Annotated in this window: 40 protein-coding genes and 3 pseudogenes (2 of these 43 running past the window's edge); 28 read left to right on the forward strand and 15 right to left on the reverse strand. The window is 72.2% G+C overall.

Annotated features, from left to right (window positions below; translation table 11 throughout):
• Window positions 1–948, reverse strand: the 5' portion of a protein-coding gene (locus AB0950_RS07445; protein WP_366778032.1) for an MFS transporter. It extends 762 nt beyond the left edge of the window; 948 of the gene's 1,710 nt are visible here — the first part of the coding sequence; it begins with the start codon at window positions 946–948; the stop codon falls past the left edge of the window.
• 397 nt (window positions 949–1,345) lie between these two features.
• Between AB0950_RS07445 and AB0950_RS07450 the strand changes: the two genes are divergently transcribed.
• From AB0950_RS07450 to AB0950_RS07470, 5 genes are all read left to right on the forward strand, one after another.
• Complete coding sequence (locus AB0950_RS07450) at window positions 1,346–2,179, forward strand: SDR family NAD(P)-dependent oxidoreductase (protein WP_366778033.1); 834 nt, start codon at window positions 1,346–1,348, stop codon at window positions 2,177–2,179.
• Window positions 2,180–2,203: 24 nt separating this feature from the next.
• Entirely contained in the window at window positions 2,204–3,790 is a 1,587-nt protein-coding gene (locus tag AB0950_RS07455; protein ID WP_360161803.1) for a Na+/H+ antiporter, read from the forward strand.
• 115 nt (window positions 3,791–3,905) lie between these two features.
• Window positions 3,906–4,469, forward strand: a complete 564-nt coding sequence (locus AB0950_RS07460; RefSeq protein ID WP_366778034.1) for a DUF2243 domain-containing protein — start codon at window positions 3,906–3,908, stop codon at window positions 4,467–4,469.
• Window positions 4,470–4,483: 14 nt separating this feature from the next.
• On the forward strand, window positions 4,484–5,308 hold the full coding sequence (locus AB0950_RS07465; RefSeq protein WP_366778175.1) for a cytochrome c oxidase assembly protein: 825 nt from the start codon (window positions 4,484–4,486) through the stop codon (window positions 5,306–5,308).
• Window positions 5,309–5,617: 309 nt separating this feature from the next.
• Complete coding sequence (locus AB0950_RS07470; RefSeq protein ID WP_360161797.1) at window positions 5,618–8,050, forward strand: SpoIIE family protein phosphatase; 2,433 nt, start codon at window positions 5,618–5,620, stop codon at window positions 8,048–8,050.
• Here AB0950_RS07470 and AB0950_RS07475 read toward each other — a convergent pair.
• The 7 genes from AB0950_RS07475 to AB0950_RS07505 form a co-directional block, all read right to left on the reverse strand.
• Window positions 7,990–9,057: a histidinol-phosphate transaminase gene (locus AB0950_RS07475; RefSeq protein ID WP_366778035.1), complete on the reverse strand. Its 1,068-nt coding sequence runs from the start codon at window positions 9,055–9,057 to the stop codon at window positions 7,990–7,992. The genes AB0950_RS07470 and AB0950_RS07475 overlap by 61 nt on opposite strands.
• A gap of 6 nt (window positions 9,058–9,063) precedes the next feature.
• A complete protein-coding gene (locus AB0950_RS07480; protein ID WP_360161793.1) occupies window positions 9,064–10,083 on the reverse strand; it encodes a 3-oxoacyl-[acyl-carrier-protein] synthase III C-terminal domain-containing protein in 1,020 nt (339 codons plus the stop codon).
• Window positions 10,080–10,733: an SRPBCC family protein gene (locus AB0950_RS07485; protein WP_360161791.1), complete on the reverse strand. Its 654-nt coding sequence runs from the start codon at window positions 10,731–10,733 to the stop codon at window positions 10,080–10,082. The genes AB0950_RS07480 and AB0950_RS07485 overlap by 4 nt, the downstream gene beginning before the upstream one ends.
• The gene (locus tag AB0950_RS07490; protein WP_366778036.1) at window positions 10,705–12,453 is read right to left on the reverse strand and encodes a thiamine pyrophosphate-binding protein; all 1,749 of its coding nucleotides are present in this window, start codon (window positions 12,451–12,453) and stop codon (window positions 10,705–10,707) included. Before AB0950_RS07490 ends, AB0950_RS07485 begins: the two co-directional genes overlap by 29 nt.
• Window positions 12,450–13,466, reverse strand: coding sequence for a GlxA family transcriptional regulator (locus AB0950_RS07495; RefSeq protein ID WP_366778037.1), 1,017 nt, complete (start codon window positions 13,464–13,466; stop codon window positions 12,450–12,452). Before AB0950_RS07495 ends, AB0950_RS07490 begins: the two co-directional genes overlap by 4 nt.
• 155 nt (window positions 13,467–13,621) lie before the next feature.
• Window positions 13,622–15,238 (reverse strand): cation acetate symporter, encoded by a 1,617-nt coding sequence (locus tag AB0950_RS07500; RefSeq protein WP_366778038.1) that lies wholly within the window; start codon window positions 15,236–15,238, stop codon window positions 13,622–13,624.
• Window positions 15,235–15,765, reverse strand: a complete 531-nt coding sequence (locus AB0950_RS07505; protein WP_366778039.1) for a DUF485 domain-containing protein — start codon at window positions 15,763–15,765, stop codon at window positions 15,235–15,237. The genes AB0950_RS07500 and AB0950_RS07505 overlap by 4 nt, the downstream gene beginning before the upstream one ends.
• 275 nt (window positions 15,766–16,040) lie before the next feature.
• Here AB0950_RS07505 and AB0950_RS07510 point away from each other — a divergent pair, with 275 nt between their 5' ends.
• On the forward strand, window positions 16,041–17,048 hold the full coding sequence (locus tag AB0950_RS07510) for an NADP-dependent oxidoreductase (protein WP_360575376.1): 1,008 nt from the start codon (window positions 16,041–16,043) through the stop codon (window positions 17,046–17,048).
• Window positions 17,045–17,851 (forward strand): SDR family NAD(P)-dependent oxidoreductase, encoded by an 807-nt coding sequence (locus AB0950_RS07515; RefSeq protein ID WP_366778040.1) that lies wholly within the window; start codon window positions 17,045–17,047, stop codon window positions 17,849–17,851. Before AB0950_RS07510 ends, AB0950_RS07515 begins: the two co-directional genes overlap by 4 nt.
• Before the next feature lie 85 nt (window positions 17,852–17,936).
• On the opposite strand, the gene AB0950_RS07520 is transcribed toward AB0950_RS07515, so the two are convergent.
• Window positions 17,937–18,851 carry an RNA repair domain-containing protein gene (locus AB0950_RS07520; protein ID WP_366778041.1) on the reverse strand — a complete coding sequence of 305 codons (915 nt, stop codon included), beginning with the start codon at window positions 18,849–18,851 and terminating at the stop codon, window positions 17,937–17,939.
• A gap of 112 nt (window positions 18,852–18,963) precedes the next feature.
• Between AB0950_RS07520 and AB0950_RS07525 the strand changes: the two genes are divergently transcribed.
• The 5 genes from AB0950_RS07525 (at window position 18,964) to AB0950_RS07545 (ending at window position 28,914) form a co-directional block, all read left to right on the forward strand.
• On the forward strand, window positions 18,964–19,926 hold the full coding sequence (locus tag AB0950_RS07525) for an SDR family NAD(P)-dependent oxidoreductase (RefSeq protein ID WP_366778042.1): 963 nt from the start codon (window positions 18,964–18,966) through the stop codon (window positions 19,924–19,926).
• Between the two features lie 373 nt (window positions 19,927–20,299).
• The gene (locus tag AB0950_RS07530) at window positions 20,300–22,918 is read left to right on the forward strand and encodes a LamG-like jellyroll fold domain-containing protein (protein WP_366778043.1); all 2,619 of its coding nucleotides are present in this window, start codon (window positions 20,300–20,302) and stop codon (window positions 22,916–22,918) included.
• A gap of 177 nt (window positions 22,919–23,095) precedes the next feature.
• On the forward strand, window positions 23,096–24,082 hold the full coding sequence (locus tag AB0950_RS07535; protein WP_366778044.1) for a hypothetical protein: 987 nt from the start codon (window positions 23,096–23,098) through the stop codon (window positions 24,080–24,082).
• 51 nt (window positions 24,083–24,133) lie between these two features.
• Entirely contained in the window at window positions 24,134–25,981 is a 1,848-nt protein-coding gene (locus AB0950_RS07540) for an HSP90 family protein (protein WP_360575381.1), read from the forward strand.
• Between the two features lie 2 nt (window positions 25,982–25,983).
• Window positions 25,984–28,914: a hypothetical protein gene (locus AB0950_RS07545; RefSeq protein WP_366778046.1), complete on the forward strand. Its 2,931-nt coding sequence runs from the start codon at window positions 25,984–25,986 to the stop codon at window positions 28,912–28,914.
• An 87-nt stretch (window positions 28,915–29,001) separates the two neighbouring features.
• Here the strand turns inward: AB0950_RS07545 and AB0950_RS07550 are convergent, their stop codons facing one another.
• Complete coding sequence (locus tag AB0950_RS07550) at window positions 29,002–31,434, reverse strand: PQQ-dependent sugar dehydrogenase (protein WP_366778047.1); 2,433 nt, start codon at window positions 31,432–31,434, stop codon at window positions 29,002–29,004.
• A gap of 629 nt (window positions 31,435–32,063) precedes the next feature.
• On the opposite strand from AB0950_RS07550, the gene AB0950_RS07555 reads away from it, so the two are divergent.
• On the forward strand, window positions 32,064–33,056 hold the full coding sequence (locus tag AB0950_RS07555; RefSeq protein WP_366778049.1) for a TIM barrel protein: 993 nt from the start codon (window positions 32,064–32,066) through the stop codon (window positions 33,054–33,056).
• A gap of 91 nt (window positions 33,057–33,147) precedes the next feature.
• Here AB0950_RS07555 and AB0950_RS07560 read toward each other — a convergent pair whose 3' ends face one another.
• The 5 genes and pseudogenes from AB0950_RS07560 to AB0950_RS07580 form a co-directional block, all read right to left on the reverse strand.
• Complete coding sequence (locus AB0950_RS07560) at window positions 33,148–33,381, reverse strand: LuxR C-terminal-related transcriptional regulator (RefSeq protein ID WP_360157216.1); 234 nt, start codon at window positions 33,379–33,381, stop codon at window positions 33,148–33,150.
• A gap of 261 nt (window positions 33,382–33,642) precedes the next feature.
• A complete protein-coding gene (locus AB0950_RS07565) occupies window positions 33,643–34,842 on the reverse strand; it encodes a family 16 glycoside hydrolase (RefSeq protein WP_366778176.1) in 1,200 nt (399 codons plus the stop codon).
• Window positions 34,837–36,711, reverse strand: a pseudogene (locus tag AB0950_RS07570) (ThuA domain-containing protein); the annotation flags it as partial. The pseudogene AB0950_RS07570 and the gene AB0950_RS07565, both read right to left, overlap by 6 nt.
• A 54-nt stretch (window positions 36,712–36,765) precedes the next feature.
• A pseudogene (locus AB0950_RS07575) lies at window positions 36,766–37,695 on the reverse strand (ThuA domain-containing protein); the annotation flags it as partial.
• A gap of 160 nt (window positions 37,696–37,855) precedes the next feature.
• Window positions 37,856–38,824: a multicopper oxidase domain-containing protein gene (locus AB0950_RS07580; RefSeq protein ID WP_366778050.1), complete on the reverse strand. Its 969-nt coding sequence runs from the start codon at window positions 38,822–38,824 to the stop codon at window positions 37,856–37,858.
• A gap of 653 nt (window positions 38,825–39,477) precedes the next feature.
• On the opposite strand from AB0950_RS07580, the pseudogene AB0950_RS07585 reads away from it, so the two are divergent.
• The 15 genes and pseudogenes from AB0950_RS07585 to AB0950_RS07655 all read left to right on the forward strand — a co-directional run.
• Window positions 39,478–41,274, forward strand: a pseudogene (locus AB0950_RS07585) (chitobiase/beta-hexosaminidase C-terminal domain-containing protein); the annotation flags it as partial.
• Window positions 41,275–41,540: 266 nt separating this feature from the next.
• Complete coding sequence (locus AB0950_RS07590; RefSeq protein ID WP_360157164.1) at window positions 41,541–42,722, forward strand: ROK family protein; 1,182 nt, start codon at window positions 41,541–41,543, stop codon at window positions 42,720–42,722.
• Between the two features lie 86 nt (window positions 42,723–42,808).
• Entirely contained in the window at window positions 42,809–44,065 is a 1,257-nt protein-coding gene (locus tag AB0950_RS07595; RefSeq protein ID WP_360575384.1) for a Gfo/Idh/MocA family oxidoreductase, read from the forward strand.
• A gap of 566 nt (window positions 44,066–44,631) precedes the next feature.
• Window positions 44,632–46,143 (forward strand): sugar ABC transporter ATP-binding protein, encoded by a 1,512-nt coding sequence (locus AB0950_RS07600; protein ID WP_360157158.1) that lies wholly within the window; start codon window positions 44,632–44,634, stop codon window positions 46,141–46,143.
• Window positions 46,140–47,201, forward strand: coding sequence for an ABC transporter permease (locus AB0950_RS07605; protein WP_360157155.1), 1,062 nt, complete (start codon window positions 46,140–46,142; stop codon window positions 47,199–47,201). The genes AB0950_RS07600 and AB0950_RS07605 overlap by 4 nt, the downstream gene beginning before the upstream one ends.
• A gap of 133 nt (window positions 47,202–47,334) precedes the next feature.
• A complete protein-coding gene (locus AB0950_RS07610; RefSeq protein WP_360157152.1) occupies window positions 47,335–48,399 on the forward strand; it encodes a substrate-binding domain-containing protein in 1,065 nt (354 codons plus the stop codon).
• Between the two features lie 41 nt (window positions 48,400–48,440).
• Window positions 48,441–49,244, forward strand: a complete 804-nt coding sequence (locus AB0950_RS07615) for a ThuA domain-containing protein (protein WP_360157149.1) — start codon at window positions 48,441–48,443, stop codon at window positions 49,242–49,244.
• A 259-nt stretch (window positions 49,245–49,503) separates the two neighbouring features.
• Complete coding sequence (locus AB0950_RS07620) at window positions 49,504–50,670, forward strand: inositol-3-phosphate synthase (RefSeq protein WP_366778051.1); 1,167 nt, start codon at window positions 49,504–49,506, stop codon at window positions 50,668–50,670.
• 104 nt (window positions 50,671–50,774) lie between these two features.
• Window positions 50,775–51,683, forward strand: coding sequence for an SCO3242 family prenyltransferase (locus tag AB0950_RS07625; protein WP_366778177.1), 909 nt, complete (start codon window positions 50,775–50,777; stop codon window positions 51,681–51,683).
• Window positions 51,680–52,579 carry a sugar phosphate isomerase/epimerase family protein gene (locus AB0950_RS07630; RefSeq protein WP_360157140.1) on the forward strand — a complete coding sequence of 300 codons (900 nt, stop codon included), beginning with the start codon at window positions 51,680–51,682 and terminating at the stop codon, window positions 52,577–52,579. The genes AB0950_RS07625 and AB0950_RS07630 overlap by 4 nt, the downstream gene beginning before the upstream one ends.
• Window positions 52,576–53,268: an EboA domain-containing protein gene (locus AB0950_RS07635; RefSeq protein WP_366778053.1), complete on the forward strand. Its 693-nt coding sequence runs from the start codon at window positions 52,576–52,578 to the stop codon at window positions 53,266–53,268. The genes AB0950_RS07630 and AB0950_RS07635 overlap by 4 nt, the downstream gene beginning before the upstream one ends.
• On the forward strand, window positions 53,268–54,134 hold the full coding sequence (locus AB0950_RS07640; RefSeq protein WP_360157134.1) for a TatD family hydrolase: 867 nt from the start codon (window positions 53,268–53,270) through the stop codon (window positions 54,132–54,134). The genes AB0950_RS07635 and AB0950_RS07640 overlap by 1 nt, the downstream gene beginning before the upstream one ends.
• 2 nt (window positions 54,135–54,136) lie before the next feature.
• Window positions 54,137–55,303: a metabolite traffic protein EboE gene (eboE, locus tag AB0950_RS07645; protein WP_366778054.1), complete on the forward strand. Its 1,167-nt coding sequence runs from the start codon at window positions 54,137–54,139 to the stop codon at window positions 55,301–55,303.
• Window positions 55,300–56,679, forward strand: coding sequence for a nucleotide pyrophosphatase/phosphodiesterase family protein (locus tag AB0950_RS07650; RefSeq protein ID WP_366778055.1), 1,380 nt, complete (start codon window positions 55,300–55,302; stop codon window positions 56,677–56,679). The genes eboE and AB0950_RS07650 overlap by 4 nt, the downstream gene beginning before the upstream one ends.
• A 32-nt stretch (window positions 56,680–56,711) precedes the next feature.
• A protein-coding gene (locus AB0950_RS07655; RefSeq protein ID WP_366778056.1) for a sugar phosphate isomerase/epimerase family protein crosses the window boundary here: on the forward strand, window positions 56,712–57,671 show its 5' portion. Its footprint extends 48 nt past the window's final position; 960 of the gene's 1,008 nt are visible here — the first part of the coding sequence; it begins with the start codon at window positions 56,712–56,714; its stop codon lies off the right edge, out of view.

Genomic DNA, 57,671 nt, shown 5'->3' on the forward strand with positions numbered 1-57,671 from the left:
CACCGCGTTGGCCGCCCAGTACCAGTTGGCCAGCCCGTTGGTGCGCTGCTCGCTGTAGCCGAAGGTCGCGGAGAAATAGACGACGAAGTTTCCTACGGCGCCGAAGTAGAGCAGCAGGAAGAGGCTGACAGCCGTGGCCGAGCCGACGATGTCCAGCCGCAGCATCTGCCGCCAGTGGCCCGCGGCCGCCGTCCCCGGCTGCGTTCCCTTGGCCCGCGCTTCGACGAGCGCACGGTCGCGGAGGCTGACCATGATCTGGTCGCGCAGCCGGGGTGACAGTTCGCGCAGCCCCGCCAGCGCCAGCACGAAGACGGCGAGCCCGGCCCAGCCGGAGTAGCGAAGCTCGTCCTGCCAACTGGCGAAGGACAGGGTGCTGCTGGTGACGACGGTGACGACCAGGCTCCCGATGACCGGGCCCATGGTCCAGTAGCCCATCGCGGTGGCCCGGCCGAGCTGTGGGGAGAAGTCCCGGATCAGTGCCGGCGTGGCCACCAGCACGATGCCTTCGATGAAGCTGAGGGCGGCGAAGAGCACCAGGTAGGTGCTCTTGTCGGGGGCGTTGGGCAGGCCGAGGAGGCTGAGCAGGGCGGCGACGAGGAGGCCGTAGACCACCATGTTGGCCCGGCCCCAGCGGTCGGCGAGGCCCGCCACGAGCGAGGCGAAGGCGCCGACCGCGTTGCCGATGACGCTGACCCACACGAAATAGCCGTAGGTCATGTGGAAGTGGGTGATGATCGAGGTGGCGACCGCGTACTGCACGTAGAGGGCGTAGTACAGGACCACGGTGGTCAGCACCACGATCCCCAGGTACGCCATCCGGCGTGAGGTGGCGGGGTAGTGGTGCAGTTCGCGGCGCCACAGGCGTGCGACGCGGTGGGGGGTTTCCGGCGTGCCGGTATCGGCCGGTCTGACATTCGTGTCGTCGGGCGAAGCGGGCATGGCAGTCATGCGGCGGCTCCTGGGTTCGGGCCCCATGGGCCCGGTGCGGTGGGTGCGGACAGTCCACGCCTTGCGGTGGGGCGGGCACGAGCACTGTTCGGCCAGGTGGGCCGAACCCCGGGGTCTGTGTCCGGACGGGGAGATTGCGCAGAGGCTAGTACCGACCAGTCGGTACGGCCTAGGGGTGTGCGCGGGGATACCGAAACGTGACCTGGCGCCGGGGAAGTCGCAGGGGCCCGGTCACACAGGGAAGGGAAGCGGCGGGGGCGCGGAGGCATGCGCGGAGGCGGTCTTGGACCGCGTGGTGCAAGCTTCGAAGAGCAGGGCGGCACCTCGCCGGTGGGCGGCGTGCGAGGTCCGCGGCACCTCGGCCTGCCCTGGGCGGGACGACCTGTGAAGGGTGATCATGAGTGTGAGGGATCCGGACGGCGGGCACGCGGCAGCGGCGGATCAGGGCGTCACGACGGCAGACGCCGCCGTCGCCGGCGACGATGCCCCCTTGGCGGGCTGCGCGGCGCTGGTGACGGGCGCGTCCAGCGGCATCGGTGCGGCCACGGCCCTGTCGCTCGCCGGGCAGGGAGCCGCTGTGGCGGTGGTCGCCCGCCGTACCGGGCGGCTGGAGGATCTGGCCGCGGTGATCCGTGACCGGGGTGGCTCGTGCCGGGTTCTCACCGCCGACCTCCAGGACGCGGCGCAGGCACGTCGGGCCGTGGAGGAGGCCGTGGAGTGCTTCACCCGGTTGGACGTGCTCGTGAACAACGCCGGTTACGTGGCCATGGGCGCCATCGAGGAGGGCGACCCGGCCGAGTGGGAGCGGATGGTCGGTCTCAACCTCACCGCTGTCCTGCACCTGTCGCAGGCGGCCCTGCCCCATCTGCTCCGCGCGGCGGCGAACGGCCCGCGTGGGGTCGCCGATCTGGTGAATGTCAGCTCGGTCGGCGGCCGGGTGGTGCGCAGTAACAACGGTGTCTACTCGGCGACCAAGCACGCGGTGGGCGCGTTCAGCGAGGCCCTGCGCCAGGAGGTGACCGGACGGGGCATCCGGGTGGGGCTGATCGAGCCGGGTCTGACGGCGACCGAGATGGGGACCGGCCCCGGGGCGGCCGCCGCCCGTGGCCTGCCGCGGAACGCCTGGCTGGACGCCGAGGACATCGCCCGCGCCATCACCTTCATGATCACTCAGCCCCGGCATGTCGCGGTCAACGAGATCATGGTCCGCCCCACGGCCCAGGAACACTGACCGTCGACCCCCTGGGGACGCTCCATGACCGGCCTGATCGTCGTCCTGCTGCTCGTCATCCTGGCCACAGCGGTGGCGGCCGGTGCCCGGCGCTGGAGCCTGCCCGCTCCCTCACTCCTCGTCATCGCCGGTGTGGTCGTGGGGCTGATGCCCTGGGTTCCCGAAGTGCGGCTGGCGCCCCATGTGATCAGCGTGCTGGTGCTGCCCCCACTGCTGTACGCCTCGGCCGGGGAGATCTCCGTCCGCGACCTGCGCACCGTGTGGAGGCCCGTGAGCGGACTGGTCTTCGGTCTGGTCCTGGCCTCCGCCATCGGCGTCGGGTACGTGGCCGCCGAGATCACCCCGCTCACCGCCGCGACCGCGCTCATCCTCGGCGCCGTCCTCGCCAGCACCGACCCCGTGGCCGTCACCGCGCTCGGCCGGCGTCTGTCGCTGCCGCCGCGCGTGCAGGCCCTGGTGCAGGCGGAGAGCCTGTTCAACGACGCCACCTCGCTGGTCCTGTACAAGGTCGCCGTGGCGACCGCGGTCACCGGCAGCGCCATCAGCGTGCCCGGGACCGCCCTGCAGTTCCTGCTTCTCGCAGGCGGAGGAGCCCTCATGGGTGCGGCGGTCGCCACGGTGGTGACCCTGATCCGCAGACGGACCGACGACCTCATGCTGGAGACCGTCATCGCGTTGGTCACGCCCTACGCCTCGTACGTCATCGCGGAGCAGTCGCACACCTCCGGCGTGACCGCCGTCATCGTGTCCGGGGTCGTCCTCGGCAGCACCGGCCACAAGCTCAGCGACGCCTCCGTCCGCCTCCAGGTCCACACCGTCTACGACACCGTCACCTTCCTGCTGGAGAGCGTCGTCTTCGCCCTGATCGGCCTCGAGCTGCCCTCGGCCGTCCGCCAGCTCGCGCGCGACGAGCACGGCTGGCCGCTGTGGGTGCCGGTGATCGCCTTCACTCTGCTGGCGATCCGGCTGCTGTGGATCTTCCCGCTGTCCGCCCTGATCCATCACCGGCACAGGCTGGGCGACAACCGCCTGTCCTGGCGCGTTCCGGCCGTCCTGTCCTGGGCGGGCACCCGGGGTGTCATGCCGCTGGCCGCCGCGCTGTCCATCCCGCTGGTCACCCACACGGGCGCGCCGCTGCCGCACCGGGCACTCGTTCTCACGCTCACCACCGGGACCGTCGCGCTCACTCTCGTCTTCCAGGGGTTCACGCTGGCCCCTGTGGTCCGCCGCTCCGGCATCGCCCTGGAACCGGAGCACACCGCCCGCGAGGAGGCGCGGACCCGCCGGCACATCGCCGCTGCCGCTCTCGACGAGCTCAAGCAGCTCGGCGATCTGGACGAGCTCGCCGACCTGGGCGCCGCCGCGCAGGCCGCCTTGAAACAGGCCCGGCGTCAGCTGGAAGCGCGCATCCACCAGGAGGAAGACGCCCACTACAGCGACCCGGACGCGCGTCCTGCCGACGCCTACCGCGAGATCCGCCGGACCCTCATCGCCATCGAGGCGGCCGAGCTGCAGCACCTCTACGAAGCGAACAAGATCAGCAACGCCACCCGGCGCCGGATCCAGCACGAACTCGACCTCGAAGAGGCCAGCCTGCGCCCCCGCGACTGACCGAAGTCCGGTTCGACCGGATGGAGGACACGCCCGCGCGTGAGTGCCGTGGAGAGGGGAACCTGCCGCTGAGGCACCTTCCGGCGGACTCCAGAGGCAGGAGCGGAGACAGGCGATGGCCACCACGACGGGCGAAGCGCGGGCCGGCCTTTCGCAGCCGAGGAGTATCCGATTGCCGGGCATCGTGCTCGGTGTGGGGCTGGGCGGATTCGTCGACGGCATCCTGCTGCACCAGCTGCTCCGGTGGCACCACATGCTCACCAGCACCAACCACGATCACATCGGGGTGAAGTACTACGACCCCCACACGGTGTCCGGGCTGGAGATGAACACCGTGTGGGACGGCATCTTCCACGTGGTGTGCTGGATCGCCGTGCTCACCGGCCTGGCGATCCTGTACTCCCGGGTCACGCACAACCGGCGTGCGGTGTGGACCTCGCGCGTTCTGTGGGGCTGGACCCTGGTCGGCTGGGGCCTGTTCAATCTGTTCGAGGGCATCCTCGACCACCAGATCCTGGGTATTCACCACGTCCACGGTGGCCCGTACCAGGCATGGTGGGACGCCGGTTTCCTCGTGCTGGGCGGGCTGTTCGTGATCGGCGGCTACCTGCTTCAGCGCAGTGGCCGGCCCTTCGACCCGGGACACCCCACCGACCGGCACGAGAGCCGGGGCGCCTGATGGACCACCCCCACATGCCCGCGCACGGGCACACCGCGGGCTACAGCCTCGTGGAGTGGCTGCTGCCCGCGCTCGCTCTTCTGGCCGCCGCCGGCGCCTACCTGCTGCTCACCCGCCGCGCATGCCGCCGTCATCCGGCCCGGGGCTGGAGCCGGTGGCGGACCGCCGGTTTCCTGAGCGGAACCGTCCTGCTCGCCGTCGCGCTGCTGCCGCCCGTGGCCCCGTTCGCGCACGAGGACTTCCGCGGACACATGGTCCAGCACATGCTCATCGGCATGTACGCGCCGCTCGCGTTCGTCCTCGCGGCTCCCGTCACCCTCCTGCTGCGCGCGCTGCCCGCAGTCCGGGGGCGGCAGCTGACCGCGGTGCTGCACAGCCCGCCCGCCCGCGTCATCGCCCACCCGGCGGTGGCGCTGGCGCTGTCCACGGGCAGCCTCGCGGTGCTCTACTTCACCCCTCTCTACAACGCGGCCATGGGCGACCCGACGGCGCACTGGCTGCTGCACACGCACTTCCTGCTGTCCGGATGCCTGTTCGCCCACGTCATCGCCGGACCCGACCCCGCCCCCTCCCGCCCCGGCGTGCCCGCCCGGCTGGTCTGCCTCGGTGTCGCCATCGCGGCGCACGCGGTGATCGCCCAGCTGATGTACGGCGGCTTCTGGGTCGACATCCACGCGCCCATCGACCAGGTCCAGGCAGGCGCGGAGATCATGTACTACGGCGGTGACATCGCCGAACTCCTGCTGGCCGCCGCCCTGGTCGCCACCTGGCGCCCCGGCCACCCCCGCACGGCACGCCGCGCGGCCGCCGCTCCCCGGGGAGCATCGGCACCCGCCTGACACCGCCGGGCCGACGGAGGAAGCAACGCTGGTGTGGGTGAACCAGGTCAGCAAGTGGGCGCTGCGCGGTGCACGGTTCCTGAGCGATGACGCCGCCCTTGGTGTCCCGGAACCCTTCGTGAACCACCGTGCCGCGCGGCGGGCGGGAGCGCGGGCGAACTCCGGGTTTGAATAGGCTTGCATGGCATCAGCAGGTCGGCGTGGCTCGGGGAACGCCGAGTCACCGCCCCGGACGCCGTCGCGTCGGTCACCGGCCGGGGCAGGGACCTGCGGCACAACATCGGTGACCGTACAAGGTGGTGTCGAGCGGTGCAGAAGCGGACGGCCGAGCCCGGTGCGAGCCACGACGATCCGTTCGCCCCGCACCTCGCCGCCCTGGCGGTGCTCGACGACCGGGGAGCCGTGGTCGGCTGGAGCCGGCGGGCCGAGGAGCTGCTGGGCCATCCGGGTACGGCGGTGATCGGTCGTCCGGCCTGCGAAGTCCTCGTCGACCCGCGGGATCTGCCGGGTGTCCGTCAGGCCGCGGCGAACTGCAGAAGAACCGGCGGCTGGTACGGGACGCTCACGGTGCGGCACCGCGACGGACGGCTCGTGGAGCTGGGGATCCGGGCCCAGGCACTGGCACGCGACGACCGGGTCCGTGAGTGGCTTCTCGCCGGGGCGCTCGCGGCCGACGTCCTGGAGTGGCAAAGGGACAGCGCCGTACTCGACGGACTGTACCGCCGGTGCCCGATCGGCCTCGTCGTCCACGGCCCCGACCTGAGGGTTCTCCGGGTCAACCGGGCCGTCGAACGCTTCACCGGCGTCCCGGCGGCGGACTTCCGGGGTCTGCCCACCGGATACCTGCTCCTGCCCGACGACGCGCGCAGGGCCGTGGACCGGGCACGCCACGTCATGGAGACCGGCAAACCGCTGATCTACTCCGAGCAGTTCGCCCGCCTGGAGCGGGATCCGACCCGGGAGACGGTCGCGATGGTCTCGTCCTTCCGGATGGAAGACCCCTCCGGCCGCGTCCTGGGCGTGGCCGAGATGATCGAGGACATCACCGAACGCCACCGGGCCCAGCGCCGGCTCGCGCTCCTCGACCAGGCCGGCAGCCGTATCGGCACCACCCTCGACGTGGCGGAGACCGCACGGGAACTGGCCGAGGTGATGGTGCCGCACCTCGCCGACCACGCGTCGGTGGACCTGCTGCAGCCGGTGACGCGCGGTGAGGAGCCGACGCGGACCCTGGCAGGGCCCGTGGTGCGCGTGGGGGCCTGCGGTGTCGGCGCCCAGCAACCCAGCCCGCCGCATCCCCAGGGCGAGCCCGTCGAGTTCGGGCCCGGCACGCCGCAGGCCACATGCCTGGCGGAGGGGCGGCCCGTCCTGGAACCGGTGCTCCCGCCCGACTGGTTCTCCATGGAAGGCCGCGAGGGGGCCCACGCTCCGGACCTGGGCGTCCACTCGCTGATCGTGGTCCCTCTTGCCGCACGCGGCCTGGTGCTGGGCGTGATGACCCTGTGGCGTTCGCGCCGCCCCGATCCCTTCGAGGCGGACGATCTCACCCTCGCCCAGGAACTCGCCTCACGTGCCGCCGTCGCGATCGACAACGCCCGGCGCTTCACCCAGCAGCAGCAGGCCGCGTTCGCCCTGCAGAGCAGCCTGCTGCCCCGGGCGGTCCCGGACCAGTCGGCCGTCGAGGTGGCCCTGCGGTACCTGCCCGCCAGCGCGGCCCCGGGCCTGGGCGGCGACTGGTTCGACGTCATCCCGCTGTCCGGGGCCCGGGTCGCCCTCGTCGTCGGCGACGTGGTGGGGCGCGGCATCCACGCCGCCGCCACCATGGGCCGGCTGCGCACCGCCGTCCACACGCTCGCCAGCCTCGACCTGGAGCCGGACGAGGTCCTGTCCCGGCTGGACGACCTGGTCGGCCTGCTGGCGGCCGAACAGGAAGCGGCCGGCGAACGGCCCGTGGGCGAGCAGGTCGTCGGCGCCACCTGCCTGTACGCCGTGTACGACCCGGTCTCCCGGCTGTGCTCCATGGCCCGCGCCGGCCACCCGCCGCCCGTGGTGACCGCCCCGGACGGACGGGCCGCTCCGCTGGACCTGCCCGCCGGCCCGCCGCTCGGCCTGGGCGGGCTGCCGTTCGAGGCGCAGGAGATCGAACTCGCCGAGGGAAGCCTGCTGTGCCTGTACACCAACGGACTCGTCGGCGAACGCCACATCGACCCCGACATCGGCCTGACCAGACTGTGCGCGGCACTCGGCCACCCCGCGGAGGCACTCGAACGGACCTGCCAGGCGGTGGTCGACTCGCTCGTGCCCTCACGCCCCACCGACGACGTCGCCCTGCTGATCGCACGCACCCGCATGCTGCCACCGGACGACGTCGCCTCCTGGAGTCTGCCGCCCGAGCCCGCCAGCGCCGCCCGGGCCCGGGAACTGACCTCGGCCAAGCTCACCGAATGGGGCCTGGAGCACCTGGCGTTCACCACCGAGCTGATCGCCAGCGAACTGGTCACCAACGTCTACCGGTACGCCGGCGGCCCCGCGACCCTGCGGCTGATCCGTGAACGGTCCCTGGTGTGCGAGGTCAGCGACACCAGCCACACCGCACCCCACCTGCGCCGCGCCCGCAGCACCGACGAGGGCGGGCGCGGCCTGTTCCTGGTGGCCCAGCTGACCGAACGCTGGGGAACCCGCTACTCCCGCGAGGGCAAGACCGTGTGGACCGAACAGCCACTGACCGGCACCCTCGCCTGACGAAACCGGCGCGCGACGGGTCCCGCCAGCGCGGTGAGCACCGTGTCGTTGGCCTTCCGGGTGCCGACGGTGATCCGCAGTCCCTCACCGGGGTAGTGGCGCGTCAGCACACCGGCCTCGGTGAGCACCGCGGCGCCCTCGTCGACCGGATCGGGCGCGGCGAGCCAGACGGAATTGGCGTGGCCCGGGCCTACCCGCCAGCCGAGGCCGCCGAGTTCCTGCCGGAGCCGTTCGCGTTCGGTGACGACGGTGTCCACGCGTCGGCGCAGTTCGCCGCCGGCCCGCAGGGACGCCTCCACCGCCGCCGTCGCCACCGCGTTGATCCCGAAGGGCAGCTGCTGCCGGCGGATCCGCTCCACCAGGTCCGGGGTGCCGAGTCCGTAGCCGACCCGCAGGGCGGCGAGGCCGTAGGCCTTGGAGAAGGTGCGCAGGACCAGCACGTTGGGGTGTGCGCCCAGGAACGCGGGCAGCTCCGGCGGGTCGGCGGCGCGGGCGAACTCCACGTACGCCTCGTCCAGGAGCACGGTCACGTGCCGGGGGACCCGGTGCAGGAACGCGCGCAGGGCGTCGGCGGCGATCAGGCTTCCGGTGGGGTTGTGCGGATTGCACACCACCACGACCCGGGTGCGGTGGTCGACCGCGGCGAGCAGGGCGCCCAGATCCTGGTGTCCGTCCGGAGACAGGGGCACGGGAACGGGCCGGGCGCCGACCATCCCGGCCAGCAGCGGATACGCGTCGAAGGTCCGCCAGGCGTGCACCATCGTGTCGCCCGGCTCGACGACCGCCTGCAGCGCCTGCAGTGCCACGCCCACCGATCCGCTGCCGACCGCGACGCTGCCGGGGCCCACCCGGCACCAGGCGGCGATCCGCTCGGTGAGGTCGTCGGGGTGGAACTGCGGGTACCGGTGCGCCTGTGCCACGGCCCGTCGCATCGCCCTGCGCACCGAGGGCAACGGCGGGTACGGGCTCTCGTTCAGGGCCAGCCGGTGCAGTACGGGAACGCCCATGGGCCGTCATCCCCGCCCGCCGTGCCAGCGGACGGCGGCCGCACCGGCGAAGTCGCCCGCATGGGCGAATCCCCCCAGCACCACCAGGTCACCGCCCTTCACCCGGCCCGAGCGGACCGCGTGGTCCAGGGTGACCGGGATCGCCGCTCCGAACAGGTTCCCGTACCGGTCGAAGGTGTTCAGGTGCCGTTCGGCGGGCAGTTGCAGCGCCTCCCGCCAGTTCCGCAGGAAGGTGCGGTTGGGCTGGTTGGTGATGAGGACGTCGATGTCGCCGGCCGGCACGCCGAGCCGCCGGCACAGGTCCGTGACCACCTCGGGGACCAGGCGGTTGCCGCGTGCCAGGACCTTGGCGACGCTCGCGTCGGTGAACCCGATCCGCAGCTGGGACTCGCCCGGCTCCCAGTACTTGCGGCCGTCGTCGACCGCCACCGTCATGTCCCCGGCGTACGCGCCGATGTGCCGGGCCTCCACGTCGAGGACCGGGGCGCCGGCCGACGTCGTCACATATCCCACGCCGCAGCCGTCGCCCGGGATGGCGGCCTGGGCGAGCCTGCGCACCTCGGACTGGGTGAACCACTGGCCCGCGGCGCTCTGCGCGTTGCAGATCAGCGCGCTCTTCGCCGCGGTGGTGGTGAGGATCTGCCGGGCCAGCTTCAGCATGTACACGAAGGACGCGCAGCCGGCGTTGGCCACGTCGACGAGCCACTCCGGGTTCAGGCCCAGCCGGCGCGCCACCTCGGTCCCGGCGCCCACGAACGGCAGGTCCGGCAGCTGGCTGTGCACCAGCAGCACGTCGACCCCTTGGATCTCGTCCCTGCCGTGCCGTTCGATCAGGGGCTGTACGGCGCGTTCGACCATGTCCGCGTTGGTCTCGTCCGGCGCCACGTGGTGCCGTAACGGCGGGACCTTGAACATGGGGTGGTCGCGGAGCTTGTCCTCCGCTCCGGGGTGGTCGGTGTAGAACGCGGCGGGGACCGGATCGCCGGGGAGGTAGCTCGCGACGTCCGTGAGACTGACCGTGGTCACCGCTCCACCGCCCTCACCGGGGCCACGCCGACCGGCAGGCCGGCCCGGTGACGGTGTTCCAGGATCGCCTTGAGGTTGTTCATCTCCACGGTGTGCCCCGCGTAGAAGAGGTCCCAGTAGTCGCCCACCCAGGGCCGGTCCGGGCGGGGCGCCTTCTCGGGGTGCGGGTTGGCGTCGTAGTAGGGGTGCCGGCAGTTGGTCCAGGTGATCACCGATCCCGGCCTGTCGAGCACCAGGCGGGCCGGCACGACGCGCATCAGGTAGATCATCCACAGCTTGTCGCCCTGGTCCCAGGCGCAGTGGTAGTCCACGGTCATGGCCTGGGGGTTGGCCTCCACCCTGCAGTAGATCCTGGTGTCGTCCTCCAGCCGGTCGCGGCCGACCCACAGCCCCGGTGTGCCGGACGGCGCGAAGTCCCGCAGGCTGCAGGTCCACTCCTCCAGGTGGTGACCCTGGCGCAGGTAGTCGTAGGCCTGCTCCGGCGGGCAGTCGACGTACTCGTGGATGGTGCAGTACTGCCCGTAGACCTGATGGTGGGGGTAGACGGCGTGGGTGAGGTCCATGCAGTGGGCGGTCAGCTCCTCCCTGCCCGCGTTCTCGATCCGCATCAGGCCGGGGATGTCAGCCAACGTGGACGACTCGTCGCTCATCCGGGTTCTCCTTGCTGTCGGGGTGTGCGGCAGTGCCGGTGGCTTCGGCGAAGGGCTGGAAGGGGAGGAACGGGGGGATCTCCTGCGGGTCGCAGTCCAGCGCGACGAACGCCGGGCCGCCGCCCGCGTTGCCGCGCAGCAGCGCCTCGCGCACCTGCGCCGCGTCCCCGGCTCCGGTGACGTCGAGGGACGGGAAGGCGGCGGCCACCCCGGCGGCGATGTCGGTCCGGCCGAACAGGTCGTCGCCGCGGACGCCGCCCTGGAGGAACTCCTCCCGCAGCGCACACATGGCGTGGGCGTTGTTGTTGAAGATCACGAACGTGACGGGTGCGCCGTACTCCACGGCGGTGTGCACTTCCATCCCGTGCATGAAGAAGGCCCCGTCACCGGCGAGGACGTAGGTGCGCCGCCCGGTGGCGAGCGCGGCGCCGATCCCCGCACCGAAGGTGTAGCCCATGCCGCCCATGCCGACCGCCACCACGAAACGGCCGCGGCGCGGCGCCGGAAGGAGGTGGACCGCGCTGGCGCCCGCGTTTCCGGCGTCCACGAAGACGTGCGCGTCCTCGGGGAGTGCCGCCTCCACCGCGGCGATCGCCTCGGCGTAGGGGACGGCACGCCCGCGGACGGCCGGGGCGACAGGGCCCGGCAGGGGACCGGAGTGCGGGGCGCAGGCAGGGGAGCGTGGCGGGAGCCGGCCGGTCACCGCGCGCAGCGCCTCCCGAAGATCCCCGGCCAGCGCGGTGCCCGGCACGAACGGCGGTTCCGCACCGAGCGATACGACGTCGGCGGCGCCCAGGGCCCGGTCGAGGCCGCCGCGCGCCAGGAGCGGCAGCCGGGTGCCCGCCAGCAGGCACACATCGGCCCGCCGCAGACAGTCCGCGACGTTGGCATGGCCCATCACCCCGGCCACACCGGCGAAGCGAGGGTCACGGTTGTCGAAGACGTCCTTGGCGTCCGGGGTGACCGCCACCCACGCGCCGAGGTGCCGGGCCAGTCCGGCCAGTTCCGCGCGCGCGTCCGCGGCGGCGACGCCCTCTCCGGCGATGACGAGGACGCGGCCGGCCCCGCGAAGGGTGTCCGCCACGGCGGTGAGGGCCGCGCTGTCGAGGTCTGTCGCCGGTGCCGCCGGCGCCGGCGCCGGGACGCGGCCGGGCAACCGGATCCGCGCCTGCTGGACGTCCTTGGGCAGCAGCAGGACCGCCGGACCGCGCGGCTCTGCCTGGGCCGCGGCCACCGCTCGGGGAAGCAACTCCAGGAGCGAGTCCGCGTCCTCGACCCGGGCGCAGAACCGGGAGACCGGTGCGAAGACCTCCCGGGCGTCGAAGGAGCCCGCCTTGCCGCTGGAGTCCTGGAACGCCCCGTGGCCCTCCTGGCCGGTCGGCGGCTGGCCCACCAGGGCCAGCACGGGCACCCGGGACGCGTACGCCTCAGCCAGGCCCGGAATCAGGTTCATCGCCCCGCCGCCCGAGGTGGCGGCGACGACGCCCAGGCGCCGGGTGGTCCGCGCGTACCCGTCGGCCATCGTGACGGCGGAGAACTCGTGCTTGGCCACGACGGGGCGGAGGGTGCCGCCGCGGTGAACGGCGTCGTACAGGTCCTCGATGTTCGCGCCGCCGACGCCGAACAGGTGGGTGACGCCGGCCCGGGCGAGTTCCGCGGCGAGGTGGTCGGCCAGGCGTACCGTGCCTGCCGTGGGTAAGTGGGGGGTCGTGGTGGTCATGCGGGGGTCCTCTCCGTCTCGTGGTGCCGGTCGATGAGGCCGGACGGCGAGACGGTCTGGAAGCGGTGCCGGTACTCCTTCGGCGTGAGCCCCAGGGTGCGTCCGAAGGAGCGGCAGAACGTCTCGGGGGCGCCGAACCCGCAGCGGCCCGCTATCTGACTCATCGACAGATCGGTGGTTTCCAGCAGTTCGCGCGCGCGGGCGATGCGCGTCCGCTCGACGTACTGGCCGGGGGTCGTGCCCACCTCGCGCCGGAAGACCCGGGCGAAGTTGCGCACGCTCATGTTGGCCCGCCGGGCGATGTCGGCCACGGGTAAGGGATGGTGCAGGTTCTCCAGGATCCACTCCTGCGCGGTGCGGATCGGCGGATGGTCGGCCAGCTGGGCGTCCAGGACGGCGCTGAACTGGGGCTGTCCTCCGTGCCGTTTGAGGAAGAGCACCAGGAAGCGCGCCGTCTCCAGCGCGAGCGCCGCGCCGTGGTCGGCCTCCACCAGGGCCAGCGCCATGTCGATCCCGGTCGACACGCCCGCGGAGGTCACGTAGGGGCCGTCCCAGACGAAGATCGGCTCGGCGTCCACCGTCACGTCCGGATAGCGGCCGGCCATCGCCTCGCTGTACGCCCAGTGCGTGGTGGCGCGTCTGCCGTCCAGGAGGCCCGCCTCGGCCAGCAGAAAGGATCCGCCGCAGACGGAGGCGACCCTGCGCGACCGGGCCGCCGCCTCGCCGATCCACGAGACCAGCGCCCGGTCGCGCAGCGCGTCGCCGAGACTCCACCCGCCCGGCACGAGAAGGGTGTCGATGGCTCCCTGCCCCTCCTGAAGCGGGGAAGCCGCCACGCTCACGCCGGAACTCGTGCGCACCAGCGGCGCCTCGGCCGAGACCAGGTCGATCCGGTAGGGGGCGGCCGCCGGGGCGAGGAGCCGGTTGGCGGTGTCGAACACTTCGATGGGTCCGGTGATGTCCAGGGCCATGGCGCCCGCGTACACCACCACCACAACACGTCGCTCTGCCACGGTCACAGCCTGTATCGGCCGCCGTACTGGCTGCAATGACAGATTATTGACGGATCCGGCCATCAGGCGGTCGCCGGATCCCGGACGGGGCTGCCGACCAGGCAGTTCGTGGGTGCCGACAGCCCCGCCCGGTGAGGCACTTCACAGTGACCGGGTCATTCGGCCGCGGCCAGCAGCCGTGCCTCGCTCTCCTCGTACAGCCGCCGGTTCTCGCGGCTGCCGGCGGCGCGGCGCCGGTGGTCCAGGCGGCTGCCCAGCCAGCCCGCCAGATAGCCGAACGGCACCGAGACCAGGCCGGTGGACTGCATCGGGAACCAGTGGAAGTCCGTATGCGGGAAGACAGCGGCCGGAGTGCCGGAGACGGCCTTGCCGAAGACCATCAGCACCAGCGCGCAGGCCGTGCCGCCGTAGAGGCTGGCGAGCAGGCCGGTGCGGGTGAACCCGCGCCAGAACAGCGAGTAGGTCAGCGCGGGGGCCACGGCCGACGCCCCGATGCAGATCGCCAGCGTGGTCAGTACGGCGACGTCCCAGTCCTGGACCAGGACGGAGAGCAGGATGGCGACGGTCCCCACCCCCACGCTCGTCCACGCCGCCACCGTCATCTCCGTACGCGGCGCCGCCCGTTCCCGCCGTACCACATGGGCGAACAGGTCGTGGGCGAGCGACGAGGCCGCGGCCAGCGTCATGCCCGCGACGGAGGACAGCAGGGTGATGAACACCGTGCCCGCCATGGCCGCGTAGAGAACGGTCGTGCCCACGGAGCCGGCGCCGCCGCCGAGCGCCCGGGACAGCATGAGCACCGACGTCCTGCCGTGCGGGTCGACGGCGGTGATGTACCGCGATCCGACCAGGGCCGCCGCGCCCGTGCCCATGATGATCACCGTCAGGCAGAACGTGGTGACCGTGCCGACCGCCCAGGACATGGAGCGGCGCACGGCGGGCACGTCCCGGGCGGAGTACAGGCGCATCGTGATGTGCGGCAGGCAGGCCGCGCCGAGGATCACGGTGATCTGCAGACTGGCGAAGTCCAGCCGTTCGCTCGCCGACGTCCCCAGCTGGATGCCCTGCCGGAGGAAGGCCGGGCCCGCTCCGCTGCCGTGCTCGGCGGCCCGGAGCAGCGCGTCGAGGTTCCAGTCGAAGCGGTTGAGGACCAGGGCGGCGACGGTGACGCTGGTGCCGAGCAGGATCACGATCTTGATCATCTGGATGAGCGCGGTGCCCCGCATGCCGCCGATCGCCGCGTAGATGATCATCAGGCTGCCGACCAGGACGATGCACGCCGTCCTGGCGCCGGTCTCGTGCGGCAGGCCCACGATGAAGGTGAGCAGCGACCCGGCCCCGGAGAGCTGGACGACCAGGAAGGGGAGCGTCGCCGAGAGCGTCACCACGCAGGAGGCGATGCGCACGGCCCGTCCGGGCACGGTGCGGGCCAGCACGTCGCCCATGGTGAAACTGCCGGAGTTGCGCAGCGGTTCGGCCAGCAGGAACATCAGCAGCACCAGCGACAGGGCGGTGCTGACCGCCAGCACGTAACCGTCGTATCCGGCGAGCGCGATGATGCCGGTGGTGCTCAGCACCGTGGCCGCGGAGATGTAGTCGCCCGCGATCGCCAGGCCGTTCTTGAGCGGGGTGAGCGAGAGGTAGCCGGTGTAGAAGTTCGTCAGGTCGTCGCGGTCCGGCCCCGCCATCACGCACATCAGCAGGGTGAGGGTCACCAGGGTGCTGAACAGGACCAGGACGATCGCCTGCGTGCCCGAGCCGAAGTCGTTCATCTCGCCACCCCGGCGTCTGGGCCCGGCCGGACCGCCCGCTCCCTGACGGCCAGCGCCAGCGGGTCCACGAAGTGCCGTGCGCTGCGGCCGTACCAGAGGACGGCGGCGAAGGTGACGACGAGCTGGAGGATCCCCAGGCCCATCCCCAGGCTCAGTTCTCCGGCGATCCTGGAACCCATCAGGTCCGGCGCACAGCAGGACAGGACCACGTACACCGCGAAGGAACCGAGCGCGGTGAGCGTGGAGACCCGGCGGAGCACCCGGTAGGCCGAGCGGAGGGCGGCGAGGTCGGCGCCGTGCGAACGGCTCTCGTGCGCGTGCGGCTCGCGCCGGGGGACCTGTCCGTACAGGTCGTGGTCGAAGGCGTCGTATCCGTACGGGGCGTCCTGCGGGGCGTGGTGTCCGTACGACTCCTGTCGTGGAGCCTGCCCGTACGGCTCGGGCCGGTGGGCGTGGCCATGGGCCTCGGTCCGCTGTGCCCATCCCGGCGGTGCTGGCGGTGGGTACCGGTCGTCGGGGTGTGTCATCGCATGGCCTTCCGGTGCGGCTCGGATCCGTGGGAGGTGGCGGTGAAGCGTCGGTGTGGCGGCGCACGATACCGACTGGTTGGAATGCCTGATAACCCCGCCGAAAATCACGTTTTCGGCTCGATGCGGCATCCGGTCGACGGCGATCCGCCGGAGGGTCCACGGCCCCCGGACCCTAGCCCCCTGGCCGCCTGGACGACCTGTGGGGAATGTCACGTCACCGGACCTACCTACTGGTCGGTATGGTCGCGGGAGCCGCGACAACAGGAGGCGCGATGTCCGCGACCAACCGTCAGATCCGTCTGGCAGCCCGCCCCGTGGGCGACGTGAAACCCGAAGACTGGGAGCACTGTTCCGCACCGCTCGAAGAACCGGGTCCGGGCCGGTTCGCCGGCCGGACGCGCGTCATCTCCCTGGACCCGGCCATGCGGGGCTGGCTGGACGACCGCCCCTCCTACCTGCCGCCGGTGGGCATCGGAGAGGTGATGCGCGCCGGATCGGTCATCGAGGTCACCGCCTCCGACCACCCCGGCTTCCAGCCCGGCGACCACGTCGTCGGCACCTTCGGCGTCCAGGAGTACGTCGTCTCCGACGGCCGGGGCGCGATGAAGATCGACACCTCCCTCGCCCCGCCCTCGACCTACCTGGGAGCGCTGGGCATGCCCGGCATGACGGCCTACTTCGGACTGCTGGACGTCGGGGCGCTGAAGGAGGGCGAGACCGTCGTGGTGTCCGGGGCGGCCGGCGCGGTCGGCACCATCGCCGGCCAGATCGCGAAGGCCAAGGGCTGCCGCGTCGTGGGCATCGCCGGCGGGCCGGAGAAGTGCGCCGTGCTCACCGGCGAGCTGGGCTTCGACGCGGCGATCGACTACCGCGCCGACGACGTCAAGAAGGCGCTGCGCGAGCACGCCCCCGACGGCATCGACGTCTACTTCGACAACGTCGGAGGCGACATCCTCGACATCGCCCTGACCCGGCTGGCGATGCACGCGCGCGTGGTCGTCTGCGGCGCGATCAGCCAGTACAACAACGCCACACCGGTCAAGGGCCCGTCCAACTACCTGTCGCTGCTGGTGCGCCGCGCCCGCATGGAGGGCTTCGTCGTCTTCGACTACGCCAAGCGCTACGGGGAGGCCGCGCGGGAGATCGCCGCCTGGATCGGCGACGGACGCATCAAGGTCAAGGAACACGTGGTGCGGGGCACCGTGGACGACTTCCCCGAGATCCTGCAGATGCTCTTCCGCGGCGAGAACGTCGGCAAACTCGTGCTGGAGCTGGCATGACCGCCGTCGGCGGCGGGGCCGCCGCCCCGCACGGAGAGCAGGAAGACGGCGGGGTGCTCCACGGCAAGGTGGCGATCGTCACCGGCGCCGCGAGCGGACTGGGCCGGGCCTCGGCGCTGGCACTGGCGAGAGCGGGCGCGCGCGTGGTCGTCGCCGACCTCGACGCGCAGGGCGGGCGGGAGGTGGCCGACCTGGTCGACGGCCACTTCCGCGCCTGCGACGTCTCCGACCTCGACGCCAACCGCGCGCTGGTGGAGTTCACCCAGGAGCAGTACGGCGGCGTCGACATCGCCCTGCTCAACGCGGGCGTGGCCACCGGCTGCGGGGTCGGCGAGGACTTCGACCCGGCGCGCTACCGCCGGGCGATGGGCGCCAACCTCGACGGCGTGGTCTTCGGCACCCACGCGGTGCTGCCCGCGCTGCGGGCTCGCGGCGGAGGATCCATCGTGGCCACCGCGTCGCTGGCGGGCCTCGCCGCGGTGCCGCTCGATCCGCTGTACGCGGCCAACAAGCACGCGGTCGTGGGACTCGCGCGCTCCCTCGGCCCGGCTCTCGCCCCGGACAACGTGCGCTTCAACGCGGTCTGCCCCGGGTTCGCCGAGTCGCGCATCATCGACCACCTGCGCGGCATGCTCTCCGAGCAGGGTCTGCCGGTCATCCCGGCCGAGGCCGTCGCGGACACCGTGGTGCGGATCGTCACCGGCGACGGCACCGGGGAGTGCTGGTTCGTCCAGGCCGGCCGCGAACCGGAGCCGTTCCGCTTCCGCAACGTCCCCGGCCCGGCCAGGCCGGTCGGCGTCTGAGAGGGCGGCACTGCTGGTCCGTCAGCACTCGGGCGGATGCCGATGTGCTGACGGGTCGGGCCCGGCGGCTCCCGGCCGTAGGTCCTCATCTGTCGGTGATCGGGGTGAGCCATGCCGTGTCCTCCGGGCCCGGCGCTTCCGGGCCGGGTGGGGGCAGCCGGCGGATCTCGCCGGTTCGCAGGGCGACCGTGGCCCGTGGCCGCATCGGGCCGTCGCCCCGGCGGGAGAGCAGGACGAGTTCCCAGACCGTCGCCGTCATGGCCTCGAGCCGGGCGGCGCAGTCGGCGCCGACCTGCTGCGGGTCCCGGGTCCGGCCGAGGGACAGATGCGGGGTGAACTCCTCGGCGGGCCCACGACAGCGCGGGAACCGCTGCCGCAGTGCGCGGTGCAGCTCCGCCCACGGCGCGTTGCCGGCCGCCGCCGGGTCGAGCCACACGGTGCAGTACGCCCGGTGCCGGAAGGCGCGCACCCCGTCCAGCCGGGCGGTGAAGACCGGGATCGCGGCCGCCGCCGCGGTGAGCAGCGGGGCGGCCCGCTCGAACTCGGACTCCGGTACGAAACCGAAGACCACGTTGACGTGCGGCGGCCAGCGGTGGATCTGCGGATCGTAGTCCCGGCGGATGTCCTGGATCGGCGGCCACAGCTCCGCGGGCGGGATCCAGGCCACCGCCGTGCGGGCCGTCGGCGGCACGTCCAGGCCACCGGAGGGCCCGGCCGTGCCGGGGCTCGTGCCGAAAGCCAGGTCTTCTCGCCGGTCCCGCACCCGGCCGGCGCCCGACGCGTCGATGCGGTCCACACCCGTGGTCCGGTCCCAGAGCACCTCGCCGTCCGCCTCGATGAAGACCACCCGGTGCCACGGGATGTCGCCCCCGGGGACGAAGGAGGACAGCGGGAGGCGTGTGCAGCCACCCCCGCGCCGGCTGATCCCCAGCACGAACCGGGCCGGGTCGAACCGCGGGTCCCAGCGGACGCGGTGATAGATCTCGTCGCTGGTTCGCATCACGCCACCTCTTCCGCCGTGACACCTCCTCCTTCCAGGGTGCGGCATGTGCCCGTGCCGGCTCACAGCTCCGCTTGACTTCGAGCGCGCTCGAATTCGTAGCGTTCTGGGCATGAGTACTGCACAGCACAAGATCGGATCCGGTTTCGGCGCCACCAGCACCGCCGACGACGTCCTGCAGGGCATCGACCTGACCGGGAAGCTCGCCCTCGTCACCGGCGGTTACTCGGGGATCGGCCTGGAGACCACCCGGGCGCTCGCCAGGGCCGGGGCCCGCGTGGTCGTGCCCGCCCGCCGCCCGGCCGTGGCCGAGCAGGCGCTGACCGACGTCTCCGGAGTCGAACTGGACGAGCTGGACCTCGGCGACCTGGAGAGTGTGCGCGGCTTCTCGGAGCGGTTCCTTGCGTCCGGACGGACCCTCGACCTGGTGATCGACAGCGCCGGGATCATGGCGTGCCCGGAGACTCGGGTGGGGCCGGGCTGGGAGGCCCAGTTCGCCACCAACCACCTCGGTCACTTCGCCCTCGTCAACCGTCTGTGGCCCGCGATCGCGCCGGGCGGCGCCCGGGTCGTCTCCGTCTCCTCGCGCGGCCACCACCTCTCCGGCATCCGCTGGGACGACCTCCACTGGCGCCGGGGCTACGACAAGTGGGCGGCCTACGGCCAGGCCAAGACCGCCAACGTCCTGTTCGCCGTCCAGCTCGACAAGCTCGGCCGCGACGCCGGCGTCCGTGCCTTCGCGCTGCACCCCGGCGGCATCATCACCCCGCTCCAACGGCACCTGGCCAAGGAGGAGATGATCGAGCGCGGCTGGATCGACGAGGACGGCAACGTGCTCAACCCCCAGGGCTTCAAGACCCCGCAGCAGGGTGCGGCCACCCAGGTGTGGGCGGCGACCTCGCCGCAGCTGGACGGGATCGGCGGCGTCTATCTGGAGGACTGCGACATCGCCGAGCCCGCGCCGCAGGGCGAGGAGCGGTTCGGTGTGAAGGACTGGGCGATCGACCCGGAGCAGGCGGCTCGGCTGTGGGACCTGTCGGCGGAACTGACGGGCGTCGACGCGTTCGCCGCCTAGAACCGGCCGGACTGCGCGGGAGGTTCGGGGAGCGTCGCGCCGCCGCACGTCTGCGCTTCGGTGGTTGCCGTGCCTCCTGATGGAGAGGGGCCCCGGGCGGCCGGGGTCCCGCTGGACCGCTGGTGCCGGCCGTGCCGCAGTGACACCGGCGCGGGCGGTGCCGTCCTCGTCGCCGGCGAAGTCCTGCTGTGCGTCTGCCTCTTGAGAGGCCTGGGGCGGCCGGGGCCAAGAGAAGCATTGCCGTACGAGGGGTGTTGACGGGTCGCTCCGAAACCTTAGGATCCCTGCTGCTCGAAGTACCGACCGTCGTTCGAAATATCGCACGAGGTTGGCCGTACGCAACGCAACGGTCCGTCACAAAGGAATGAGCCGCATGCCTTCAGAAGCCGGAGTGCCGCGCAGAACCGTCCTCAGCGTCCTGGGCGCGGCCTCCCTCGCCGGGACCTTCGCCGCCGCCGCTCCCGCCGGGGCCGCCCAACTCACCGGCACCGCCGCGGGCGCCGCCGCCGCGGACCTCCCCGCCGCAGCCGCCCACTGGGCCTTCGACGAGGGCTCCGGCACCTCGGCCGCCGACTCCTCCGGCAGCGGCCGTACCGCCACGCTGCAGGGCGCGGCCGGCTGGGGCACCGGAAAGGCCGGCGCCCACAGCCTGCGTCTCACGGCGGGCGGCAACGCCACGGCGTCCGGGCCGGCCCTCGACACCTCGAAGGCGTTCTCGGTGGGCGCCTGGGTGAACCTCGCCCAGCTCGGCGGCTACCAGACCGCCGTCAGCATCGACGGCAAGGCCGTCAGCTCCTTCTACCTGGGGCTGCGCGACGACACCGGCACCTTCGCCTTCGCCCGGCTGGCCTCGGACGCCCCGCAGAACGCCGCCGTGGCGGCCGCCGCCTCCGCCCCCGCCACCGACACCTGGACCCACCTGACCGGCGTCAGCGACCCGGCCGCCGGTGTCATCCGCCTCTACGTCAACGGCGTGCTGGAGGGGGAGACCGCCTACACGGCGGGCTGGGCCGGCAGCGGCGACACCGCCATCGGCCGTGCGCTGTACGGCGGCGGGCACGTCGACCAGTGGCACGGCCTGATCGACGACGTGTGGATGTTCCCCTCCGCCCTCACCTCCGAGCAGGTCGCCGCGCTGGCCGGGGTCCCCGTGGAGACCACGACGCCGCTGCTGAGCGTGGACGTCGGCAGCCCCGCGCACGCCGTGTCGCCCATCCTCCCCGGGCTGATGTTCGAGGACATCAACCACTCCGGGGAGGGCGGCATCTATGCCGAACTGGTGCAGAACCGCTCGATGATGGCCAGTGACACCGAGCCCGTCCACTGGTCCGCCGTCGGCGGGACGACCCTCGCGCTCGACACCGCGACCCCGCTCAACGCCGCGCTCGACCGTTCCCTCAAGGTCGTGCTGCCCAGCGGCACCGGGGCCGGAAACCGGGCCGGCGTCGCCAACGACGGCTTCTGGGGCATACCGGTGCGGCCCGGAACCACCTACACCGCCCGGCTGTTCGCCAAGGCCTCGCGGCGCATCGGCCCGCTCACGGTGGCCATAGAGTCGGCGGACGGCAAGACCGTGTACGCGTCCGCCCATGTGCCGCACATCGGCACCGCCTTCCCCGGCCGCCCCTTCGAGCTGACCCTGCGCACCCCTTCGCGCACCCCCGTGACCGGTGACGCGAGGCTGACCGTCACCACCGCCGACCCCGCCGCCGCGGGCGAGACGCTGTGGCTCCAGCATGTGTCCCTCTTCCCGCCCACCTACAACGACCGGCCCAACGGCCTGCGCATCGACCTGATGGACAAACTGGTCGCCCTGAAGCCGAAGTTCCTGCGCCTGCCCGGCGGGAACTACCTGGAGGGCAACACGATCGCGACCCGGTTCGACTGGAAGACCACCATCGGCCCGGTCTGGGAGCGCCCCGGCCACATGGACGACGCCTGGGGCTACTGGTCCACGGACGGCCTCGGACTCCTCGAATACCTGCAATGGGCCGAGGACATGCGCGCCCAGCCGGTCCTGGCCGTGTACGCCGGCTACTCCCTCAAGGGGGAACACGTCACCGGGGACGCGCTGAAGCCGTTCGTCCAGGACGCGCTGGACGAGATCGAGTACGTCACCGGTCCGGCCACCAGCACCTGGGGCGCACGGCGTGCCGCCGACGGACATCCGGAGCCGTTCCCGCTGGAGTTCGTCGAGATCGGCAACGAGGACTGGTTCGACACCTCGGGGTCGTACGACGAGCGGTTCGCGGCCTTCCACGACGCGATCAAGGCGACGTACCCGCATCTGAAGCTGATCGCCACGACGCCGGTGACGAGCCGCACGCCGGACCTGATCGACGAGCACTACTACCTCGCGCCGTCCGCCGCCCAGGCCTCCACCCACAAGTACGACAACCGGGACCGCGGCTCAACGAAGGTGTTCGTCGGAGAGTGGGCCGCGCAGGAGGGCCGCCCCACCCCCGACCTCAACGCGGCGCTCGGCGACGCCGCCTGGCTGGCCGGTCTGATCCGCAACTCCGACCAGGTCCTCATGGAGTGCTACGCGCCGCTCTTCTCGCACGTCAAGAACAACGTGTGGGCCACCAACCTGATCGCCTACGACAACCTCACCAGCTATGTGTCGCCCAGCTACTGGGCGCAGCACATGCTGACGAGCAGGCTCGGCGACACGGTGCTGCCGGCCACCGCGCGTGCGCTGCCCGGCCTCGCCACCGTGGCCACCCGCTCGGGGAACCGCCTCTACCTCGCGGTCGTCAACTCCGGGACGGAGAAGCTGAGCGTGCCGGTGGAGCTGAAGGGACTGGCCAAGGGGGTCAACAGGCAGGCCACCGCGACGGTGTTGACCGGCCCCGCGCGCACCACCACCAACACGCTGACCAACCCCGGCACGCTGGTGCCGAGGACGACCACCGTGACCGGCGCGGCACCGTCCTTCACCAGCACCGTGCCGCCGCTCTCGGTCACCGTACTGGAACTCGTCCTGACCTGATCACCCACCGCCCGGCGCCCCGGCACGGCAGCGAGGACCCCGACCTCAGGGTCGCGGTCCTCGCTTGCTGACGGCCGGGCGGGGCGTGAGGCGCCGGTGGAAACCCTGTGGAAGCGGTGTCGGTGGTGGCGCTTATGCTGCACCGAACGATCACGCGGAACCTGGGGAGGGCGCGGCATGTTCGGCAAGCTGTTCGGCAGGGGTGGGGACAGACCGGTGGCGGATCCGCACGCCCTGCCCGTGCCGCGCCCGCAGAAGAACGGGATGTACACGCTGCACGCGCTCGGGGACACCCGGGTGCTTGCGCTGGTGGAGGCGGCAGGCAGAGGCGACTGGCCGGCGGTCAAGGCGGCGCTGGCCCCCTTCGATCCCGGCCGCGACCACCTCGTCCTCGCCGAGCTGGCCGACCTGGACGGTGTGCAGGACTGGATCGGCCGCGCCATCGAGGAGGACAAGGAGCACCGGGCGACGGCCCTGCTGATCTCCGGGGCGCGCCACATCGCCTGGGCCTGGGAGGCGCGCACCTCCGCGCGTGCCGTGGACGTCACCCAGGAGCAGTGGCGGATCTTCCACGAGCGGCTCCACATCGCCGAGGAGCAGCTCTTCGAGGCGGCCGAGTCGCGGCCGGACTGGATCACACCGTGGCGCCGGCTGCTGACCTCCGCCCGCGGCATGTCGCTGGGCCCCGTCGTCACCGAGACCCGGCTCGACGCCGCCCTGCGCCGCGACCCGCTGGACCTGGAGACCCACATCGAGTGGGTGTCGCAGCTGCAGCCCCGCTGGGGCGGCGAGCCGGGCCAGGCCCTGGCGTTCGCCCGCGAGGCGTTCGCCCGGGCGCCCGAGGGCCACCGCCTCGGCTGTGTGATCGCCATGGCGCACATCGAGGACTGGGTGGAGTCGGACAGCAAGGACTGCCTCGACAATCCCCGGATCCAGGCCGAGTTGAGGGACGCGGCCGAGCACAGCATCCTCCACCCCGCCTACGAGCGGCGCCCGGGCTGGCAGCAGGACTTCAACATGTTCGCCATGGCGCTGGCGCTGTCCGCCGAGAGCAGCGTGGCCCCGCGTGTCTTCCACGAGCTGGGCGACGCCTACACCCCATGGCCATGGCAGTACATGGCGCAGCCGGAGAAGATGTACGCCCGCTTCCGGCGCACCGCCTGACCCCGCCACCCCGCCCGCCACTCCACGATTCCCCTCACCCCGGACTGCCCGATGACTCTGCCCGACACACCTTCCGGCCCAGCCGGCGCCGACCGCACCTTCCAGGTGGATCTGCGCGGCCTCGTCGACCTCCTCTCCCACCACCTCTACTCCAGCCCCCGCGTCTACCTGCGCGAACTGATGCAGAACGCGGTGGACGCGCTGACCGCCCGGCACGGCCTCGAACCCGCCGCCCACGCCGACGCGTTCGGCATCCGCCTGTACGCCGACGGATCGGTCGTACGGGTCGAGGACGACGGCGTCGGCCTCACCGAGGCCGACGTGCACACCTTCCTCGCCACGATCGGCCGCAGCAGCAAGCGCACCGATCAGATCGCCGAGCAACGCGGCGACTTCATCGGCCAGTTCGGCATCGGCCTGCTCTCCTGCTTCCTGGTCGCGGACGAGATCCACGTCCTGAGCCGCTCCGCCCGCACCCCCGACGCACCCGCCGTGGAGTGGCGCGGACGCGGCGACGGCAGCTACGCCGTCCGCACCCTGCCCGCCTCCGCCCGCCCCCGGCCCGGCACCACCGTCACCCTGACCCCGCGCGCCGACGCCGGCGAGTGGACCCGCCCCGCGCAGGTGCACGCGCTGGCCCGCCACTTCGGCTCCCTGCTGCGCCACCCGGTGACCTTCGACGACGGCACCGGCGGTCCGGGCGCGCCCGTCAACCCCGAGCCCGCGCCCTGGGCGCGCACGTACCCCACCCCGGGCGCACGCTCCCGCGCGCTGGCCGCGTACGGCGAGGAGGTCTTCGCCTTCACGCCGCTGGACACCATCGAACTGGACCTGCCGGCCGTGGGCCTGAAGGGCATCGCGTGCGTGCTGCCCGAGGCGGTGCCGGCCGGGCGCCGCCACGGCCACCGCGTGCACGTCAAGGGCATGCTGCTGTCCGAGCAGGCCGCGGAGATCCTGCCCGAGTGGGCGTTCTTCGTCCGCTGCGTCGTCGACGCCGAGAGCCTGCGCCCGACGGCGTCCCGCGAGTCCCTGTACGAGGACGACACCCTCGCCGCCGTACGCGACGCCCTCGCCGAACGGCTGCGCGCGTGGATCGCCCGCACCGCCGCCAGCGACCCCGACCTCCTCGGCCGCTTCCTGCAGGCCCACCACCTGGCCGTGAAGTCGCTGGCCGTGCACGACGACGAGATCCTGCGGATGCTGCTGCCCTGGCTGCCGTTCGAGACCACCGACGGACACGCCACGCTGGACGAGTTCGCCCGCACCCACCGCACCGTGCTCGTGACCTCCAGCGTGGAGGAGTTCCGGCAGATCGCGGCGATCGCCTCGGCCGCCGGACTCGGCGTCGTCAACGGCGGCTACACCTACGACCGCGAACTGGTCCACCGGCTGCCGGAGATCAGGCCGGAGGTCAGCGTCGCCGACCTCGACCCGGGCACGCTCACCGCCCACCTCGACCCCGTCGACCGGGAGACGGAACTGGCCGCCGCGGCCTACCTCACCCTGGCCCGCGACGCCCTCGCCGTCTTCGACTGCGACGTCGCGCTGCGCACCTTCCAGCCCGCCTCCGCCCCCGCCCTGCTCCTCGACAGCCGCGAGGCCCGGCACGAACGCACCCGCTCCCGGCTCGCCCGTGAGCAGCAGGGCGGCGTGTGGGGCGACATCCTCGGCCACCTGCGCCAGGAGGCCCCGCGCGCCCAGCTGATCCTCAACCAGCTCAACCCGCTGGTCCGCACCGCCGTCACCATCGACGAACCCGAACTGGCCCGCACCAGCGCCGAAGCCCTGTACGGGCAGGCCGCGATGCTGTCCCGGCGCCCGCTCAGGCCCGCCGAGTCGAGCCTGATCAACCGCTCCTTCCTCGACCTTCTCGCCCACGCCCTCCGCAAGGACAGCTGACGATGCCGACCGCACCCCAGACCATCGACGAGCTGTACCAGGCGCTCCAGGAGAACGACCGGCGCCCCTACGGCCGTCCCCGCACCGTCACGGCCGAGGAACTGGCCGAAGCCGCCGAGCAGTTCGCGGAGCCCCGGCCGCTCGTGCACGCGCTCCTCGAACTGCAGGAGGCGTACACCTACGGCTCCGAACCCCGCAAGTCGCCCGTCGTCTTCGCCCGCCTGCTCACCCTCTTCGACGAGCAGCCCGACGTCTTCGACGAGCGCCTGCGCCACTCGCTGTTCTGGCGGTTCAAGTGGGTGGCCAACGCCCTGCGCCAGCTGCCCGAGATACCGCTGGCCAGCCTGCGCCAGTGGCTGACGGAGATGCGCGACCGGTACGAGAAGGCCGGCCTCGGACTGCAGCCGTACTACGGGCAGGCGTACCAGCTCGCCGCCCACGTCGGCGAGGACACCACCCTCGCCTACGAGCTGTGGGCGGGCCGCACCCGCACCAGGCTCAGCGACTGCGAGGCCTGCGAGACCTGCGAACGCGCCCTGTACCACCTCGCCGCGGGCGACGACGAGCGGGCCCTGCAGACCGGGGAGCCCGTCCTGGCCGGGAAGGAGTCCTGCCGGGAGGAGCCCGCCCGCTCCGTCTCCTACGCGCTGCTGCCCCTGCTGCGCACCGGCCACGCCGACCGGGCCCGCGCGCTGCATCTCGCCGGCTACCGCGCCTGCCGCCGCGACCCCTCGATGTCCGGGGAGGTCGGCCGGCACCTGGAGTTCTGCGCGCTGACCGGCAACGAGGCACGCGGCCTGGAACTGCTCGCCGAGAACCGGACCCTGTTCGACGAGGTCGACTCGCCGCTGGACCAGCTCGCCTTCCTCACCGGCGTGGAGGTCCTCCTCCAGCGCGTCGAACTCCTCGGCCACGGCGCACTGCCCGCCGCCGGGTACGCGGGCCGCACCTGGACGGTGGCCGCGCTGCGCGCCGAGGTGCGCCGCCGCGCCGACGACCTCGCCGCCCGCTTCGACGCCCGCAACGGCACCACGGCCCACACCGACCGGCGCAGGGCCCGCCTGGAGCGCGCCCCCCTCCTGGACGCGCTGGAACTGACCCTGCGCACCCGTGGCCTCGACGACGTGGCCCCCGCCGCACCGGCCGCCGCGCCCGCCGCCCGCACCGCCGACGCCGTCCCCGAGTCACTGCCCGAACTCATCGCCCGCGCACGGACGCTGGACGAGCAGGGACACCCGGACGCGGTGGCCTGCTGGGCCCGGCTGCGCACCCTCCTCGCCGCCCCCGACTACGCCCACCCCGACGACCCGGCCGTCGGACCGCTCGTGCGGCTGCGCGCGGACCTGCTCACCGACGAGGCGAGCCGGGCCGGTGACAGGGACCGGTTCGACGAGGCCGCCGCCCTGTACGAGGAGGCCGCGCGCCTGTACGACGAGGCCGCGGCGCCGGGACACGCGGCGCTCGCCCGCGCCTGCGCCCTGCTCCAGGCGGCCGAGGCCGCGGGGCGGGCCGGCGATGCCGAGGCGCAGGCCGCCGCGCTGACCGCCGCCCACCCGGACCTCGTCCGGCTGCACGAGGAGACGCCCGGCCTCACCCCGTACCAGGAGGCCCGGCTGCTGCGGCTGCGGGCGACCGCGCTCGGCCTGCGGCTGCAGGTGTCGGGAGACAAGGAGCACATCGCGCCCGTCTACGCGGAGGTGGACCTGCTGCTCGACTTCGCCACCCGGCACGACATCGCCGGGCAGGTCTCCGGCGCCCTGCTGCTGCGGGCCAGCACACACGCCCTGGCCGGCGACCTGCCCGCCGCGGCCACGGAGATCGACGCCCTCCTCGACCGGCTGAAGGCCCACGGACCCGCCTGGCACCTGCCCCGCACGCTCGGCCTGCGCGCCCGCGTCCGGCTCGGCCTGCGGGACGCGCAGGCCGCGCACGCGGACCTCACCGAGAGCCTGCGCCTGGCCGCCGAGTGGCCTTCCGGCACGGTCGACACCGCCCGCCTGCACGGCGACCTGGCCCAGGCCTGCATGTACCTGGGCCGCCCCGACGAGGCACTGCGGCACCTGACGCGCTCCGCGGAGCTGGACCTTCGCCACGGCAGCCGCACGGAAGCGTTCTGCACCTACAGCAACGCGGCCCAGCTCAGCCTCGACCTCGGCCGCGTCGAGGACTGCATCGCGCTGCTCGACTCCCTGCTGGCCGAACCGGACGTCGCCGCCGGAGAGCTGGACGACCGGCTCGTCGCCCAGCTGCGCCTGACCCGCGCCCGCGCCCTGCACGCGGGCGAGGACCTCAAGGCGGCCACGGCGGAGTTCGCCGCCCTCGCGGCCGAGTCGGCCGGCTGGGACGACGACCCCGGCAGCCACGCCATGATCGCCGCCGAGACCGCCGTACTCCTCGGCGAGTCCGGCGAGTTCGCCCGGGCCCGCGAGGCCGCGGACCAGGCCCTGACCGCCCACGCCCGGGCCCCGCGCTACGAACAGCTCAGCAGCTGCCTGCGGGAACTCGCCCGCCTCCAGGCCCAGCAGCAGGGCTCCGAGGGCCTGCCCGGCGCCCTCGCCTTCCTCGCCGACGCCGGCCGGGTCGCCGACGAGGCACGCGCCGCGGGGTACGAGGCCCGCGGCCGCTCCCTGGACAGCGCCCTCGCCTACGAACACGGACGGGTGGGCGCCTACGCCGGTGAGTACGACACCGCGCTGACCGCCCTGGAGGAGGCCCTCACCCTGGTCGGAGAGCCCGGCCCCGACGCGGACCAGGCGGGCGAGTGGGCCGAGTGCGTCCGCCTCGCGGCCGCCGTGGAGGGCATCTACCTGGAGCGCCCCGCCCCGGCCCTCACCCGCCTCGACGCTGCGGTCTCCCGCCTCACGACGCTGGGCCACACCGAGGAGACCGAACCGCTCACCTCCCTGGCGGCCCGCCTGCGCGACGAGGCGTGAGGCGGCGGGCGCACCCGCCCGGGCACGCCCCGACACCGGAACGAAGGGCCCCTGTGCACAGGGGCCCTTCGTCATGTCCGAGGTGGTTCAGCTCATCGTGAAGGAGTCCAGGCTGAACAGGTCGCCGCTGCCGCCCTTGAAGACGAAGTACAGCTTGTGCGTCCCGCCCGGGTCGGTCACCGGTGCGCTGACCGTGGTGAAGGCGCCGGAGGTGTCGCCCACCGTCGCCGTGCCGGCCAGCGGGCCGTCGGGGGCGTCGGTGTGGACCTCGATGGTGCCGCCGGCGCCGCTCGACGCGGCCCGGAAGTCGATCGTGCCGACGCCCTGGAGGTCGTACGGGTCGAACTCGATCCAGTCGCCGTTGTCGATCGAGGTGACCGCCTCGCCGCCCTCGGCGCCGGCGACGGACGTCGTCTGCACGCCGGACTGCGTGCGGTAGAACTCCGCCTGCCTGCCCTTGGGCATCAGGACGATCTGTGTCGTGCCGGTGAGGTCGGGGACCCCGGCGGTCGGGGAGCTGTCGGTGTAGCTCGCGGAGAAGATGCCGTAGAAGTCGTCGGAGTCCGTGTGGCCCGCCGTGGTCATGGTGAACGTACCGCTGCACCCCGTGGCCTGGGAGAGGTTGTGGGAGTGCATGTCATGGCCGAGCGAGTAGCCGACCTGGACCTTGGAGCAGTCCACCGGGGTGCCGTCCGGGTCGGTCGCGTCGATCTTCCACGCGACCTTGTCCCCGTCCTTGAACGTCAGCCCGTTCGGAGGCTCGGAGAACTTCAGCACCGGCGCCGAGTTGCCCACCGTGACCAGGACGGCGGCGACGCCCGTCCGGCCGCTCGGGTCGCTGACCGTGAGCTTGGCGTGGTACTGCCCGTTCGCCGTGTAGGTGAACGAGGGAGTGGCGCTCGTGGAGTCGGTCGTGCCGTCGTTGTCGAAGTCCCACGCGTAGGTGAGCGCGTCCTTCTCGGGGTCGGTCGAGCCCGTCCCGTCGAACTTGACCGTCAGCGGGTTCTTGCCCGACGTGGTGTCCGTCTTGATCGCCGCGGTCGGCGCCTTGTTGCCCGGCGCGTACTCGATCTTGTACAGCCCGGCGTCCAGGGAGCCGCCGAACCACGCGCTGCCGTAGTCGAGCACGTACAGCGAGCCGTCCGGACCGAACTCGGTGTCGATGGGCTCGACCAGACGGGCCCAGTCGTTGCCGTTGGTCAAGGTGTCGATCGACTGGATCTTTCCGCTGCCGTCGGAGGCGACCGGCTTGATCCAGTGGGCGCCGAACTCGTAGGCGAAGAACTTCCCGTCATAGCTCTCGGGGAACTTGACCTGGGACTTCAGCGCCGAGTCGTAGTGGTACACGGGGCCGCCCATCGGCGCGCCCTCCCCGCCGAGCTGGGGGAACAGCGGGTTGCCCGCGTAGTGGTTCCAGATCCAGGCCGGCTGGGCCGGGGGCAGGTTCTTCAGGCCGGTGTTCAGGGGAGCGTCGTTCACCGGGTGGGCGCAGTCGAAGGGCTGACCGGACTCCTTGGTGGCGAAGTCGTACTGCACGTACGGCGTGTTGTCGCCGATGCAGTACGGCCAGCCGAAGAAGCCGGGCTTGGTGATCCGGTTGAATTCGACGGTGTTCTCGGGCCCGCGCTTGGGGTCCGCGCTGCTGGCGTCCGGGCCGTAGTCGGCCAGGTAGATCACGCCGGTCTTCTTGTCGACGCTGAACCGGAAGGGGTTGCGGAAGCCCATCGCGTAGATCTCGGGACGGGTCTTGGCCGTGCCCTTGGGGAACAGGTTGCCGTCCGGGACCGTGTAGGTGCCGTTGTCGTGCACCTTGATCCGCAGCAGCTTGCCGCGCAGGTCGTTGGTGTTGGCCGTGGAGCGCTCGTTGTCGAAGACGGGGTTGCGGCCCGGGCGCCGGTCGATGGGGGCGTAGCCGTCGGACTCGAACGGGTTGGAGTCGTCGCCGGTGCTCAGCAGCAGGTTGCCGTCGCCGTCGAAGTGCATGTCGCCCGCGACGTGGCAGCACTGCCCGCGGTCGGTGTCGACGCGCAGGATCTTCTTCTCGCTGGACAGGTCCAGTCTGCCGTCGCTGAACGTGAACCGGGACAGCTGGTTGTAGCCCTTGTACGGCGCGAAGTCGGCGGCCGTCCCGTTCTCCGGGGCGTCGGTCGTGGGCGTGTCGAGCCGTGGCGCGTAGTACGCGTACACCCAGTGGTTCTTGGCGAAGTGCGGGTCGATCGCGATGGTCTGCAGCCCGTCCTCGTCATGGGTGTACACCGAGAGCTTCGCCGCCACGTCGGTGAGACCGTCGAGGGTCGTGTGGTAGACGGTGCCGTCACGGGAGCTGTGCAGTGCGCTGCCGTCGGGGAGCACCGCGAGCCCCATCGGCTCGCCCACCTGCTCCGGTCCCTTGGCCAGCGTGACCTGCTGGAAGTCGGACGTCGCGGCGGCGGAGGCGGCCGCTGCCGTGCTGTCCGGTGCCGGGGTGCGCGCATGCGCGGACGACGTCGTTCCGGCCACCGCGACCCCCACGCCGAGCATGGTGCTCAACGTGGCGGTGAGTAGCCGGCTTACTGGTGTACGCACGTACTGCCTGCCTCTCTGGGGCGCTGCGATGGACATCGGCGCGAGCGGTCGCGTCGCGCGAGGCCGGCCGGGTCCGGATGGCCGGGCCGGCGGGAGCCGAGCGATCGGTGGAGCGGGCGGGTGGCCGTGGGAGGAAGAGAGGGCTCGCAGGGGTTCGCGGCCCCCTGGTGAAGCGTCATGAGCGTGGCTCCCTGACCTTGGCCCGTCAAGGAGGTACTGCTCGGTAGCAGCGTTTTGCGCCCTGAAGTGGACACATCTTTTGCTCATCCAGTGAAAAGTGACGCCGATCTGTGCTCAACTATCGACGACTTCAGGCGTTCATCGTCCTCAAGGGACGCGTCGGGGCACTCCTGCCGCCATCGCGCGGGCCGCGGGGAGCACACCTCGGCGGCCCGCACCGCCCTTGCTCACCGGGCGCGACTCCGGTCGCCCCGCACCCGGTTCCGCCGACCGCCCGTCCGCCGGACGTCCCGGCCGAGGAACGCCCCGTACCACCACGCCGCCCGGACACCGGGCGGGGCGGCTCCCCCTGACGGCCCCTCGCCGCAGCCCAGCGCGGCCGGGTGCTTCCCAACGAAGGAGTGATGATGGGTCAGTTCGCCCATGACTTCGACCGCAGAGGCTTCCTGCGTGCGGCAGCCGCAGGCACGGTGGCCATCGGTGCGGCAACCCTCGCCGGCGCGGTCCCCGCCGCCGCCCAGACGCCCGCCCCGGACGCCCCGCCCCACGGCGCCGCCCTGAGCATCCCCAAGGACGCCATCGGCATCCAGCTCTACAGCGTCCGCGACAAGGTCTACCAACTCGGCTTCCGCGCCGTCTTCGAGGAACTGTCGCGGATGGGCTACAAGGAGGTCGAGTTCGCCGGCTACACCCAGGACACCGCCATCCTCGGCCGGCAGATCACCGTCCAGGAGATCCGCAGGCTGCTCGACGACAACGGCCTGCGAGCCATCGGCAGCCACATCGGCATCGGCAGCTTCCGCAGCAACCTGCAGCAGGAGCTGGACAACGCCGAGATCCTCGGCATGCCCAACATCGGGACCCCGAACGCCCCCTCGGACACCCCCACGGTCGCCGGGTACCAGGCGGCCGCCGAGGAATTCAACCGCTGGGGCGCGGCCGCGTCGGCGCGCGGACTCAAGCTCTACCAGCACAACCACTGGGCCGAGTTCGCCTTCGCCGCGGACCAGCCCGCGGTGCGCCTGTACGACGTGTTCCTGCAGAACACCGACCCCGCCCATGTCTACCTCGAGATGGACGTGTACTGGGCCTTCGTCGGCCGGTTCCGCTACCCCGGCTTCGACCCCGCCGCGTACGTGCGCAACCACCCCTACCGGTACACGCTGTTCCACATGAAGGACGGCACGTCCGACCCCAACGCCGGTGACGGTTACGACATGACCGAGTTCGGCGCCGGTGACATGCCCTACCACCGCTTCATCCACGCGATCGGGCCGTTCGGCAACCACCACGGCATCTGGGAGCAGGACACCGCCCCCGACACCCGGCCCAACCCGCCCGGCTCGTTCGGCGCCGCCCAGCGCAGCTACACGGCGCTCGCCGACCTGCTCTCCTGACCCACCGACAGCACCGCGCCCTGCCGCAGCCGGAAGGCTCGGCAGGGCGCGGACGCGTGTGGTGCGGGAATGCAGGGTCTCGGGGGCGGGTTCAGATCAGTCCGCGCCGTGCGGCCCAGGCGACGGCCTCGATGACGCTGCTGACGCCTATCTTGTCGCACACGCCTCGGTACCGTCGCCGCACTGTGCGGGGGCAGACGTGGAGCCGCCGGGCGACGGACTCGACCGGCAGGCCGGTCGCCAGAAGCGACAGCAGGTGCACCTCGTCGCTGCGCAGACAGGGGTTGTTGGCCTGGGGCCGCCGGTCCGTCTCGTGGCTGAGCATGGACACTTTCGTCCTCCTTCGCCGAGTGCGGCCGGCAGGGAACGCGGGGAAGGCCGCCGCCCGGACCGGTGGCCAGAACCCGTGATCGACCGCGGGTCATCAGAAATCGCTTTCACGTTTCAAGTAGCTTGGGTAACTGATCACATGCGCGCGGTCAAGGGGTGCGCCGCCGCATCGGTGTGGTCTACATGAAAGGTTTCATCGCGGTACGCGCAGAGCCGGGCCCGGGGCCGCCGCCCCGAGCCCGGCTGGGACCGCTCCTTACGACAGGTCCCGCACCCGGATGTCGCGGAACTCGATCAGGTCGTTGTCACTGTGGTTCTGCAGCCCCACGTAGCCTTTGGCGAACTGACGCAGGTCCGTGGGCGGATCGCCCGCACGCGACGACGACTTGCCGGGCGTGTTGTCGAACTCGTTGATCACCACGCCGTTGCGGATGATCGTGTAGTGCTGTCCGACGACCCGGATCTCGTAGTCGTTCCACTGGTCCTTCGCAGTGACCTTCGCATGGTCCAGGTCCACCGGATCGAAGTTGTACACCGAGCCGGTCTTCTGGGGCTCACCGGTGTCACCGTCGTAGATCTGGATCTCGTTGCCGCAGTAGATCGCCACCCACTCCGGAGCGGTGCGGGCCGATCCGGTCGTGCTGCAGCCCTCGGGGCGCTGGTCCAGCGGCGTGCGCGGATCGGGGAACCGCACGAACACACCGCTGTTGGCCCGGTGGTCGTCCGGAGCGACATCCCGGAACCGCAGCCGGATCGAGTAGTCCTTGAACTGCTGCTTGCTGTACCAGAGCATGCCCATGCCGCCGGAACTGCGCAGGGTGCCGTCCGGCAGGAGCGAGAACCGGCCCGCGCCCGCCTGGCTCCATCCGGCGAGGCTGGTCGCCGATCCGTCGAAGAGGGAGGTGTACCCGGGTGTCTTGCCGATGGGCGACCGGGCGCCTTCCTTGCTGAGCGTCGCCGCCTCGTGGTTGTCGATGACACCGTCCTTGCGGAACTGGTCGACCAGGTCGTCGAGGCTGCTGACGAACGCGCCGTGGCTGGGCCAGGCGCCCTCGTCGTCGATCAGGTCGTTGATCGTGCAGCCGCCGCCGGCCTTGTGGTTGGCCACACCGGTGTCGCGGTCGAGCAGCCAGACCGTGGAGCGGGCGTCGGGCGCCGTGCAGCCCGCCGTCACGTCGATCTTCCCGGTGGCGTGCTCGCCGTCGGCGTACGTCACCTTCAGGGTGGCGTGGTAGGTGCCGTAATCGGCGTAGGTGTGCGTCGGGTCGGGCTCGTGCGACGGCTTGCTGCCGTCACCGAAGTCCCACTCCCATGCGACACCGCCCGCCTTCGCCGCCGAGAACTGGATCGTCCGCGGCTTGCTCTGCGCGATCGCACGCCCCGAGGCGTCGCTCGGGTTCGGCGTGGCCGGACCGCCGTGGTAGGCGACGCGGACCAGCTTCTGGTTCGGGTCCAGGCTGAAGAAGCCGCCGGCGTAGTCGAGCATGTACAGCGCGCCGTCCGGGCCGAACTTGGCGTCCATCCAGCTCTGGACCTTGGTGTCCCCGGTGCCGCCGGGGAGGATCTGGCGCAGGTCCTCGCCGAATTCCGGCTGGGACTGGGTTTTCACGTCGTCCGGGGTGACGGTGACCGCGACCCGGTTGTTGGCGTTGGACTCGTCACCGATGAACCACTTGTCGTCCCAGTACGCGGGCCAGGCGACACCGCTTCCGGTGTCGACCTCCGAGCGGTGGTAGGTCGGGCCGTCCATGATGGCCTGGCCGCCGCCCTTGAGGTAGGGCTCGGTGTACTTCTCGTCGCTCTGCACGTACGTGGGCAGCCCGCTGCCGTCACCGCGCTTCGGGTAGACCACGCCGCCGCCCTGCGGCGAGTACCAGATCATGTTGCTGCGGACCGGCGGGAGGTCCACCAGACCGGTGTTGCGCGGCGAGGTGTTCTTCGGGTGGTCGCAGTCGTACCAGCCGGTCAGCACGCTCGCGTCGGTGTTGCTGCGGTCGCGGTACGGCTGCTTGTCGCCCATGCAGTACGGCCAGCCCTGGTTGCCCGCGGACGTGATGACGGTCGCGGTCTCGTACTTGGCCGGGCCGAGCTCCGGGTCGGGCGTCGGCGCGTCGGGGCCGACCCAGGCCGCGGTCAGCCAGTTGTGGGTCTTGTCCCAGGCGATCCGCGCGATGTTGCGGACACCCATGACGTAGATCTCCGGACGGGTCTTGCCGCCGCCCTCCTCCTGGCCGGTGAACAGGTTGCCCTTGGGGATCGTGTACGTGCCGTCGGGCTCGGGGTGGATCCGCAGGATCTTGCCGTTGAGGTCGTTGGTGTTGCCGGCCGTACGGCGGGCGTCCTGGAAGGACAGGCCCTTGTAGTCCTTGGTCCAGTTGTTCCCGGAGTAGCCGGCCCCGGCTCCCTGGGAGGAGTTGTCGTCACCGACGCCGACGTAGAGGTTGCCCTCGTTGTCGAAGGTCATGCCGCCGCCCGTGTGGCAGCAGCTGTGGATCTGGGCGGTCCAGTGCAGCAGGTCCTTGCGGGTGCTCTTGTCGATCGACTGGTCCTTGAAGTCGTAGGTCAGCCGCGAGATGGTGCGCTGGCCCGTCTGCTTGTCCCGGTCGATGGACTCGTGCGGCATCCAGTAGACGTAGATCCAGCCGTTCTGCTCGAACTTGGGGTCGAGCGTGATGCCGACCAGACCCTCCTCGTTCTTGACCAGCTCGTCGCCGCTGCCCCGGTTGCCCATCACGTCGAGCGTGGTGAGCAGCTTGACCTTCTTGGTCTTGGGGTCCCACTGGTGGATCGTGCCGCAGCCCAGGCCCACCTTCGGGTCGTTCCAGTCGGGGATCGGTCCGCTCGGGCAGGCCGCCTTGCCGATGTAGAAGACCTTGCCGTCGGGGGCGATGGTCAGGCCGTGCGGCTCACCGATCTGGTCGAGCTGACCCGACTGGTTCTTGCCCGTGAGCCGTTCGACCGAGTAGTTCGACCCGATGGTCGCCTGGCAGTCGCCGCGGACCATGCCGGTCGTCCACTCGATGGCGCCGAGCAGATGGCTCCGGAACTTGGTGTCCGAGGTGTAGCTGTCCTCGGTGCGGCCCATGCCGGTGTAGAACGACCGGCCGCCGTCGTAGTCCCGGCACCAGGAGACCGGGTGGAAGGCGCCGTTGCCCGCCGGTCCCGCGTCGTAGGAGTTCTCCTCGACCTGGGCGACCGTCTGGACCTTGCCGTTCGGGTTCGGGTCCCAGTTCATCCACTGGTCGGAGCGGGTCCACTTCAGCGGCAGGCCCTTGTTCGCCGGGTGCTGACGGTCGGTGACGTCCACCACCGCCTGCTGCACCTTGGTCTCCGGCGCGGGCGCCGGGTCGGCGCCGAACAGCCGCAGCTCGGCCAACTGGATCAGCGGCTCACCGGAGTTGGCGGTGACGTTCAGCCGGTAGTACTGGTACGCCGTGGTGTTGGAGAACGTGTACTGCCTGGTCTGGAACCGGTCCGGGAAGTTCTGGCCGGTCTGGGTGTCCAGCGTCTTCCAGGTGTCCCCGTCCTGGGAGCCCTGCAGGGTCCAGTCCTTGGGGTCCCGGCCGGGGTAGTCGTTGGCCGAGGTGAGCGCGTACTGAGCGACGGCGACCGGATGGTCCATCTTCGCCGCGACCCACGCGGTGTTCTGGTGCGCCAGCCACTTGGTGGTGCTGCTGCCGTCGAACAGCTTGGCCTTCGTCTCGTTCGGCGGGTTGTCGTCGCTGGCCGTGACGTCCGCGACCTTCTCGGAGGCGGGCAGGCTGGCGGCCGGACGCGTGCCGATGAGGCCGGTGAACCAGTCGGAGCCGGCCTCCGCGCGTGCGGCGTCGTGGACGCCGACGAAGCCGCCGCCGCCCTTGACGTAGGCCTGGAACGCGGACTCCTCGTCGGAGGTGAGGGACACGCCTTTGGCCGACAGGAAGACCACGCCCCGGTAGCGGGCCAGGCGGTCGGGGGTGAAGACGGACGGATCGTCCGACTCGTCCACGGAGAAGCCGTTCTTCTGGCCCAGTTCCTTGATCGTCGACACGGCGGCCCCGACGGGGTCGTCCTGCTGGGCGGCCGGCCCGTGGAAGACCAGGACGTTCACCGGGGATTCGGCGCCGGCGTCCTGGTCGGAGTCGCTTGCGGACGGCGCCTGCGCTTGTGCCTGCACGGCCGGCAGCGCGGACAGTCCCAGTGCCAGCGCCGAGGCGGACAGCAGGACGACCGCTCGGCGCCAGGCCGGCGCCCGGCGGGGGATCCGAGCGGAAGGCGACGGTGGCGCTCCACTTCGTCGTGACAGGGTGAACCGGTCTCTTCGGCCCATGGTTGCTCCTTGACTCGATCCGGCAACGGAAGAGTGGTCAGGGGTGGAGCCGGGCTGCCGCACGGGCCTCGCACGGCAGGTGGTACACGCCCGTCGGACCGTCCGGTCAGGTCGGACGGGCGTGGCTTGGGGGGAACGGGACGGGCACGGGCCGCCCGGCCTACATGGGCATGCCGCCGCCGGGGACCGTGCCGTCGGCCTCGGTCACCAGGAAGACGCCGGACATGCCCATGTCCGAGTGGCTCTGGACGTGGCAGTGGTACATCCAGGCGCCCGCGCCGACCCGTTCACCGGCGATCACCTGGAACCCGAAGGAGTCCGCGGGGCCGGTGGTCTTCGTGTCGATCACCCGGCTGACGTCCTGCGGGCCTTCCAGCATCCCGGTGCGGTTGTCCACCCAGCGGTGGCCGTGCACGTGGAAGGTGTGGAAGAAGTCGCCGTGGGTGATCACGACGAACTCCACCCGCTCGCCGCGGACCGCCTTGAAGGTGGGGGTGCCGGGAGCGACCCGGTTGTTGATGGTCATGTCGTTGAACACGACCGTGAACTGCTTGTCGGGCAGCACATCGCCCTTGCGGCGCACCACCACGGGACCGTACAGCCCCTTCTTGATCCCGCCGGTGCCGTGCTCGGTGCCCACGTTGTGGTCGTGGTAGTGCCAGTAGCCGGCGCTTCCGGCCTCCCATGTGCCGTCGTGACGTCTGCCCGGGGCATGGGTGCGCCAGACATAGGTGCGCCGGTCGCCGGGCTGGACGACGCTGTCGTTCATCCTGGTGCCGTCGCTGGCGGTGTCGTAGTCCAGGCCGTGCACGTGCAGGCTGGCGGCGACGTCGAGGTTGTTGACCACCTCGATGTTCATGGTGTCGCCCTCGGTCAGCTCGATGAGCGGGCCCGGGATCGTCGCCTGCCCGGGGTGGAGGCCGTAGCCCATCTCCCCGTTCGGCAGCTTCTCCATGTACAGCGTCAGGTTGCGGACCTGGCCGCCCTTGTCGTCCCCGGCGGGCTTGTCCGAGGGCACGGCGGCCGCGGTGCCGCCGATCACCGCGGGGGCGACGGTCGCCGCCACGGCCGAGGCGGCGAACGATCGCCGGGACAAGAGGCGTCTCGCGCCTGCGCCTGAGTCGGTCATCGCTCTCCAATCCGCGACAGGCGTCGGTGCCTGCAGGCGTTTTCGTGGTCGTGAGGTACGCCGCTCCGGGCAACACGGCATCCGGACGCGGCGGTGTGCGGTGGTGCGCCGGGCGTTCGGCCCCGCGGGGCCGGCGCAGGAGTCGTCGGTGGGCCGCCGATCCGGGGCCGCATGGCCGGCGGGTGCGGCGGTACGGCCGAGACGGGCTCGGCACAGCGAGGCGAACTGCGCCTCGGAACGGCCTCACCGTAACGGCGCTTCGCCAGTTTTTCCAGACTCAGGCCAAAGTTGGTCGAGTTGCGGTCATAGACCTTGGCGGACCGTCAAAAGACGGCTAGCTTCCCAGCATTGGCGCCATCCGACAGAGATGGGTGAGCCCCCGCACGACAGTTCAGGGCGTCGGTCGGGTGACGGACCGTGCGCCGTCGCCGCCAGGGACCGAGCTCCGCGCGGCACACGGCCGGACGGGCCACGACGCGGTCGTCCCGGCGGCTGGTCGTCCTTTCCCGGCGGGACCGCCGATCCGTGCGCGGTACCGCAACAAGCGATGCGCGAAAGGTGCAGCGGTGTTCAGAAGACTGCTCCATGCCCAGACGGATCCGCCCCCCTCCAGATCCGCGTCGCGGGGCCGGTTCGGCCCCCACCCGGCGTGGGTGGCGCTGGTGGCCCTGGTGCTCACGGCGTTCTCGCTGGCCGCGCCGGCCGCGTACGCGGCGCTGGCCCCCGACGCCCCGGCGGCGACCCAGGTGCTCACCTGGACGGCCGGGGACGGCTACATGGGCTATACGTCCGCCCCCACCACGGCGGTGGCCGGACCGGCCACGATCGTGTTCGAGAACAGCGCGGCCACCGGCAACACGACGGGGATGCCGCACACGCTGACGTTCGACACCTCGAACCCCGACTACAACACCGACGTCAGCCTCAACATCCAGGCGAGCCCGTCCGACTCCGGCGGAGGCCGCCACACGGCGGAGGTCACCCTGACCCCCGGTGTCTACCACTACTACTGCGCGATGCCCGGCCACATGATGTCGGGCGAACTGACCGTCACCGCGGCCCCCGGGAACGACACCACCGCACCGGACACGTCGGCGACGGTGTCGGGGACCAAGGACGCTTCGGGCAACTACGTCGACAGTGCGACGGTGACGGTGTCGGCCTCGGACTCCGGTTCCGGGGTGGACAGCATCGAGTACGCGCTCGATGGCGGGGCTTACGCGACGTACACCGATCCGGTGCGGGTGAGCGGTGTCGGTCAGCACACTCTGGCGTACCGGGCCACCGACAAGGCGGGCAACACGTCGGCGGTGAAGTCGGTGTCGTTCGCGGTGGTGGCGGCCCCGCCCGAGGACACCACTCCGCCTCAGACGTCGGCGACGGTGTCGGGGACGAAGGACGCTTCGGGCAACTACGTCGACAGTGCGACGGTGACGGTGTCGGCCTCGGACTCCGGTTCCGGGGTGGACACCATCGAGTACGCGCTGGACGGCGGGGCTTACGCGGCCTACACCGACCCGGTGCGGGTGAGCGGTGTCGGTCAGCACACTCTGGCGTACCGGGCCACCGACAAGGCGGGCAACACGTCGGCGGTGAAGTCGGTGTCGTTCGCGGTGGTGGCGGCTCCGCCCGAGGACACCACTCCGCCTCAGACGTCCGCGTCGGTGTCGGGGACGAAGGACGCCTCCGGTGACTATGTCTCCAGTGCGACGGTGACCGTGACGGCTTCCGACACGGGGTCGGGCGTGGACACGATCGAGTACGCGCTCGACGGCGGGGCCTACCGGGACTACAGCGCGCCGGTCCAGGTGAGCGGTGTGGGTCAACACACGGTGGCGTACCGGGCGACGGACAAGGCGGGCAACACCTCCGCGGCGCAGACGGTGTCGTTCACGGTGGTCGCCGCCCCGCCGCAGGACACCACTCCGCCGGAGGTGTCGGCCTCCGTCTCGGGGACGAAGGACTCCTCCGGGAACTACGTGGGCGGTGCGACGGTCACGGTGACGGCGTCGGACGCGGGGTCGGGTGTGGCCGCCACCGAGTACTCCCTGGACGGCGGCCCCTACCTGCCGTACTCCGCGCCGGTGGCGGTGAACAGAGCGGGCAGCCACACCTTCCTGTACCGGGCCACCGACAAGGCCGGCAACACGTCCGCGGCCAAGTCGCTGACCCTGACCGTCGTGGACAGCAAGCCGCCCACCGACTGCCCCGAGACGGACGACCGTTCGACGGTGTACCTGGGCACGGTCGACACGGGCATCCCGAACCGCGTCACGACGAACGGCTGCACGATCAACGAGCTGATCGAGGACCACCGGCCCTGGGCCGGCCACGGCGCGTTCGTCTCGCACGTCGAGAAGCTCGTCGCGGACCTGAGGCGCGAGGGCGTCGTCGACCAGCGGGAGGCGGGCGACATCAAGAAGGCCGCCGGCCGCTGCGACGTCGGCAAGCTCCACTCCGCGCACACGGAGCGGTGAACTGACGGCCGCCACAGGCCTGATGGGGTGGCACACCGGCCGACGGCCGCCACCCCACCCCGTCAGGCCTCCTCGACCCCGACCAGGCTTTGTCCACTGCGAGATGAAAGTGCATCGGAATGCTGCACAAGTTCTTTCGGGCTCAGCAGGACGGTGCTACCGTTTTCTTGAAAGTCGCGCCCCAACCTGCCGGGCGGGTGCAGGACTTCGGCGACGACGGGAGGGGCGGCGTGAGGCGTATGACGGCTCGACCGGCCAATGTCCATCAGGCCGGGCTGCTCCGCCTGCTGCGCGACCTCGGTCCGCAGTCCCGGGTCGCCCTCGGCGACCGGGTCGAGCTGTCACGCTCCAAGCTCGCGGTGGAGATCGACCGGCTGCTGGAGACGGGCCTCGTCGTCCAGGACGGTCTCGCCGCGTCCCGCGGCGGCCGCCGCTCGCACAACGTCCGGATCGCCCCCTCCCTGCGCTTCCTCGGCGTGGACATCGGCGCCACCTCGGTGGATGTCGCCGTCACCAACGCGGAGCTGGAGGTCCTCGGTCACCTGGCCGAGCCGCTGGACGTGCGCGACGGCCCGGTGGCCGTGTTCGAGCGGGTGCTCGCCCTGGCCGCCAAGCTGCGCGAGGCCGGTCTCGCGGAGCACTTCGACGGCGCCGGGATCGGCGTGCCGGGACCCGTCCGGTTCCCGGAGGGCGTCCCCGTCGCACCGCCGATCATGCCCGGCTGGGACGGCTTCCCCGTCCGCGAGGCGCTCAGCCAGGAGCTCGGCTGCCCCGTCCTCGTCGACAACGACGTGAACCTGATGGCCCTGGGCGAGCAGCAGGCCGGAGTCGCCCGGTCCGTACGCGACTTCCTGTGGGTCAAGGTCGGGACCGGCATCGGCTGCGGCATCGTGGTGCGCGGCGAGGTCCACCGGGGTGTCACCGGCAGCGCCGGCGACATCGGGCACATCCAGGTGGACCCGGAAGGCCCGCCGTGCGCCTGCGGCAACATCGGCTGCCTGGAGGCGTACTTCGGCGGCAACGCCCTGGTGCGCGACGCGACGGCGCTCGCCGAGGCGGGCCGCTCGGCGGAGCTGGCCGGGCGGCTGGAGGCGGCGGGACGGCTGACCCCCGAGGACGTGTCGGCGGCCGCCGGCGCCGGTGACGCCGCCGCCCTCGACCTGATCCGCACGGGCGGAACCCGCGTCGGTCAGGTGATCGCGGGCCTGGTCAGCTTCTTCAACCCCGGCCTTGTGGTCATCGGGGGAGGACTGACCGGGCTGGGGCACACCTTCCTCGCCAGCATCCGCACCCAGGTCTACCGGCAGTCCCTGCCGCTCGCGACCGGCAACCTGCCGATCGTCCTCGGCGAGCTCGGTCAGACCGCCGGCGTCGTCGGCGCCACCCGGCTGATCAGCGACCACATCTTCTCACCGGCCTGACGCGCCCTCGCGCGGCCGGAATCCGTTCCCCGCGAACGGACGCGTTCCCGCGTCCGTTGCCCGCGCCCACGAGCATTGGAGCGCCTATGGACAGTCAGCACGGCTCGCCCGCGATCGGGGTGGGCATGGTCGGATACGCCTTCATGGGCCGCACGCACTCGCATGCCTGGCGTACCGCCGCCTGCGCCTTCGATCTGCCCATGCGCCCGGTCATGGCCGCCCTCGCCGGACGCGAGCGTACAGCCCTGGAAGAGGCGGCCCGCCGGCAGGCCTGGGCCGCGACCGAGACCGACTGGCGGGCCCTCATCGCCCGCCCCGACGTGCAGTTGGTGGACATCTGCACTCCCGGCTCCAGCCACGCCGAGATCGCGATCGCGGCGCTGGAGGCCGGCAAGCACGTGTTGTGCGAGAAGCCGCTCGCCAACACCGTCGAGGAGGCGGAGGCGATGGCCGCGGCCGCCGCAGCGGCCTCGCGCCGCGGGGTGCGCTCCATGGTGGGCTTCAGCTACCGACGCACACCGGCGCTCGCTCTGGCCCGCCGGCTGATCGCCGACGGCCGCCTCGGCGCCCTGCGGCACGTACGGGCGCAGTACCTCCAGGACTGGATCGTGGATCCGGAGTTCCCGCTGGTATGGCGACTGCAGCGCGAGCACGCCGGCTCCGGCGCGCTGGGCGACATCGGCGCCCACATCGTCGACCTCGCCCAGTTCCTGGTCGGGGAGCCGCTGTCGGGAGTCTCCGCCCTGACCGAGACGTTCGTCCGCGAACGGCCGCTGCCCACCGCGTCGTCGGGGCTCGCGGCCGTCGCCGACGGGGCCGCGCCACGCGGACCCGTGACGGTGGACGACGCCGCGCTGTTCACCGGCCGGTTTCCCTCAGGCGCCGTCGCGTCCTTCGAGGCCACGCGGTTCGCCGCCGGCCGGAAGAACGCCCTGCGCATCGAGATCAACGGCGACCGCGGCAGCATCGCCTTCGATCTGGAGCGCCTCAACGAACTGGAGTTCCACGACCACACCGAGCCGGCCGCGACGGCGGGCTTCCGGCGGATCCTGGTCACCGAACCGGACCACCCCTATCTCGAGGGGTGGTGGCCGCCCGGGCACGGACTCGGCTACGACCACACCTTCGTGCACCAGGTGCGCGACCTGATGCACGCCATCGTCGAGGGCCGGGACCCCGAGCCGTCGTTCGCCGACGGACTGCAGGTGCAGCGGGTGCTGGCGGCGGTGGAGCACAGCGCCGCGCACGGCAGCGTCTGGACGCCCGTCGCGCACACGGAAGCGTCGCGGCAGAACCCGCCGATGCCGTCCGGCACCGGCGACCCCGTCGCGGTCGCTCCCTGACCGCGCAGGGAAAGGAGTATTTCCGGGAAACCCCTCACGGGAATCGAGCAACGGCACGACTGTAAAAGCCGGGGCATATTCGATCGCGTGCTCCGGGAATACCCGCCTGCCTCGGTTTGAGGTCCGCACACCACGCGCGTCCTCCATTCCGTACTTCTCAAGGGTAACGGGCAGGCGGGGAGGGGTGTACGGCGTCCTCGCCGCCGAATGCCCAAAAGTGTTACACCTGTTGCCGCATCCGGCCACGATGAACTCGAACGGTTCGCGGACCCTTTTCAAACCGCGCCCCGAGAACTACCTTCCTCTCAGCCCGCCGGGCTGACACTGGGCGGCTTGTTCCACAAAGCAGGGAAACCCCCGGCCCGCACCACCGAAGTCCGCCCCGAAGGAATACGTCAAGGATCCACGACGGGCCCCGGCCCGACCCCGGATCACCTGCCGTCCGCGACACGTCGGGCCCCTCACGAGCCTCCCCGGCGAGGCCGTCCGCGAGGGCAAGGTGACCAGAAGCCGACGAACCGCCGCAGGCCCCGTGCGGGCCGGCGTACCGCATCAGAGGGAGACCCATGAGTGCCCCGCTGCTCGAGATGCAAGGCGTCGTCAAGGAGTTCCCCGGCGTCCGGGCCCTCGACGGCGTCGACCTCGACGTGGTCGCCGGAGAGGTGCACTGCCTGCTGGGCCAGAACGGCGCCGGCAAATCGACGCTCATCAAGGTCCTCGCCGGCGCCCACCAGCCCGACGCGGGACACATCGCCTGGCAGGGCGAACCGGTGACCCTCCCGACCCCGACGGCCGCCATGCGCCACGGGATCGCCACCATCTACCAGGAACTCGACCTGGCCGACGGCCTGTCGGTGGCGGAGAACATCTACCTGGGACACGAGCAGTCCCGGCTGGGGTTCACGCGGCGCTCGCGGATGCACGCCGCCGCCCGCGGGCTCCTGCGCAGACTGGGGCACCCGGAGATCCCGGTCACCCGTGAGGTGGGCGAGCTGTCGGCGGCCGGCAAGCAACTCGTGTCCATGGCGCGTGCCCTCTCGCACGACGCGCGGCTGATCATCATGGACGAGCCGTCCGCCGTACTCGCCCACGACGAGGTGGACAACCTCTTCCGCGTCATCGGCGACCTCACCGCCGCCGGCGTGGCGGTCGTCTACATCTCCCACCGGATGGAGGAGATCCGCCGGATAGGGGACCGCGTCACCGTCCTCAAGGACGGCCGCACGGTCGCCCGGGGACTGCCCGCGCGCACCACCCCCACCTCCGAGCTGGTCTCGCTGATGACGGGCCGCACCGTCGAGTACGTCTTCCCGCCGAGGCCCGAAAGCCCCGGCCCGGACGAGCGGCCGGTGCTGCTGGAGGTCGAACACCTCGGCCGCCCGGGGGAGTTCCACGACGTCTCCTTCACCGTCCGGGCCGGCGAGATCGTCGGGCTCGCCGGCCTGGTCGGCTCGGGCCGCTCGGAGATCCTCGAAACGGTCTACGGAGCCCGGCGGCCGGCCTCCGGGCGCATCCGCGTGGCGGGATCCGCCCTGCGGCCCGGCAGTGTCACCGCCGCCGTCCGGGCGGGCCTCGGGCTCGCCCCGGAGGAGCGCAAGAGCCAGGCGCTGTTCCTGCAGTCCTCCATCGCCCACAACGTGTCCCTGTCCTCGCTGCGCCGGTTCGCCCGCGCCGGGTTCCTCGACTCCGGAGCCGAACTGGCCGCGACGACGCAAGCGGTCCGCAGCCTCGACCTGCGGCCCCCCGACCCGACCCGGCCGGTGCGCACCCTCTCCGGCGGCAACCAGCAGAAGGCCGTCGTCGCCCGCTGGCTGCTCAAGGACTGCCGGCTGCTGCTGCTGGACGAGCCCACCCGCGGCGTGGACGTCGGGGCGCGGGCGGAGCTCTACACGCTCATCCGGGGGCTCGCGGACTCGGGGGTCGGTGTCCTCCTCGTCTCCAGCGAGGTGCCCGAGGTCCTCGGCCTCGCCGACCGCGTCCTCGTACTGCGCGAAGGGCGGGTGGTCCGTGAGGCCGCCGCCTCGGACCTCGACGAATCGCACGTGCTCGACCTCGTCATGGAAGGGAGCTCCGCGTGAGCCGGCAGACCAGTCCCCCCGGCGGGAGCGGTCCGCTGCCCGTCACCGGCCAGGAGTCACCGGCCGGATCCGTCCGGCAGACCGGCACCGCACCCGGGAAGAGCGGCAGAGCCTCCTTCCTCGGACACATGGGCAGGGTGCGCAACCTGGGCCTGTTCGTCGTCCTCGTCCTGCTCTGCGTCATCGGTGCGCTGACCTCGGACAACTTCGCGACCAGCCAGAACGCGCTGGTCATCCTCACCAGTGCGGCCGTCATCGGGGTCATCACGATCGGCCAGACCTTCATCATCATCGGCGGCGGCATCGACCTGTCCGTCGGCGCGATCGTGGCACTCGCGTCCGTGTGGTGCACCACCGTGGCCACGCAGTCCTACGGCCTCGGCGGCATGGTCTTCTGCGCGCTCGCGGTCGGCGCGGTCGTCGGCCTCGTCAACGGGCTGATCATCGCCTACGGCAACATCGTGGCGTTCATCACCACCATCGCCATGATGGCGAGCGCCCGCGGACTGGCCGAGCGGATCTCCGACCGGCAGTCCCAGGTGGTCACCGTGGAGTCGTTCAACTCCATCGCCTCCACCAAGTGGCTCGGCATTCCCCTGCTGGTCTACATCCTGGCGGTGGCCGTGCTCGTCGGCTGGGTGCTGCTCAACCGCACCACCTTCGGCCGGCGGACGTTCGCCATCGGCGGCAACCAGGAGGCCGCCCGCCTCGCCGGCCTCGACGTGCGCCGTCACACCGTGGTGCTGTACGTCCTGTCGGGACTGTGCTGCGGCATCGCCGCCGTCATGCTGACCGCGCGGACCACCTCGGGGGCCAGCAACCTCGGCGACCTGTACGAACTGGACTCGATCGCCGCGGTGATCATCGGCGGAACCCTGCTGACCGGCGGCCGCGGCTCGCTCGTCGGCTCGATCCTGGGCGTCCTCGTGTTCACCACGATCACCAACATCTTCGTGCTGAACAACCTCACCACCGACATCCAGCAGATCGCCAAGGGACTGATCATCGTCGCCGCCGTGCTGGTCCAGCGGCGCGGCCGCCGAACCGCCACCCCGTAGCAGCGGCGCGGCCGGCGGCTCCGTCCCCGCTGCCGCCGCCCGCGCCGCCCCAGGCCCAGCCGCGCGGCACGTCCGCATCGACCACGGCAGGCGCGACCCATGCAGGACCCCGTGACTGGAAGGACTCAGCGAGATGGACAAGCGCGGACCCGGCGGACTGGACCGCAGAAGGCTTCTCCTCAGCGGCGCGGTGCTCGGCGGCGGCGCCCTGGTCGCCGGCTGCACCAGCAACAAGAGCGACGCCTCCACCGACGACGTCAAGGCGGCGACCAAGGCCGGCACCGACAACGACAAGCCGGGCAGGACCGTGTCGATCGGGTTCTCGGCCCCGGCCGCCGACCACGGCTGGATGGCGGCCATCACCAAGAACGCCATGGCGCAGGCGAAGCAGTACTCCGACGTGCACTTCGAGGCCGTCGAGGGCACCAACGACGTCAACGCCCAGATCAGCCAGGTCCAGACGCTGATCGGCAAGAAGGTCGACGCCCTGGTGATCCTGCCGTTCGACGGCAAGGCGCTGACCGCCGTCGCCCAGCAGGCGATGGACGCGGGCATCCCCGTGATCAACCTCGACCGGGTCTTCGACTCGCCCCTGGCCTACCGGACCTGGGTCGGCGGCGACAACTTCGGCATGGGACTCAACGCCGGCCTCTACATCGGCAGGACCCTCAAGGCCAAGGGCGTCTCCTCGCCCGTGATCGGCGAGATCGCCGGGATCGACAACCTGGAACTCACCAAGCAGCGCAGCGCGGGATTCAAGCGGGGCCTGGCCAAGTACGGCTTCCGCGTGGGCATCCGGCAGGCCGCCAACTTCACCGCGGACTCCGGCCAGCAGGTGATGAGCAACGTCCTGCAGGCGCGCTCGCACCTCGACGCGGTGTGGAACCACGACGACGACCAGGGCATCGGCGTCGAGGCAGCCATCAAGCAGGCCGGCCGGAGCGAGTTCTTCATGGTCGGCGGCGCCGGCTCCCAGCACGCCATGCAGGAGATCAAGGCCGACAACTCCGTGCTCAAGGCCACCGTCGTCTACCCGTCCAACATGTCCGCCTCGGCCGTCAAGCTCGCCCGGCTCATCGCCCAGCACAAGGGCATGAGCGACCTCGTCGGGCAGGACCTGCCGTCCTCGCTGACCCTGTTCTCCGCCACCGTGACGAAGGAGAACGTCGACCAGTACCTTCCCGGCGCCTTCAGCTGACCCGCCGTCCTCCGTCCCCGCAAGCAGGTCACGAAAGGTTGATGATGTCCCGCAGAGGTATCGTCGCGCTGCTCTCGGCAGCCGCTCTGGCCCTGCCGCTCGCCGCCACGAGCGCCGCCACCGCACACGCCGCGACCCCGGCGTTCCGGGTGCTGGTGTTCTCCAAGACCACCGGCTACCGGCACGCCTCCATCCCCGACGGCGTCGCCGCGATCGAGAAGCTCGGCCAGGACCACGGCTTCGCGGTCGACGCGACCGAGGACGCCACGCGGTTCAACGACGCCGACCTGGCCCAGTACCAGACGGTCGTCTTCGTCTCCACGACGGGCGACCCGCTGGACCAGCAGTCCGAGAAGGACGCCTTCCAGCGCTACATCGAGCACGGCGGCGGCTACGTCGGCATCCACGCCGCCGCCGACTCCGGCTACACCTGGGCGTGGTACGGCGGCCTGGTCGGCGCGTACTTCAAGGACCACCCGGCGATCCAGCAGGCGACGGTGAACGTCGCCGGACACGGCACCGCGGCCACCCGGGACCTGCCCAACCGGTGGACCCGCACCGACGAGTGGTACAACTACCAGTCCAACCCGCGTGCCGACGTGCGCGTCCTGGCCACGCTGGACGAGCGGACGTACGACCCGGTCGGCTACAACGGCGGCTCGATGGGCGCGGACCACCCCATCTCCTGGTGCCACCCCTACGACGGCGGGCGCTCCTTCTACACCGGCCTGGGCCACACCTCGGAGAGCTACACCGAGCCGCGGTTCCTGTCGCACATCCTCGGCGGCATCGAGATGACGGCCGGCGCGGCGAAGTTCAACTGCGACCCGGACGACACCGACTGACCGCCGCCGACGCACGTGGCCCGGTCCGACGTCGCCGCAGCCGTTGGCCGGCCCTCGCCGGCGCCACCCCCGCGGGAGAAGCGGCTCACCCGCGGCTGCCTCGCGGAGGACCAGGGCGCCGACATCCGGACCGACGGCCATGCCCTGATCCGGGCGACCGGCCTGAGGGGAGCGGAAGCACGTGACAGGGGGCGGCGACATCGACAGCGAGGAACGAGGCGGCCGAGCGCGACCGCGACCGGCCGACGGAGGTGACGACATGTCAGATCAACCCAGTCGCACGGGCATATGGCTGGCGGGGGCGCGCGGATCGGTGGCCACCACGGTCATCGCCGGCACGGCCGCGCTGCGAGCGGGGCTGGCCGGGCCGGAAGGATGCGTCACCGAACAGCCGGGGTTCCCCGACGCCGGCCTGCCCGCCGTGTCCGAGCTGGTCTTCGGCGGGCACGACGTGGCCTGCACGCCGCTGCCGAAACGGGCCGAGCAGCTGGTCGCGGCCGGCGTGCTGCCCCACGGGCTGCCCGCCGCCGTCCACGACGACCTGGCCGCCGCCGACGCCGAGATACGCCCGGCCCCCCTCCCGGACGCGGACAGGAGCCAACTGGACGCCGTCGAGGCGATACGGGCCGACATCGACGCCTTCCGCGCGCGGCACGGCCTCGCACGGGTGGTCGTCGTCAACGTGTCCTCGACGGAACCGGTCCCCACGGCACACCCGGCGCACGGCTCGGCCGCGGCCCTGCGCGCCGCGCTCGCCGCCGGCGAGGACGTGCTGCCGCCCAGCTCCCAGTACGCCCTGGCCGCGCTCACGGCCGGGTGCGCCCACGTCGACTTCACGCCGTCCACCGGCATGCGGATCCCGGCACTGCGGGAACTGGCCGAGGAAGCCGGCCTGCCGTACGCCGGAAACGACGGCAAGACGGGGGAGACCCTGCTCAAGGCGACCCTCGGGCCGATGTTCGCCGCCCGGGGTCTGCGGGTGCGGACCTGGTCCGGCACCAACCTGCTCGGCGGAGGCGACGGCGAGACCCTCGCCGACCCGGCCGCGATGGCCAGCAAGGCGGCCTCCAAACAGCGGGTGCTCGCCGAGACACTGGGACACCCCGTCGAGGGCGAGGTCCACATCGACTACGTGCCCTCCCTCGGCGACTGGAAGACCGCCTGGGACCACGTGACGTTCGAGGGCTTCCTGGGCGTGCGGATGAATCTCCAGTTCACCTGGGCGGGTTGCGACTCGGCATTGGCCGCGCCCCTGGTGCTCGACCTCGCCCGGCTGGCGGCCCGGGCCCACGAGCGGGGCATCTCCGGCCCCCTGGGCGAGCTGGCCTTCTTCTTCAAGGACCCCGTCGGCACCGACGAACACGCCGTGATGACCCAGTACGAGACACTGCGGGCGTTCGCCGCCCGCCTCGGGGGCGGGCGGTGATCCGCCCGGCCGCACTCCGGGCCGGCCCGCGCCCCGTGCCGGGCGAAGGCGGGGACGCCGGGCGGCCGGGCGACGGCCCGGCCGGGCTCGCCCCTCCCGGATCCGTGGCGTGCGCGTCCGCTCCGCCGTCCGCGCGTCCACGCCTGCGCGACCTGGCCGAACTGGTGCGCGCCCCGGCCGCGTTCACCGTGCCCGGGGACGTCCTGGCCGGAGCGGCCGCCGCGGGCCGCCGCCCCGACCGGTCCACGGCCGCCCTGGCCGCCTCCTCGGTCTGCCTGTACTGGGCCGGGATGGCGCTCAACGACTGGGCCGACCGCGATCTCGACGCGGTGGAGCGCCCCGAGCGGCCGATCCCCTCCGGCCGCGTGACCGCACCCGTCGCCCTGGGCACCGCCGCGGCCCTGACCGCGGTCGCCCTCGGCCTGGCCGCGGCCGCCGAGGGCCGTCGCGCGCTGACGGTCGCCGTGCCGCTCGCGGCGACCGTCTGGGGCTACGACCTGTGGGCCAAGTCCCGTCCGGCGGGCCCCGCGGTGATGGCGGCCGCCCGGGGACTCGACGTCCTGCTCGGCGCCGGTGCGGGCCGGTTGCGGCCCGCCCTCCCGGCCGCCGCGACCGTCGCCGGACACACCCTCGCCGTCACCGCGCTCAGCCGCGCCGAGGTCACCGGCGCGGAACCGGGGCTGCCCCGGCTGACCCTCGCCGCCACCGGCGCCGTCGCGGCGGCGACCGCGCTCCGCGCCCGCCCGGCACGGCACGGCACGACCCGCAGGCGCCGGCTGGCCGTGGCGGGCGGACTCGCCGTCTACGGCGCCACGGCCGGCCGCGCCCAGGCGCACGCCGTCGCCGATCCTTCGCCGGCCAGCGTCCGCAGGGCCGTCGGCGCGGGGATCCTCGGCCTGATCCCGCTGCAGGCCGCGCTCACCGCGGGCGCGGGCGCGGTGCGCTCCGCACTTCCGCTCGCCGCGGCCTTTCCGCTCGCCCGGGCGCTCTCCAGGAGGGTGTCCCCGACATGACCGCACCCCGCCACGCCCACGACACGCCCGCCGGGCCCGCCCTGCGCTACGGCTTCGGCACCAACGGCTTCGCCAACCACCGGCTTCAGGACGCGCTCACCGTCATCGCCGAACTCGGCTACGACGGAGTGGCCCTCACCCTCGACCACCACCACCTCGATCCCTTCGCGCCCGGCCTCGCCGCGCGGACGGCGGCCCTCGCCCGGCGGCTGGACCGTCTCGGGCTCGGCGTGGTGATCGAGACCGGGGCACGCTACCTGCTCGACCCCTGGCACAAGCACGAGCCCACCCTCATCGCGGCCGAAGGACGCGAACGCAGGCTGGACTTCCTGCGCCGGGCGGTGGCCGTCGGCGCCGACCTCGGCGCGCAGGCCGTCTCCTTCTGGGCCGGCGTCCGCCCCGCGCGGCTCGACCCCCGGACGGCCTGGGACCGGCTGGTCGCCGGATGCGCCGAGGTCGTCGAGACCGCGGAGAAGGCGGGCGTCCTCCTGGGCTTCGAACCCGAACCGGGCATGCTCGTGGAGACCGTCGACGAGTACACCAGGCTGGCCGCGGCGCTCGGCGACCCGGCGCCGTTCGGCCTGACCCTGGACATCGGCCACTGCCGCTGCCTGGAGCCGTACCCGGTCCCCGAGTGCGTGCGCCGGGCCGGCCACCGGCTGGTGAACGTGCAGATCGACGACATGCGCCGGGGCACGCACGAGCACCTGGAGTTCGGCAGCGGCGAGATCGACTTCCCGCCCGTGCTCCGCGCCCTCGACGAGGCCGGTTACCGCGGGCTGGTCGCCGTCGAACTGCCCCGGCACAGCCACGACGCCCCCGGAGTGGCCCGCCGCTCCCTGGACTTCCTGCGGTCGTGCGACCCCGCGGTCCGCCGTGAGGAGGAGATGGCATGACACCCGACCACCTCAGAACCGCCTTGACCGGCCGGATGACCCAGAAGGGCTGGAGGTGGCTGGACGGCGCCTGCGCCTCGGTGGCCGCCGACCCCGCGGCCGTCGGCGGCCTGTTCCCGCTCGCCGGACGCCGGTGCGGACGGGTGCGCCTGGACCCGGGCGACCCGTACGGCTGGACGGTGGACGACGCGGCCCGCTGCCTGATGCTGGCCGCGCTGCCGCTCACCGGCGCCCCGCTGCTGGAGCAGCTCACAGCGCTCTACCGGACCGGTGACGCGGCCGAACGGCGCGCCGTACTGCGCGCCCTGCCGCTGCTGCCCGTCGGCGACGGCGCGCTGCCCCTGGTCCGCGACGCCCTGCGCACCAACGACACCCGGCTGGTCGCGGCGGCCCTCGGCGACTACGCGACCGACCACCTGGACGCGGAAACCTACCGCCAGGGCGTCCTCAAGTGCGTCTTCACCGGCATCCCGCTGTCGGCGCTGCCCGGCCTGCCCGGCCGGGCGGACGCCCGACTGGCCCGGATGATGGCCGCGTACGCCCAGGAGCGGACCGCCGCGGGACGCGGGGTGCCCGCCGACATCGGGCCGGTCCTCGCGCTCTTCCCGGACGTGACGGCGCCCGGCCACGCAGACCTCGAACACGTCCCCACCGCGACCACCGACCGCCGAAGCCCCCGGGAGGCGTGATGCGGATCTTCGACCCGCACATCCACATGACCTCGCGCACCACCGACGACTACGAGGCGATGCACGCGGCCGGTGTACGCGCCCTGGTGGAGCCCGCTTTCTGGCTCGGCCAGCCGCGCACCTCCGTCGGCAGTTTCCTGGACTACTTCGACTCCCTCATCGGGTGGGAGCCGTTCCGCGCCGCCCAGTTCGGCATCCGCCACCACTGCACCATCGCCCTCAACCCCAAGGAGGCCAACGACCCGCGCTGCACGGAGGTGCTCCAGCACCTGCCGCGCTATCTGCTCAAGGACGGGGTGGTCGCCGTGGGGGAGATCGGCTACGACTCGATGACGCCCGAGGAGGACGAGGCGTTCGCCGCCCAGCTGCAGCTCGCGGTCGCCCACGACCTGCCGGCACTGGTCCACACCCCGCACCGCGACAAGGCCGCCGGCGTCGAGCGCACCCTCGCCGTGGTGAAGGAGTCCGGCATCGCCCCCGAGCGCGTCGTCGTCGACCACCTCAACGAGGTGACGGTACGTCAGGTCATCGACTCGGGCTGCTGGATGGGGTTCTCCATCTACCCCGACACCAAGATGGACGAGCGCCGCATGGTCGCGGTGCTGCGCGAGTTCGGCACCGAACGGATCCTCGTCAACTCGGCCGCCGACTGGGGCAGGAGCGACCCCCTGAAGACCCGCAAGACCGCGGACGCCATGCTCGCCGCGGGCTTCTGCGCCGACGACGTGGACAAGGTCCTGTGGCGCAACCCCGTCGCCTTCTACGGCCAGAGCGGCAAGCTGGAGCCGGCCGACTCCACTGCGCCCGGCGCCGACGCCACCTTCGAGGGCAACTCCGTGCTGCGCGGCGTCCGGGCGGAGGTGTAGCCGTGCGTCTGCGCCACCCCGACGGCACGGTGGTCCACCTCGCGTACTGCACCAACGTCCACCCCGCCGAGGACCTCGACGGGGTCCTCGCCCAACTGGCCCGGCACGCCGAGCCGGTACGCGAGCGGCTGGGTGTGCCCGTCCTCGGGCTGGGCCTGTGGCTGGCCCGCGACGCCGCGGCGGCCCTCGCCACGGACGACGGCGCGGTCGGCAGGCTCCGCCGGGAGCTGACCGCGCGCGGTCTGGAGGTCGTCACCCTCAACGGCTTCCCCTACCGCGGCTTCCACGACCCCGTCGTCAAGCAGGCCGTCTACCGGCCGGACTGGACCGAGCCCGACCGGTTGCACTACACCCTCGACCTCGCCCGCGTGCTCGCGGCCCTGCTGCCCGCCGGCGCCGCGTACGGCAGCGTCTCCACCGTGCCGCTGGCCTGGCGGACCCCGTGGACGGACGGGCAGGCCGACGCCGCCGCCCGCAGTCTCGACAGGCTGGCCCGCGGCCTGGCCGACCTCGCCGACGACACGGGCCGGACGATCAGGGTCGGCCTGGAACCCGAGCCCGGCTGCGTCGTCGAGACCACCGCCGAGGCGGCTCGCCACCTCGCCCGCGTGGACACCGACCGCATCGGCGTCTGCCTGGACGCCTGCCATCTGGCGGTCGGCTTCGAGGAGCCGGCCGCCGCCCTCGCCCGCCTGGAGGCGGCCGGACTGACGGTGGTCAAGACCCAGGCGTCCTGCGCCCTGCAGGCCGACGACCCGTCCGATCCGGCGACGCGAGCGGCTCTGGCCGCCTTCACCGAGCCGCGCTTCCTGCACCAGGTCCGCGAGCAGGGCACCCCGCACCGGGCCGTGGACGACCTGGACGCCGCCCTGGCCGGCGGGCTGCCCGGCCGCGAACCCTGGCGCGTCCACTTCCACGTGCCCCTGCACGCCGACCCGGAACCCCCGCTGACCACCACCGGCCCCGAACTGGAGGCGACCCTCGCCGCCCTGTTCGGCGGAGACACCGCCCGCACCGCACACGTCGAGGCCGAGACCTACACCTGGGGCGTGCTCCCCGAGGCCGCCCGGCCGCAGGGCCCCGACGCCCTGGCCGACGGCATCGCCGCCGAACTGGCCTTCACCCGCGACCACCTGATCTCTCTCGGCCTGAAGGAGGTCGCCCCGTGAGCCCCGCCCCGCTGCTCGTCCTCGACGTCGTCGGCCTCACCCCCCGGCTGCTCGCCCACATGCCCCGGCTGCGCGCCCTGGGCGAGACGGGGTTCACCGCACGCCTCGACACCGCGTTCCCCGCCGTCACCTGCACCGTGCAGTCCACCCTGCTCACCGGGCAGCCCGCCACCGGCCACGGCATCGTCGGCAACGGCTGGTACTTCCGCGAGCTCGGCGAGGTGCTCCTGTGGCGGCAGCACAACGCGCTCGTCGGCGGGGAGAAGCTGTGGGAGGCGGCGCGGCGCTCCCACCCCGGCTACCGCGTCGCCAACATCTGCTGGTGGTACGCCATGGGCGCCGACGTCGACCTCACCGTCACCCCACGGCCGATCTACTACTCCGACGGCCGCAAGGAACCCGACTGCTACACCCACCCCCCGCAGCTGCACGACGAACTCACCGCCAAACTGGGCACGTTCCCGCTGTTCACCTACTGGGGGCCGACCGCCTCCCTCACCTCCTCCCGGTGGATCGTCGACGCGGCCCGGCACATCGTCGCCACCCACGCCCCCGACCTCACCCTCGTCTACGTCCCCCACCTCGACTACGACCTGCAGCGCTACGGCCCCGACGACCCCCGCGCCGCCGCGGCGGCCGCCGACGTCGACCGGGTCCTCGCGCCGCTGCTCGACGACGCCGCCGCGCGCTCGATCACGGTGGTCGCTCTGTCCGAGTACGGCATCACCAACGTCTCCAGGGCGGTGGACGTCAACCGTGTGCTGCGCCGGGCCGGCCTGCTGCACGTCCACACCCAGGACGGCATGGAGTACCTCGACCCGTGGACGTCGGCCGCCTTCGCCGTCGCCGACCACCAGGTCGCCCACGTCTACGTCGCCGACCCGGCCGACACCGAGCGCGTCCGCGAGCTGCTGGCCGGCACCGACGGGGTGGCCGAGGTGCTCACCGAGGCCGGCAAGAAGGCGTACGGCATCGACCACCCGCGCGCCGGCGACCTGGTCGCCGTCGCCGAGCCGGACGCGTGGTTCACGTACTACTACTGGCTCGACGACGACCGCGCCCCGGACTTCGCCCGACTGGTCGAGATCCACCGCAAGCCGGGCTACGACCCGGCCGAGCTGTTCATGGACCCCGACGACCCCAGGGTCAAACTGCGCGCCGCCGCCGCGCTCGCCCGGAAGAAGCTCGGCATGCGCTACCGCATGAGCGTCGTCCCCCTCGACCCGTCCCCGGTGCGCGGCAGCCACGGCCGCCTCCCGGACCGCCCCGACGACGGCCCCGTACTGCTGTGCTCCCGGCCCGGCGAGGCACGCGACCACTACGACGCCACCGAGGTCAAGGACCTGCTGCTGCGCCTGGCAGACCCGGCGCACTGACACCCGAGCGACGAACCACCGGAGGAACCCAGATGCCACGCCCGATCACCCTGTTCACCGGCCAGTGGGCCGACATGCCGTTCGAGGAGGTGTGCCGGCTGGCGGCCAAGTGGGGCTACGACGGGTTGGAGATCGCCTGCTGGGGCGACCACTTCGAGGTCGACAAGGCCCTGGCCGACGACGACTACATCCCGCGCCGCCGCGCCCTGCTGGAGAAGTACAACCTGCGGTGCTGGACGCTCTCCTGCCACCTGACGGGCCAGGCCGTCTGCGACCACCCCATCGACGAGCGGCACCAGGGCATCCTCCCGGCCCGCATCTGGGGCGACGGCGAGCCGGAGGGCGTCCGGCAGCGCGCCGCGCAGGAGGTCAAGGACACCGCGCGCGCCGCCGCCGCGTTCGGGGTGAAGACGGTCGTCGGCTTCACGGGTTCCTCGATCTGGCACACGGTGGCGATGTTCCCGCCCGTGCCGCCGGAGATGATCGAGCGCGGCTACGCGGACTTCGCCGAACGGTGGAACCCCATCCTCGACGTCTTCGACGAGGTCGGCGTGCGCTTCGCCCACGAGGTCCACCCCTCGGAGATCGCCTACGACCACTGGACGACGGTGCGCACCCTGGAGGCGATCGGCCACCGGGAGGCGTTCGGGCTCAACTTCGACCCGTCGCACTTCGTCTGGCAGGACCTGGACCCGGTCGGCTTCCTGTGGGACTTCAGGGACCGGATCTACCACGTGGACTGCAAGGAGTCCGTCAAGCGGTTCAACGGCCGCAACGGCCGCCTCGGTTCCCATCTGCCGTGGGGGGATCCGCGCCGCGGCTGGGACTTCGTCTCCACCGGGCACGGGGACGTGCCCTGGGAGGCCTGCTTCCGCATGCTCAACTCGATCGGCTACGACGGCCCCATCTCGGTGGAGTGGGAGGACGCCGGCATGGACCGCCTGGCCGGCGCCCCGGACGCCCTGCAGTTCATCCGCAAACTCGTGGCGATC

Source organism: Streptomyces sp. NPDC007189, from assembly GCF_040703635.1.
Classification (GTDB): Bacteria; Actinomycetota; Actinomycetes; order Streptomycetales; family Streptomycetaceae; genus Streptomyces.

What these genes read in the sequence shown, in the direction of transcription:
- AB0950_RS07465 (WP_366778175.1), top strand. Translation starts at nt 4,484, where the DNA reads ATGCCCGCGCACGGGCACACCGCGGGCTACAGCCTCGTGGAGTGGCTG.
- AB0950_RS07520 (WP_366778041.1), bottom strand. Translation starts at nt 18,851, where the DNA reads ATGCGAACCAGCGACGAGATCTATCACCGCGTCCGCTGGGACCCGCGG.
- AB0950_RS07455 (WP_360161803.1), top strand. Translation starts at nt 2,204, where the DNA reads ATGACCGGCCTGATCGTCGTCCTGCTGCTCGTCATCCTGGCCACAGCG.
- AB0950_RS07490 (WP_366778036.1), bottom strand. Translation starts at nt 12,453, where the DNA reads ATGACCACCACGACCCCCCACTTACCCACGGCAGGCACGGTACGCCTG.
- AB0950_RS07550 (WP_366778047.1), bottom strand. Translation starts at nt 31,434, where the DNA reads ATGCTCGGCGTGGGGGTCGCGGTGGCCGGAACGACGTCGTCCGCGCAT.
- AB0950_RS07485 (WP_360161791.1), bottom strand. Translation starts at nt 10,733, where the DNA reads ATGAGCGACGAGTCGTCCACGTTGGCTGACATCCCCGGCCTGATGCGG.
- AB0950_RS07540 (WP_360575381.1), top strand. Translation starts at nt 24,134, where the DNA reads ATGACTCTGCCCGACACACCTTCCGGCCCAGCCGGCGCCGACCGCACC.
- AB0950_RS07560 (WP_360157216.1), bottom strand. Translation starts at nt 33,381, where the DNA reads ATGCTCAGCCACGAGACGGACCGGCGGCCCCAGGCCAACAACCCCTGT.
- AB0950_RS07500 (WP_366778038.1), bottom strand. Translation starts at nt 15,238, where the DNA reads ATGAACGACTTCGGCTCGGGCACGCAGGCGATCGTCCTGGTCCTGTTC.
- AB0950_RS07505 (WP_366778039.1), bottom strand. Translation starts at nt 15,765, where the DNA reads ATGACACACCCCGACGACCGGTACCCACCGCCAGCACCGCCGGGATGG.
- AB0950_RS07640 (WP_360157134.1), top strand. Translation starts at nt 53,268, where the DNA reads ATGCGGATCTTCGACCCGCACATCCACATGACCTCGCGCACCACCGAC.
- AB0950_RS07535 (WP_366778044.1), top strand. Translation starts at nt 23,096, where the DNA reads ATGTTCGGCAAGCTGTTCGGCAGGGGTGGGGACAGACCGGTGGCGGAT.
- AB0950_RS07615 (WP_360157149.1), top strand. Translation starts at nt 48,441, where the DNA reads ATGATGTCCCGCAGAGGTATCGTCGCGCTGCTCTCGGCAGCCGCTCTG.
- AB0950_RS07515 (WP_366778040.1), top strand. Translation starts at nt 17,045, where the DNA reads ATGACCGCCGTCGGCGGCGGGGCCGCCGCCCCGCACGGAGAGCAGGAA.
- AB0950_RS07525 (WP_366778042.1), top strand. Translation starts at nt 18,964, where the DNA reads ATGAGTACTGCACAGCACAAGATCGGATCCGGTTTCGGCGCCACCAGC.
- AB0950_RS07580 (WP_366778050.1), bottom strand. Translation starts at nt 38,824, where the DNA reads ATGACCGACTCAGGCGCAGGCGCGAGACGCCTCTTGTCCCGGCGATCG.
- AB0950_RS07545 (WP_366778046.1), top strand. Translation starts at nt 25,984, where the DNA reads ATGCCGACCGCACCCCAGACCATCGACGAGCTGTACCAGGCGCTCCAG.
- AB0950_RS07600 (WP_360157158.1), top strand. Translation starts at nt 44,632, where the DNA reads ATGAGTGCCCCGCTGCTCGAGATGCAAGGCGTCGTCAAGGAGTTCCCC.
- AB0950_RS07530 (WP_366778043.1), top strand. Translation starts at nt 20,300, where the DNA reads ATGCCTTCAGAAGCCGGAGTGCCGCGCAGAACCGTCCTCAGCGTCCTG.
- AB0950_RS07510 (WP_360575376.1), top strand. Translation starts at nt 16,041, where the DNA reads ATGTCCGCGACCAACCGTCAGATCCGTCTGGCAGCCCGCCCCGTGGGC.
- AB0950_RS07610 (WP_360157152.1), top strand. Translation starts at nt 47,335, where the DNA reads ATGGACAAGCGCGGACCCGGCGGACTGGACCGCAGAAGGCTTCTCCTC.
- AB0950_RS07590 (WP_360157164.1), top strand. Translation starts at nt 41,541, where the DNA reads ATGACGGCTCGACCGGCCAATGTCCATCAGGCCGGGCTGCTCCGCCTG.
- AB0950_RS07475 (WP_366778035.1), bottom strand. Translation starts at nt 9,057, where the DNA reads ATGGGCGTTCCCGTACTGCACCGGCTGGCCCTGAACGAGAGCCCGTAC.
- AB0950_RS07460 (WP_366778034.1), top strand. Translation starts at nt 3,906, where the DNA reads ATGGCCACCACGACGGGCGAAGCGCGGGCCGGCCTTTCGCAGCCGAGG.
- AB0950_RS07555 (WP_366778049.1), top strand. Translation starts at nt 32,064, where the DNA reads ATGATGGGTCAGTTCGCCCATGACTTCGACCGCAGAGGCTTCCTGCGT.
- AB0950_RS07620 (WP_366778051.1), top strand. Translation starts at nt 49,504, where the DNA reads ATGTCAGATCAACCCAGTCGCACGGGCATATGGCTGGCGGGGGCGCGC.
- AB0950_RS07635 (WP_366778053.1), top strand. Translation starts at nt 52,576, where the DNA reads ATGACACCCGACCACCTCAGAACCGCCTTGACCGGCCGGATGACCCAG.
- AB0950_RS07630 (WP_360157140.1), top strand. Translation starts at nt 51,680, where the DNA reads ATGACCGCACCCCGCCACGCCCACGACACGCCCGCCGGGCCCGCCCTG.
- AB0950_RS07595 (WP_360575384.1), top strand. Translation starts at nt 42,809, where the DNA reads ATGGACAGTCAGCACGGCTCGCCCGCGATCGGGGTGGGCATGGTCGGA.
- AB0950_RS07450 (WP_366778033.1), top strand. Translation starts at nt 1,346, where the DNA reads ATGAGTGTGAGGGATCCGGACGGCGGGCACGCGGCAGCGGCGGATCAG.